This window comes from Shewanella sp. Isolate13, from assembly GCF_022398325.1.
Taxonomy (GTDB): domain Bacteria; phylum Pseudomonadota; class Gammaproteobacteria; order Enterobacterales; family Shewanellaceae; genus Shewanella.
Genome location: NZ_JAKEVD010000011.1, coordinates 57,672 through 115,342, shown reverse-complemented (window position 1 = coordinate 115,342; position 57,671 = coordinate 57,672). Strand labels below are relative to the sequence as shown.

Annotated in this window: 48 protein-coding genes (2 of these 48 cut by a window edge); 30 read left to right on the top strand and 18 right to left on the bottom strand. The window is 46.3% G+C overall.

The genetic code is table 11. From position 1 onward, the window contains the following. Together ahpF and L1D44_RS09780 are read left to right on the top strand one after the other, a co-directional pair. Positions 1–411 carry the 3' portion of an alkyl hydroperoxide reductase subunit F gene (ahpF, locus tag L1D44_RS09785; protein WP_239890214.1) on the top strand. Its footprint begins 1,164 nt before the window's first position, so only the last 411 of its 1,575 coding nucleotides appear in the window; its start codon lies beyond the left edge, outside the window; its stop codon occupies positions 409–411. Between the two features lie 96 nt (positions 412–507). After that, complete coding sequence (locus L1D44_RS09780) at positions 508–1,662, top strand: membrane-associated sensor domain-containing protein (RefSeq protein WP_239890212.1); 1,155 nt, start codon at positions 508–510, stop codon at positions 1,660–1,662. Here the strand turns inward: L1D44_RS09780 and L1D44_RS09775 are convergent. The 3 genes from L1D44_RS09775 to L1D44_RS09765 all read right to left on the bottom strand — a co-directional run bounded on the left by L1D44_RS09775 (position 1,659) and on the right by L1D44_RS09765 (position 4,500). Continuing rightward, the gene (locus L1D44_RS09775; RefSeq protein ID WP_239890210.1) at positions 1,659–1,856 is read right to left on the bottom strand and encodes a cytoplasmic protein; all 198 of its coding nucleotides are present in this window, start codon (positions 1,854–1,856) and stop codon (positions 1,659–1,661) included. The two genes, L1D44_RS09780 and L1D44_RS09775, sit on opposite strands and share 4 nt — an antisense overlap. A 473-nt stretch (positions 1,857–2,329) precedes the next feature. Continuing rightward, entirely contained in the window at positions 2,330–3,754 is a 1,425-nt protein-coding gene (locus L1D44_RS09770; RefSeq protein WP_239890229.1) for a thioredoxin family protein, read from the bottom strand. Positions 3,755–4,086: 332 nt separating this feature from the next. Further along, positions 4,087–4,500: a hypothetical protein gene (locus tag L1D44_RS09765; protein ID WP_239890208.1), complete on the bottom strand. Its 414-nt coding sequence runs from the start codon at positions 4,498–4,500 to the stop codon at positions 4,087–4,089. A gap of 227 nt (positions 4,501–4,727) precedes the next feature. Between L1D44_RS09765 and L1D44_RS09760 the strand changes: the two genes are divergently transcribed. Together L1D44_RS09760 and chrA are read left to right on the top strand one after the other, a co-directional pair. Continuing rightward, on the top strand, positions 4,728–5,903 hold the full coding sequence (locus tag L1D44_RS09760; protein WP_239890206.1) for an FAD-dependent oxidoreductase: 1,176 nt from the start codon (positions 4,728–4,730) through the stop codon (positions 5,901–5,903). Between the two features lie 160 nt (positions 5,904–6,063). After that, positions 6,064–7,242: a chromate efflux transporter gene (gene chrA / locus L1D44_RS09755; protein WP_239890205.1), complete on the top strand. Its 1,179-nt coding sequence runs from the start codon at positions 6,064–6,066 to the stop codon at positions 7,240–7,242. A 99-nt stretch (positions 7,243–7,341) separates the two neighbouring features. Here the strand turns inward: chrA and fdhF are convergent, their stop codons facing one another. Together fdhF and L1D44_RS09745 are read right to left on the bottom strand one after the other, a co-directional pair. Then, positions 7,342–11,616, bottom strand: a complete 4,275-nt coding sequence (gene fdhF, locus L1D44_RS09750) for a formate dehydrogenase subunit alpha (RefSeq protein ID WP_239890203.1) — start codon at positions 11,614–11,616, stop codon at positions 7,342–7,344. 297 nt (positions 11,617–11,913) lie between these two features. Beyond that, a complete protein-coding gene (locus tag L1D44_RS09745; protein WP_239890227.1) occupies positions 11,914–12,906 on the bottom strand; it encodes an ion channel in 993 nt (330 codons plus the stop codon). Positions 12,907–13,233: 327 nt separating this feature from the next. Between L1D44_RS09745 and prfB the strand changes: the two genes are divergently transcribed. The 3 genes from prfB to L1D44_RS09730 all read left to right on the top strand — a co-directional run bounded on the left by prfB (position 13,234) and on the right by L1D44_RS09730 (position 19,018). Then, a protein-coding gene (gene prfB / locus L1D44_RS09740; protein ID WP_220770397.1) for a peptide chain release factor 2 occupies positions 13,234–14,332 on the top strand; the annotation gives its coding sequence in 2 pieces (ribosomal slippage) (positions 13,234–13,308 and positions 13,310–14,332; 1,098 coding nt in all). Positions 14,333–14,344: 12 nt separating this feature from the next. Continuing rightward, a complete protein-coding gene (gene lysS, locus L1D44_RS09735; protein WP_220770396.1) occupies positions 14,345–15,850 on the top strand; it encodes a lysine--tRNA ligase in 1,506 nt (501 codons plus the stop codon). Between the two features lie 651 nt (positions 15,851–16,501). After that, positions 16,502–19,018 carry a GGDEF domain-containing phosphodiesterase gene (locus L1D44_RS09730; protein ID WP_239890201.1) on the top strand — a complete coding sequence of 839 codons (2,517 nt, stop codon included), beginning with the start codon at positions 16,502–16,504 and terminating at the stop codon, positions 19,016–19,018. A gap of 32 nt (positions 19,019–19,050) precedes the next feature. On the opposite strand, the gene L1D44_RS09725 is transcribed toward L1D44_RS09730, so the two are convergent. Next, positions 19,051–19,647 carry a pseudouridine synthase gene (locus tag L1D44_RS09725; RefSeq protein WP_239890199.1) on the bottom strand — a complete coding sequence of 199 codons (597 nt, stop codon included), beginning with the start codon at positions 19,645–19,647 and terminating at the stop codon, positions 19,051–19,053. Positions 19,648–19,822: 175 nt separating this feature from the next. On the opposite strand from L1D44_RS09725, the gene nagB reads away from it, so the two are divergent. The 6 genes from nagB to L1D44_RS09695 all read left to right on the top strand — a co-directional run bounded on the left by nagB (position 19,823) and on the right by L1D44_RS09695 (position 25,082). Then, positions 19,823–20,614, top strand: a complete 792-nt coding sequence (gene nagB, locus L1D44_RS09720) for a glucosamine-6-phosphate deaminase (RefSeq protein ID WP_239890197.1) — start codon at positions 19,823–19,825, stop codon at positions 20,612–20,614. Between the two features lie 244 nt (positions 20,615–20,858). After that, entirely contained in the window at positions 20,859–21,398 is a 540-nt protein-coding gene (locus L1D44_RS09715) for an SRPBCC family protein (RefSeq protein WP_345773632.1), read from the top strand. Positions 21,399–21,496: 98 nt separating this feature from the next. Then, on the top strand, positions 21,497–22,168 hold the full coding sequence (locus L1D44_RS09710) for a nitroreductase family protein (protein WP_239890193.1): 672 nt from the start codon (positions 21,497–21,499) through the stop codon (positions 22,166–22,168). A gap of 71 nt (positions 22,169–22,239) precedes the next feature. Further along, a complete protein-coding gene (locus L1D44_RS09705) occupies positions 22,240–22,557 on the top strand; it encodes a cupin domain-containing protein (RefSeq protein WP_239890191.1) in 318 nt (105 codons plus the stop codon). Between the two features lie 140 nt (positions 22,558–22,697). After that, a complete protein-coding gene (locus L1D44_RS09700) occupies positions 22,698–24,647 on the top strand; it encodes a U32 family peptidase (RefSeq protein WP_239890190.1) in 1,950 nt (649 codons plus the stop codon). 60 nt (positions 24,648–24,707) lie between these two features. Next, positions 24,708–25,082 carry a PH domain-containing protein gene (locus L1D44_RS09695; RefSeq protein WP_239890189.1) on the top strand — a complete coding sequence of 125 codons (375 nt, stop codon included), beginning with the start codon at positions 24,708–24,710 and terminating at the stop codon, positions 25,080–25,082. A gap of 196 nt (positions 25,083–25,278) precedes the next feature. Here the strand turns inward: L1D44_RS09695 and L1D44_RS09690 are convergent, their stop codons facing one another. Next, positions 25,279–26,475, bottom strand: coding sequence for a membrane dipeptidase (locus L1D44_RS09690; RefSeq protein ID WP_239890188.1), 1,197 nt, complete (start codon positions 26,473–26,475; stop codon positions 25,279–25,281). Positions 26,476–26,595: 120 nt separating this feature from the next. Here L1D44_RS09690 and L1D44_RS09685 point away from each other — a divergent pair, with 120 nt between their 5' ends. Next, entirely contained in the window at positions 26,596–27,018 is a 423-nt protein-coding gene (locus tag L1D44_RS09685; RefSeq protein WP_239890186.1) for an HNH endonuclease signature motif containing protein, read from the top strand. A 61-nt stretch (positions 27,019–27,079) separates the two neighbouring features. On the opposite strand, the gene L1D44_RS09680 is transcribed toward L1D44_RS09685, so the two are convergent. The 5 genes from L1D44_RS09680 to yjjX form a co-directional block, all read right to left on the bottom strand. Beyond that, complete coding sequence (locus tag L1D44_RS09680; RefSeq protein WP_239890184.1) at positions 27,080–27,526, bottom strand: SufE family protein; 447 nt, start codon at positions 27,524–27,526, stop codon at positions 27,080–27,082. Between the two features lie 241 nt (positions 27,527–27,767). Next, complete coding sequence (locus L1D44_RS09675) at positions 27,768–28,979, bottom strand: cysteine desulfurase (protein ID WP_239890182.1); 1,212 nt, start codon at positions 28,977–28,979, stop codon at positions 27,768–27,770. A 106-nt stretch (positions 28,980–29,085) separates the two neighbouring features. Continuing rightward, positions 29,086–30,129 (bottom strand): NADP(H)-dependent aldo-keto reductase, encoded by a 1,044-nt coding sequence (locus L1D44_RS09670; protein ID WP_239890180.1) that lies wholly within the window; start codon positions 30,127–30,129, stop codon positions 29,086–29,088. A gap of 100 nt (positions 30,130–30,229) precedes the next feature. Then, the gene (locus tag L1D44_RS09665) at positions 30,230–31,171 is read right to left on the bottom strand and encodes a bifunctional helix-turn-helix transcriptional regulator/GNAT family N-acetyltransferase (protein ID WP_239890178.1); all 942 of its coding nucleotides are present in this window, start codon (positions 31,169–31,171) and stop codon (positions 30,230–30,232) included. A gap of 92 nt (positions 31,172–31,263) precedes the next feature. Then, positions 31,264–31,803 carry an inosine/xanthosine triphosphatase gene (gene yjjX, locus L1D44_RS09660; protein WP_239890176.1) on the bottom strand — a complete coding sequence of 180 codons (540 nt, stop codon included), beginning with the start codon at positions 31,801–31,803 and terminating at the stop codon, positions 31,264–31,266. A gap of 553 nt (positions 31,804–32,356) precedes the next feature. Between yjjX and L1D44_RS09655 the strand changes: the two genes are divergently transcribed. After that, the gene (locus tag L1D44_RS09655) at positions 32,357–33,724 is read left to right on the top strand and encodes an aromatic amino acid transport family protein (protein ID WP_239890174.1); all 1,368 of its coding nucleotides are present in this window, start codon (positions 32,357–32,359) and stop codon (positions 33,722–33,724) included. 127 nt (positions 33,725–33,851) lie between these two features. Beyond that, on the top strand, positions 33,852–35,219 hold the full coding sequence (locus tag L1D44_RS09650) for an L-serine ammonia-lyase (RefSeq protein WP_239890172.1): 1,368 nt from the start codon (positions 33,852–33,854) through the stop codon (positions 35,217–35,219). A gap of 98 nt (positions 35,220–35,317) precedes the next feature. On the opposite strand, the gene L1D44_RS09645 is transcribed toward L1D44_RS09650, so the two are convergent. After that, positions 35,318–35,761: a GNAT family N-acetyltransferase gene (locus L1D44_RS09645; protein WP_239890170.1), complete on the bottom strand. Its 444-nt coding sequence runs from the start codon at positions 35,759–35,761 to the stop codon at positions 35,318–35,320. 131 nt (positions 35,762–35,892) lie between these two features. Between L1D44_RS09645 and L1D44_RS09640 the strand changes: the two genes are divergently transcribed. Further along, complete coding sequence (locus L1D44_RS09640; RefSeq protein WP_239890168.1) at positions 35,893–36,213, top strand: hypothetical protein; 321 nt, start codon at positions 35,893–35,895, stop codon at positions 36,211–36,213. 169 nt (positions 36,214–36,382) lie between these two features. Further along, a complete protein-coding gene (locus tag L1D44_RS09635) occupies positions 36,383–37,681 on the top strand; it encodes a dicarboxylate/amino acid:cation symporter (RefSeq protein ID WP_239890167.1) in 1,299 nt (432 codons plus the stop codon). Positions 37,682–37,888: 207 nt separating this feature from the next. On the opposite strand, the gene L1D44_RS09630 is transcribed toward L1D44_RS09635, so the two are convergent. Then, complete coding sequence (locus L1D44_RS09630) at positions 37,889–38,302, bottom strand: META domain-containing protein (protein WP_239890165.1); 414 nt, start codon at positions 38,300–38,302, stop codon at positions 37,889–37,891. A gap of 78 nt (positions 38,303–38,380) precedes the next feature. Here L1D44_RS09630 and L1D44_RS09625 point away from each other — a divergent pair, with 78 nt between their 5' ends. Continuing rightward, positions 38,381–38,596 carry a hypothetical protein gene (locus L1D44_RS09625; protein WP_239890163.1) on the top strand — a complete coding sequence of 72 codons (216 nt, stop codon included), beginning with the start codon at positions 38,381–38,383 and terminating at the stop codon, positions 38,594–38,596. A 260-nt stretch (positions 38,597–38,856) separates the two neighbouring features. Here L1D44_RS09625 and L1D44_RS09620 read toward each other — a convergent pair whose 3' ends face one another. Then, positions 38,857–39,777 carry a GGDEF domain-containing protein gene (locus tag L1D44_RS09620; protein WP_239890161.1) on the bottom strand — a complete coding sequence of 307 codons (921 nt, stop codon included), beginning with the start codon at positions 39,775–39,777 and terminating at the stop codon, positions 38,857–38,859. Positions 39,778–40,086: 309 nt separating this feature from the next. Here L1D44_RS09620 and L1D44_RS09615 point away from each other — a divergent pair, with 309 nt between their 5' ends. Both L1D44_RS09615 and L1D44_RS09610 read left to right on the top strand, forming a co-directional pair. Then, the gene (locus L1D44_RS09615) at positions 40,087–40,644 is read left to right on the top strand and encodes a GNAT family N-acetyltransferase (protein WP_239890159.1); all 558 of its coding nucleotides are present in this window, start codon (positions 40,087–40,089) and stop codon (positions 40,642–40,644) included. Positions 40,645–40,652: 8 nt separating this feature from the next. After that, positions 40,653–41,003, top strand: a complete 351-nt coding sequence (locus L1D44_RS09610) for a hypothetical protein (RefSeq protein WP_239890157.1) — start codon at positions 40,653–40,655, stop codon at positions 41,001–41,003. A gap of 300 nt (positions 41,004–41,303) precedes the next feature. On the opposite strand, the gene L1D44_RS09605 is transcribed toward L1D44_RS09610, so the two are convergent. Further along, on the bottom strand, positions 41,304–41,840 hold the full coding sequence (locus L1D44_RS09605) for a DUF3016 domain-containing protein (protein WP_239890155.1): 537 nt from the start codon (positions 41,838–41,840) through the stop codon (positions 41,304–41,306). A gap of 677 nt (positions 41,841–42,517) precedes the next feature. On the opposite strand from L1D44_RS09605, the gene L1D44_RS09600 reads away from it, so the two are divergent. The 4 genes from L1D44_RS09600 to L1D44_RS09585 all read left to right on the top strand — a co-directional run bounded on the left by L1D44_RS09600 (position 42,518) and on the right by L1D44_RS09585 (position 48,812). Beyond that, on the top strand, positions 42,518–44,848 hold the full coding sequence (locus L1D44_RS09600) for a hypothetical protein (protein ID WP_239890153.1): 2,331 nt from the start codon (positions 42,518–42,520) through the stop codon (positions 44,846–44,848). Positions 44,849–45,035: 187 nt separating this feature from the next. Next, the gene (locus L1D44_RS09595; protein ID WP_239890151.1) at positions 45,036–46,394 is read left to right on the top strand and encodes a winged helix-turn-helix domain-containing protein; all 1,359 of its coding nucleotides are present in this window, start codon (positions 45,036–45,038) and stop codon (positions 46,392–46,394) included. 516 nt (positions 46,395–46,910) lie between these two features. Beyond that, complete coding sequence (locus L1D44_RS09590) at positions 46,911–47,609, top strand: VC0807 family protein (protein WP_239890149.1); 699 nt, start codon at positions 46,911–46,913, stop codon at positions 47,607–47,609. Positions 47,610–47,984: 375 nt separating this feature from the next. Beyond that, on the top strand, positions 47,985–48,812 hold the full coding sequence (locus L1D44_RS09585) for a hypothetical protein (RefSeq protein ID WP_239890147.1): 828 nt from the start codon (positions 47,985–47,987) through the stop codon (positions 48,810–48,812). 126 nt (positions 48,813–48,938) lie between these two features. Here L1D44_RS09585 and L1D44_RS09580 read toward each other — a convergent pair whose 3' ends face one another. Together L1D44_RS09580 and metK are read right to left on the bottom strand one after the other, a co-directional pair. Then, positions 48,939–49,424: a GNAT family N-acetyltransferase gene (locus tag L1D44_RS09580; protein ID WP_239890145.1), complete on the bottom strand. Its 486-nt coding sequence runs from the start codon at positions 49,422–49,424 to the stop codon at positions 48,939–48,941. A 97-nt stretch (positions 49,425–49,521) separates the two neighbouring features. Further along, on the bottom strand, positions 49,522–50,676 hold the full coding sequence (gene metK / locus L1D44_RS09575; protein ID WP_220769498.1) for a methionine adenosyltransferase: 1,155 nt from the start codon (positions 50,674–50,676) through the stop codon (positions 49,522–49,524). A 505-nt stretch (positions 50,677–51,181) separates the two neighbouring features. On the opposite strand from metK, the gene tkt reads away from it, so the two are divergent. From tkt to L1D44_RS09550, 5 genes are all read left to right on the top strand, one after another. Next, positions 51,182–53,173, top strand: coding sequence for a transketolase (gene tkt, locus L1D44_RS09570; RefSeq protein ID WP_239890143.1), 1,992 nt, complete (start codon positions 51,182–51,184; stop codon positions 53,171–53,173). A 217-nt stretch (positions 53,174–53,390) separates the two neighbouring features. Then, positions 53,391–54,410 carry an erythrose-4-phosphate dehydrogenase gene (gene epd, locus L1D44_RS09565; RefSeq protein WP_239890141.1) on the top strand — a complete coding sequence of 340 codons (1,020 nt, stop codon included), beginning with the start codon at positions 53,391–53,393 and terminating at the stop codon, positions 54,408–54,410. A gap of 417 nt (positions 54,411–54,827) precedes the next feature. Then, the gene (locus L1D44_RS09560) at positions 54,828–56,003 is read left to right on the top strand and encodes a phosphoglycerate kinase (protein WP_239890140.1); all 1,176 of its coding nucleotides are present in this window, start codon (positions 54,828–54,830) and stop codon (positions 56,001–56,003) included. A gap of 315 nt (positions 56,004–56,318) precedes the next feature. Next, positions 56,319–57,383, top strand: coding sequence for a class II fructose-bisphosphate aldolase (gene fba / locus L1D44_RS09555; protein WP_028765784.1), 1,065 nt, complete (start codon positions 56,319–56,321; stop codon positions 57,381–57,383). 192 nt (positions 57,384–57,575) lie between these two features. Next, positions 57,576–57,671 carry the 5' end (the start) of a DUF481 domain-containing protein gene (locus tag L1D44_RS09550; RefSeq protein ID WP_239890138.1) on the top strand. The gene runs 645 nt beyond the window's last position, so 96 of the gene's 741 nt are visible here — the first part of the coding sequence; the start codon lies at positions 57,576–57,578; the stop codon falls past the right edge of the window.

The window sequence follows — 57,671 nt, the reverse complement described above, 5'->3', positions numbered from 1 at the left end:
GTACTGCAGCGTAAAGCTAAGTCTATGGGCAATATCGACATCATTACCGAGGCGCTGACAACCGAGGTGACAGGTGATGGTAAGCGCGTTAACGGCCTTAACTACACAGATAGAGCCACAGGTGAAAGCCACCATGTTGAGCTTGCGGGAATATTTGTGCAGATTGGTCTAGTACCGAACTCAGAGTGGCTAAAAGATACTATTGATATGACGGCGCGCGGGGAGATCATTGTCGATGCGAAAGGCGAAACCTCATTAGCTGGCGTGTTTGCAGCAGGCGATGTGACTAACTCAGCTTATAAGCAGATTATTATTGCCATGGGCAGCGGTGCTACTGCCTCTTTAGGGGCATTTGATTACCTAATTCGCCACAATGTTGACGATGCAGGCAGCGAGAATCTTGCAGCATAAAGTGATTAGTCGTTAGTATAAAGCCAGCACATGCTGGCTTTTTTATTGGGTGGCGGTTTGTATAATCTGCTACAGTCAAGAGGCAGGGAGCGCGAATTGTTTAATGGAGAAAGACAACTGAACTCACATCGATATCAAGCGCAATTAAAGCGTGAAACTTTCACGATTTTAAAACGCGGCATTTTATGGGCGAGCTATGTTAGTCTAGCACTGCTACTTGTGGTGTTGGTGAATACTTACTATTTTGATGAGGAGTATTACGACGCGAGCCTCTTGATCGTAAAGTTTATACCGTTAACTATGGTTGTTGCCCTAGGCATATTTACCGCAAAAACCAAAGGCCTATTTAAAGTTACTGCGTATCACACCTATATCTATTTAGGCTTGCTGGTGAGTTCGTGGAGTTTAGTTCTGATTTCGCTGGCGTTATTGTCTGAGCAAAATATGCCGGGAGTCGAGTCGCTTGCCGATGTTCTAGTACTGGTGTTTGCCTTAGCACTGTTTCCTAATCGTAATATTATGATCTTGGTGATTTTGCCATTTCTTGCCTTTAGCGCTATGTATCATTCATTGCAGTTTTCCGAAGCGATAGTGTATCCGCTCACTAAGTTTTTGTGCTTCTTAGTGATCATTCTCTCTGGGCAAAAAATCATTTCAGGTTGGTTCTTTAAGGCGGTCACTCGTAACATTGAGAAAAAGAAACTATTACAGCAGTTTAAGCGTTTAGCGTTAATAGATGGCTTAACTAACATCAGTAACCGACGTCATTTTGATGATGTATTGCTACAAGAATGCAAAGCGGCTAACCGCAGCGAACAGCCTTTGAGTATTATCTTATTAGATATTGACTACTTTAAACCGCTAAATGATAGCTTAGGCCACCAGGTGGGCGATGAATATCTAGTCCGAGTCGCCGCCATATTAAATCAAGGCTTAGAGCGACCGCGAGATCTAGTCGCAAGGTACGGTGGCGAAGAGTTTGTCATGGTATTGCCCGATACAGATTTAGACGGTGCAAATTGCGTCGCGGCCAAAGTTAAGCAGTTGCTGAGCGAAGCTAAACTGAGCCACCCAAGTTCAACGCTTGGCAAGTATGTGACTGTTTCTCAAGGTGTGGCGCAGTGGCAGAATCAGGAGCAGGCTAGTGCTTTATTGGCACGAGCGGACGAGTTACTTTATCAAGCAAAAGCCAATGGTAGAGACGGCTATGTGTCACAAACACAGCCGCAGTCAGGTATGCAGGTGGTTTAAGCCGTGGTATTGATATTGTGACCCGTATTACCAACAGGTGCTGGAGCCGTTTCTGGCACCGCTGCATTAATTAATTGCAGCGCAATATCACCTTCAATTTTTTGCTGATCTTTTGCCAGTTGTGCCACTTTGACCCCAACCGCGCCATGGCTCATATTTGGCTGCAGGTTTGCACTAGAAATCGTTACTGCCATATTCAACTCTACTCATTCGAAATGTCATTTAGTTATCGGCGTGGCGCATCACTACTTGAGGATTGTCGTGTTACAGAGTGTATCGGCTTTAAAGCTAACACGGAAAAGCAGGGGCTAGGTTTGAGAAAAAGCAGGTTCTAGGAAGGGGCTGAGACGGAAAAGCAAAGACGATAAGATCCGGACGGTCTGCGGCCTAGGGAACGTGACTGCGTCACTTACGGAACGCTGCGCTTACGGAAAGGCAAAGAAGGTTCGAGGTTCGAGGAAGTGCAGGTTCTAGGAAAAGCAAAGGGCAAAGACGGTTCAAGCTAAGACGATAAGAGCCGGACGGCCTGCGGCCTAGGGAACGTGACTGCGTAACTTACGGAAAGGCAAAGAAGGTTCGAGGAAGTGCAGGTCCTAGGATCTAGGTCCTTATTATAGAAAACTAAGGCCTTAGCTTATGATTAAGCTAAGGCCTTTATTAATTATGGCTATGACTTTGCTGTCTGCGCTTTCTCAATGCTCTTACGGATAAGCGTGATAATCACAGTCAGTACGATAGAGCTTAAGATGAGGCCGATCGCTAAGGCCACATTTTGTAGCGCTGTTGGGTCAACAGCCAACATACCACCGAGTCCCATCATCATAATCCCTGACATCAGCTTAAGGGTCTGCCCCTCTTTCTCGGTCAGTTTACGCTTACCAAGTGACACACTGAAGGCGATAACGATCGCCGCGAGCGGGATGACATAAACCACGTTGTACATCACTAGATACATGTAGCGTTCGAAGGTCTCTAAGTCATGCATAGACAGTACGCTGGTGTAGATCATCGGGAAACCTGCGGTACATAAAAGCTCATAGGCGTTGGCTAAGATAGATAACACCACAGTACCGGCAATCATGGCGGTCATGCTGCTGGCGCTGGTTAGCTTACCCATGCGCTTTATCAAGCCCGTGCGGTTTTCGGCCGACATCGACAGGGTGACTTCCCCCTTGGTAAAGAAGTAATCTTTGATGTTGATTGCTCCAGCAATGAGCGCCAACATACCCGCTCCGAGAATAATCCAACCACCATCGCTACCTGCGCCTAGAAGCTGGAAGATATTGAGCCATGCACTCATAAAGATGAAGTAGATAAAGCCGGAGAAGAAGACGAAGATCCCGCCCACAATTAGCATGCGAGTGCGGCTCTTAGCGTTAACCATGATAGAGAGTAGGAATAGCAATACAAAAAATGCACAAGGGTTGAAGGCATCGACACCTGCAAGCACGACAGTCAGTAGTGGCAGTGACATCTGTTCAGGGTGAACTACACCCACAAGCGGGATCTCGACGGGTTGTACATCTGAACTCGCAAGCTCGCTGCTAGCATCTAATCCTAGGCCACAGGTACCCTCGGCATCGCTTTCGCTGCCACTCTCGCTACAGGTTTGAAACAGCCCGCCAGCCATTGGGGCAGTACTGTAATCGCCTTCAACCTCAGGGGCCAATTTGCCACCGAGTGAAACATAGTATGATTTTAAGCGCTGCACTAAAAACTCACCGGACACCGCCTGACTGGTATAACCGACAACGGCTTTTTCACCGCTGGCGAAGTAGGGCACCGAGCGGGCTTCGGTTCCGGTTTGTTTAGCGACTTCTTGCCATACCGCCATGGTGTCTGGCGCGGTGATCATATGATCTTCAACCTCTATCCAAGGGTAGCGCTCGGGTAGGCTGTCGATAAAGGGATGGGCCTCGGCGCAGTGAGGACAGGTCTTAGACCAGAAGAAATACAGTTTAACCTTAAGCTCTCCCTGAGCATTGGTGTAATGCCATAGACTGTTCGTCGCTGGGGTTTCTGCAGCGGCAAAATTAGGGAGAGAGAGGCTCGATAATAAAAGGGCGATAAAGAGAATAATAGACTTAGGCATGCGAACTCCGGCAGACGTATTAGCCATAAATTAAACCTGTTTGTTACTAATACTCTACTTTAATACTTAGCAATAGCTAAATTAATGTTTTGTTTTTGCAGATGAAATCTCGAATAATTTACTTTTGGGAACTACGACCAACTTTTAACAATAAAGTTAAACTTTTGCTGATAGTTATAACTGAGTAGTTTAGATAAGGTTAAATTAATCTCATCTATTGATAGCTGTGGGTTGTACGCATAGTTGAAGTCAGGTTAAGGAGGCGATTAGCGAGAGGCGATGATAGCCTCTGCTTCAATCATAACTAGGGTGAGAACTAGAATAATAGACGCCTATTCACTCTTACTGGCTATTCTTACCTCTTGCTCGCTTTCATCGGGGCACCAGAGCACCGATACGCTGCGATTTTCCTCGGTACTCGCCGTCAACAGGCGAGTGATAACTGGAGCAGGATAGGCTGCGTCGTTAAGGTAGGTTTTCACTCTGTCGATGCGTCGTTGTGCAAGCCACTTATTGTATTCACGAGCTTCTTTGGTCGACTGAGCCTGATTGACCTTAAATTCGAGCAGTAAATAACCAGAGCCCTGCTGAGTATTTTTTGTCAACTGCTTCAGCTTTGAGCTGTACTGTGAACTGAAGTAGGAGCTATTTTTGGGGTAAACAATATCCAGAATGTGAGTGTTGTTATCACATTGAGCTAGAGCGTTTGTGGTAACGAGTAAACCAATTGCGGCTATCCATTTCATAATCGTACTTCCTTGCGAACCTTAAAATCATCCTTAAGAGCAGTTAGGGGCTACTCCATTGTGCGAAAATTTATGCTATTACTAGAGGAAATACAATCATCTTTAGAATAAATGTTCTAATGATGAACAGTGCTCTTCGCTGCTGTAGAAGATATTTGTGGCGTCGTTTGCTCTGTTAATCACGGGCTATACAGGTAAAGAGTGAGCAGTCCACTCAAGGAGCAAAAATGGAGACGGTCGATCTTCTCGTCATTGGTGGTGGGATCAATGGGGCGGGTATCGCTCAGTGTGCAGCTGCCGCTGGCTACAGCGTCATGCTGTTAGAGAAGGAGACCATTGCAGCACAGACGTCCGCTAATTCCAGTAAACTCATTCATGGGGGGCTGCGCTACCTCGAATCTGGTCAATTGCCCTTGGTCAGAAAATCTCTGGCTGACAGAAAAGCGCTGCTTAAGCTCGCTCCCTCGTTAGTTTACCCAATCCCATTTTACATTCCTGTCTATGACAATAGCCGCCGCAGTCCATGGGCAATTAGGGCCGGGCTGAGTCTGTATGCCATGTTGAGTGATTTTGATAAGCTGGGGCAGTTCAAATCGGTTCCCGCTGTGCATTGGTCAAAAATTAAAGGGCTAAAACTCAGTGGTTTGAAGGCCGTATATCAATACTGGGATGCGCAAACCGACGATAAGTTACTGACTCAAGCCGTGATTAGGAATGCCCGAACCTTAGGGGCCGACGTACTAGAGCACGCTCACTGTACTCATATCGAGCACAAGCAGAGCCATTGTGTTGTGCGTTACCAATACGCAGGCACAGAGCAAGTGATTGAGGCGCAGGCTGTGGTCAATGCCGCCGGGCCTTGGGTTAACCAAGTGCTGGAGAGCGTGTTTCCGCCAGTCACTTCGTTACCTATTGAGTGGGTACAGGGGAGCCATCTGCTGCTCGATATCCCAGCCAATGACGGCATTATCTACCTAGAGTCATGCTTCGATAAACGGGTTATTTTTGTGATGCCTTGGAAGGGGCGCACGCTTATTGGTACCACAGAAACGACTTTGTCGTCGCTGTCGGGAAAGCCGCTCGTAACTGCAGAAGAGATTGAATATTTATTGGGGATCTATAGTCATTACTTTACCTGCTTTGGCGATCTAGCGTCTCTTAAAGAACGGGTGGTCGATAGTTATTGCGGGGTGAGGGTTTTACCTAAGTTAACAGGAAGCGCCTTTGACCGCCCAAGAGACACGGTACAGCAAAACCAGCCGAGTCATCCGAATCTATTGAGCCTTTATGGCGGCAAGTTGACAACCTATCGAACCACAGCCAGTGAAGTGTGTGAATGGCTTGAAGGGACTATCGGCAAGCGTCAGAGCCTAGCAGACTTCGAGCAACTGTTTTTAGATTAACTTCGCTTTCGGTGTCGAACTTTCATTAATCTGTAACCTAAATGTCATACTATTGCTCGTATCAGTTTTAGGGCTGCTTAGCTTTTAATATATTCGTTTTAGTGCTTAGTTTTAGTGCTTAGTTTTAGCGCTTAGTTTTAGTTTTTATTTGTGGATGATTATGTTTCAAATTTTTCTACGTTTCTTCTCCCTCGGTCTTGTCTCATTTGGAGGACCGGCGGCGCATATCGGTTACTTTAGACAGACCTTCGTGCAGGAACTCAAGTGGCTCGATGATAAACACTACGGCAGTTTAGTGGCGCTGAGCCAATTTATGCCAGGGCCGGGCTCTAGTCAGGTTGGCTTTGCGATTGGTTATCATCGCGGTGGCCTGCTTGGCGGTATTGCTGCGTTTTTAGGTTTTACCCTACCTTCATTCATCTTATTGTTTTTATTGGCCGTAACCAGTAGTCAGTGGCTAGATTACTCATTTACTCAGGGGATTATTCACGGCCTGAAATTATTGGCCGTGGTGGTGGTAGCCGATGCGATTTGGATTATGTTTAAGCAGTTTTGTCAGCGAAAACAGGCCAAGCTATTAATGATGTTTAGCTGTGTCATCATTTTGCTGCAACCATCTATGTTGATGCAGTTTGGCTTGCTGATAGCTGCGGCTTTGGTTGGTCGCCACTATTTGTCTGGTGAGCGAGGCGATGCGGCAGACGTTGCGACACAAAGCGTTAAGCTCAATTTCTTCTACTTAAGCCTGTTTGTGGGATTGCTGCTAGCGTCGTTGGTGATGATTGCGCTGTCGACGCAGACTGGCATTACAAGTTTGACCGAGTTATTTAGCCAGTTCTACCAAGTGGGCAGTATGGTATTTGGTGGTGGTCATGTGGTGTTGCCTCTACTGCAGCAGAGTGTGGGGGAGGCGATCAGTAATGATCAGTTCTTAACGGGCTACGCCTTAGCCCAAGCGGTACCTGGACCTATGTTTGCCTTAGCGGCGTTCTTGGGGGCCGAAATATGGATTCAGCAACCACTTGTTGGTGCCTTAGTGGCAACCCTTGCTATCTTTTTGCCGGGCTTTCTACTCATGCTGGTGGCGCTTAAAAGTTGGCATGTCATCAGCGCCAAACCGCAGATCACGGGCGCTGTTGCCGGGGTGAATGCTGCCGTGGTGGGCTTCTTATTAGCGGCGCTGTATAACCCTATCTTTACCAGTGCGGTATTGTCGCCACTGGATATGGCGTTAGTGGTGTTAGGTTTTGGCCTGTTTAAGACCGTTAAGCCAAACATCTTTATCTTGGTCGCTGGTTTTGGCGTCACTGGCGCACTAATCGGGGCGTTCGCGGGCTAAGCGTTTTGAGTCGCATTGTAGGATAATAAAAAGGCCGTAAGCGTTATTGCTTATGGCCTTGTTGTTCTAGCTTCTTACAGCAGGAGTCTGCCGATGATTTTAGGCTAATACCGCCGCAGCGACCTTTTCTGCTTTAACTGCACACACCTTGAACTCTGGGATTTTCGCCACAGGGTCGAGCGCGTTGTTGGTGAGCTTGTTGGCCGCCGACTCCGCAAAGTGGAACGGCAGGAACAGAACCCCAGCTTGTGCACGCTTGGTGACAAAGGCTTGGATCTCAATCTCGCCGCGGCGGGTGCTGAGCTTTAACATGTCGCCGTTATTCACCCCAAGCTTCTCGGCATCGAAGACCGAGATCATCACCTTGGCGCTACCAAGCTGGTTAAGGCCTTCGGTTTTACGGGTCATGGTGCCGGTATGGAACTGCTCTAATAAGCGCCCAGTCGATAAGATCAGCGGATATTCTTCACATGGCATCTCTGCTGGTAGACGGTAGTGCACCGCACGCATCTTACCTTTACCGTGAGTAAACTGAGATGTGTGCAGAATTGGCGTACCTGGATGGCCTTCAGCAGGGCATGGCCATTGTAGGCCTAGGCGACCATTCTCGGTTAGGCTATCGATCACCTGCCAAGTAATACCACGATACTGTGGTGTGACTTGGGTGATCTCATGCCAGATCTGTTTCTCGCTCTGATAATTCCAATTTTCACCCATTTCACTAGCGATAAGCTGGGTGATCTCCCAATCATTCTTAGCCAGACCTGGCGGTGTCACCGCTGGCAATAACTGCTGTACGCGGCGCTCTGTATTGGTGAAGTGACCTAACTTCTCGGCAAAGGCTGCGGCAGGCAGGACTACATCGGCAAGCTCGGCAGTTTCGGTTAAGAAGATATCCTGCACCACCACAAACTCTGCGGCAGCTAAGCCTTGTAGCACATGCTTCTGATCGGGATCGCTCAGCACTGGGTTTTCACCCATGACATACAAGCCTTTCAGTTCGCCATGGCTCAAGGCGTGCATCATCTCGGTGGCCGATAGACCGATATCGGCACAAAGATCATCCTTACCCCAGGCTTCACGGAAGCGCATCTGTACTAAGGGGTCGCTCAACTTCTGGTAGCCACTGAAGTAGTTCGGTAGTGCGCCCATATCACAAGCGCCCTGTACGTTACTCTGGCCACGCAGTGGGTTAATCCCCGCGCCTTTAACACCGATATTGCCACACAGTAACTGCAGGTTGGATATTGCGGTAACGTTATCATGCCCTGAAGTATGCTGAGTCACACCCATGGCGTAGTAGATGGCGGTTTTCTCTGCGGTGCCGATAAGGCGCGCCATCTCGATAATATCGTTAGCACTCACGCCAGTGATTAGCGCGGCATTTTCAGGGCTGTAATCGCTGCTCATCACCTCATCATAGAGTTGACTGAAGCCTTCGACTCTAGACTGAATGTAATCTAGGTCATGCCAATCATTGATGATGATCTGCTGCATAATCGCGTTAAGTAGCATGACATCGGAGCCGGGTCTGTGCGCCACATAAAGCTGAGCCTTGTCGGCAATGGAGACACGCTTAGGATCGGCAACAATCAAGCGTGCGCCATGCTCTTTCACCGCTTGTTTGATCTTAGAAGCGATAATTGGATGGGCACTTTCAGTGTCAGAGCCAAGAATAAAGATAAGGTCACTATCTTTGATACTCGGAATATCGTTAGTCATCGCGCCGCTGCCTAAGCTTTCGCGAAGCGCAGTTACGGTCGATGCGTGACAAAGACGGGCACAGTGGTCGATGTTGTTATTACCCAGTACGCTGCGGAAGAACTTTTGGAAAACGTAGTTATCTTCGTTAGTGGCTTTTGCCGAAGAGAGACCGGCAATCGCCTTATTGCCATGGCTCTGCTTGATCTGGGCAAAACGCTTAGCCACCACAGAGATAGCTTCATCCCAACTGGCAGGGACGAGCTCACCATTTTTACGGATAAGTGGCGTAGTGAGGCGCTTATCGCTGCCAACAAAGTCGAAGCCAAAACGGCCTTTAACACATAACATGCCTTCGTTAACCGGTGATGAGTTGTCACCACTGATGTGCAATATCTGGTTTTTTTGCTCATCGACATGCATATTGACGCGGCAACCGATACCGCAATAAGTACAGATGGTCGACACGGTTTTAAGCGGTGCCTTCTGTGCGGCCGTTAAGCCTTGAGTCTTATCACGAGCGTCAACCAGTGCACCTGTTGGGCAGACCTGTACGCAGTTACCACATTGCACACAGTCACTGTCATTCATGTTGGCGCTAAAGCCGACTCGTGGTGCGTTACGTTTATCGTTTGCACATACATCGGGAATGGCTTGGTAGTGATCTTTAGCAAAAGAGATAGCGTTATGGCCGCTGGCGCCGTTACAGATCTCTACACAGGCACCGCAGCTAATGCAGCGGTTAGCATCGAAGGTAATAAACGGAGCACTGTTATCGACGCTAAAGTGCTGCGCTTGACTGATATCGAGCTCACTGGCCTTAACCTTATATTCGGTCGCATAGTCACGTAGCTTACAATCTGTATTGGCCTGACAGGCACACTCGAGGCAGCGCGCCGCTTCCTTCATCGCTTCATCGGCGGCAAAGCCTAGCTCGACTTCGCTAAAATTTAATGCCCGCTGTAGCTCATTTAGCTCAGGCATTTTACTGCGAGCCTGCACGGTTGTTGCAGGGTATAGCACATCGGCTTTAAATGACTTCAGGCTGCTAGTTTTAGTGGCCTTGGTCGAGTTAAATGGCTGTTTGACTAGCTCACAGGTGAGACCTTGAGACAATAGCTTCTCGATGGCATCGGCAGCCTTACGGCCATCGGCCACGGCGGCGACCGCGGTGGCAGGGCCTGTACGTGAGTCACCGATAACAAATAGCTTATCGAGTCCCGCCGATTGACCCGCCGACATGGTGTGTTCACAACCTTCAAAGGTATTCCAGCGAGTAAGGGCTACTTCACCTGTGGCAAGCTGGCTCTGTGGGTGGTCTAGAAACTCCATATCAGGGGTTTGTGATACGGCAGGAATAACGGTATCGAACGCTTCAACAAAGGTTTCACCAGTCGGTGTTGGGCTACGGCGCCCTGAGCTGTCCGGCTCACCAAGCGCCATGACTTCAAAAGTGACACTGGCAACGCGGCCATTTTCATCGCTATGGTTTTCAATGGGGTTGGTGAGGAAGTGGAACTTAATGCCCTCCTGCTCGGCCTCATGAATCTCATAGTCTTCGGCTGGCATCTCATCGCGAGTACGACGGTAGACTAATGTTACATCGGCGCCTTCACGCTTTGCGGTGCGAGCACAGTCGATAGCGGTGTTGCCGCCACCGATTACCGCCACTTTCTTACCGGTCACGTATTGCTTATCTGTGCAGTAATCTTTTAGGTAGTCGACGCCTAGGTAGCAGCCATCAAGCTCGATGCCTGGGTAGTTCATCGGTACCGCTTTTTGGGCGCCAATGGCTAAACAGACCGCATCAAAATCTTGGATCAAGCCATTGAGGTGAATATCGCGGCCAAGACGAGTGTCGGTCTCAATGTTGAGACCGTTTTTGCACAGAAGTTCGATCTCTTTGTCGAGAATCGCCTTAGGTAAACGATACTCGGGAATACCGTATCTTAACCAGCCGCCAGCCTTAGGCATAGATTCGAAAATGGTGACATCATGGCCGTTGTTCGACAGATAGTAACCCGCCGAAATACCCGCAGGACCACTGCCGATGATAGCAACCTTCTTGTTAGTTGCTGGCGCCTTTGGTGGTACATAAGGGTTAGCATCATCGAGATCTAAGTCGGCTGCGTGGCGCTTTAGCTGGCGAATGGCCACAGGCTCATCGACTAGGCCACGTCGGCATTCAGATTCACAGAAAGCGGGACAGACACGGCCAATAGACAGTGGCAAGGGTAAGGTCTGCTTGATGACTTTAACCGCTTCGCTGTGGTCGCCTTGGGCGATATGGTAAAGGTATGATTGCACATCGACACCGGCTGGGCAGGCGGTTTGACATGGGGCTTCACAGTCGGCGAAATGATCGGACAAAATGACTTGTAGCGCCGCTTTACGCTGTTTGCTAAGGGCGGCCGACTGGGTGATGACTTGAATATTCTGTTCAGTAATGTCGGCAACTCGCGTCTCACAGGCGCGTACATTGGTGATGCTGTTATCGCTGGCAACAAGCTCTACATGGCAAAGATTACAGTGCTGTTTGCTGTCATGAACTAAAGAGCTGGCTTTGCTCTTACATAGATTAGGAATAGCAATGTCGGCATGAAGCGCAACGTCTAGTAGGGTGTCTTGCTGATTGGCGATTAATGACTTGCCATCAATTATTATTTGTTTCATCGCATGGGCCTTTATTTATAGGGTCGCTGCTGGCGCTTGGCGTTGGGGTCGATGACCTTGACGCATGAGCCGCACTCACGGAGACAGACTGGGCGAAATCTTATTTATCTGAGTATACCTGCGGCCTTTTTTTACGCTGATAATGCAGCTTAAGTTTTAACTGAAATTGCAGGTGCGCTCACATGTGATACCGGAAGTGTGCGCGATAATTGTTGTGGCTGGTCTAATCTGTGATCCAGGTCCTTGTGTGGGCGCTCTGAGCTGCTAGGAGTGTATTTTAAATTGATTATCAGAGGCTTAGCGAGTCATCTTCTTGACAAATACCACCACGAATAGCGCGATAGTAAAGCTGCCAGTAAAGGCCTCGAAAGCGGCGATGGCTCGTGAGAAACCGACCGGTGTGAAGTCGCCATAACCTAGGGTGGTAAAGGTGACGACCGAGTAATAAATACAGTTAAGAAACAACATGATATTAGTGGCGAAATCTTGGCTTAGACTAAACCCCTGTAACTGGCCGCCATACTGTAGTCCGGCAAAGAAGTAGAGCACGGCGCAGACGAGGATCAGGATCAGTGAAAAGCCAACCACTCTTAGTGGCGCCTCACCATAGCCACAAAAGAGATCGATGGCTTTAGAAATGATGCGTTTAAGGCAGTATCTTGGCATCTGATAACGGCGCATGGTGAGCTCTTTACGAATATATTGGCCAGACATGGCAAACAGGCCTTCTCTATCGGCTGCCTTACGCAGATCGCGGTAGATCTCTTCGGCCTGCTCTAGGTAGTCCATGGCTCTGTCGTTATCGCCAATTTTACGCGCCTCGTAAGCTAAGCGTTCCTGACACAGGGTGTTGCCAACATGCATGTTTTCAATTTTGGCGCCGAGCCATTTAACACCAAGCAGGTTGCAGCCCTGAAGGTTGCCACAGTGTACGGTGGCATCCCGTAGATCGGCTTTCATTAAGCTGGCATTCTCGAGTTTGATATTAAATAGGTGTGCACCACTTAAATCGGCACGGTAGAGTTCGGCGTTGCTCATGTCAAAGCCTGCCTTTTGCTGGTGGCGAACCAGGTCGATATTGGCGAGTTTTGCATGGTTGAGGCTAATGCCCCTGAGTTGACCGCCCTTGCGAGCAAAGGCTTCCAGATTCTGTATATCTTCGGGGTTGTTTTTTATGATCTTTGGGTCATGCCAGTAACATAGGCCTGAGTCTCCGGCGGGTTCGCGGCAGGTATATTGATTATTTTCATGGTAACGACAGAGGTTAGTCGTTTGGCTATCTGTTGGCATAAATAGCGTCAACCATCGACAGTGGTTGGATAATATTGAGTCTGGGTAATATTGAGTATAGACAGTCGTCATTAAAGCTGCCGATTTCGCATGGTGTGCACTCGCTCCTGCTCATACATTTGCTCGTCGTGACAGGCTTAGCCTATGAGGTAAGTTTTAGTTTTTAGGCTTTGAGCAGGCTTTGATGAATAAAATTGCTATTTTGTACGCTTTTGCCGCTAGGTTTCAAACAAAGCATGGGTTAAAATAGCGGGTTTTCCATCAGTAGTAACCTAGTCGTTAACGCTTTTGGCCGTTAATGCTTAGCAATTAGAAGTTGATTAAATCATGTTTGAAGTAAATCCAGTTAAATTCAAAATCAAGGAGCTCGCCGACCGTACCGAACTTCTTCGGGGGTATCTTTGACTACGATGCCAAGAGTGAGCGTCTAGAAGAAGTCAGCCGAGAGCTTGAAAGCTCTGAAATTTGGAACGATCCAGAAAACGCCCAAGCCTTAGGCAAGGAGCGTGCAGCACTTGAAGCGGTAGTGAAAACTATCGACGATATGGACAGTGGCCTAGAAGATATCGAAGGATTACTAGAGCTAGCCGTTGAAGAGGACGATGAAGAGACCTTTAACGACGCCACTGAGGAATTACAGGGCTTAGAGAAGCGCCTTGAGGAACTCGAGTTCCGTCGTATGTTCTCTAAACCACATGATGCTTCAGATTGTTATTTAGATATTCAGTCGGGCTCTGGTGGAACAGAAGCGCAAGATTGGGCCAATATGGTTTTGCGTATGTTCTTACGTTGGGGCGAAGCCCACGACTATAAGCCTGAGCTGATTGAAGTCACTGCTGGTGATGTTGCGGGTATTAAAGGCGCAACAGTGAAATTTACCGGTGAATATGCCTTTGGTTCACTGCGTACTGAAACTGGTGTACACCGTTTAGTGCGTAAGTCACCATTCGATTCATCGGGCAAGCGACATACCTCTTTCTGTTCGGTATTCGTTTACCCAGAAATTGATGATTCGATTGAGATTGATATCAATCCAGCGGATCTAAGAATTGACACCTACCGCGCATCGGGTGCGGGTGGTCAGCACGTTAACAAAACCGAGTCGGCAATTCGTATTACGCATTTACCGACCAACACTGTCGTGCAATGTCAGAATGACCGTTCACAGCATAAAAACCGTGACTCGGCCATGAAACAGTTAAAAGCAAAGCTGTATGAGCTAGAAATGCTTAAGCAGAATGCCGACAAGCAAGCCGCGGAAGATGCTAAGTCAGATATTGGCTGGGGCAGTCAGATCCGTTCATACGTGCTCGATGATGCGCGTATTAAAGATCTACGTACCGGCGTTGAAAACCGAAATACCCAGAGCGTTTTAGATGGCGATCTGGACAAGTTTATTGAAGCTAGCCTGAAATCTGGCCTTTAACGAGAGAAGAAGATGACTGAACAAACACTAGACGAGAACAAGTTAATTGCAGAGCGTCGTGCTAAATTAGAGCACATCCGTACGAACTGCCCAGCAAACGGTCACCCGAACAACTTCGATCGAAAACATAAAGCGGCAGATATCCAAGCTGAATTTGGTCAATACACCAAAGAAGATCTTGAAGGCATGGGCATTCAGCGCTCAATCGCTGGTCGTGTAATGGCTAAGCGTGGTCCATTCTTGGTGATCCAAGATGTGAGCGGTCGTATCCAAGCATATGCGGGTAAAGACGTTCAAAAAGATCTTAAAGAGAAGTTCCAGGGTCTAGATATCGGTGACATCATAGGTGTGACCGGTCAGCTACACCTTTCTGGTAAAGGCGACCTATACGTGAACATGGAAGAGTACCAGTTGCTAACTAAGGCGCTGCGTCCACTTCCTGAGAAGTTCCACGGTCTAACTGACCAAGAGACTCGCTACCGTCAACGTTATGTTGACTTAATCGTTAACGAAGAGTCACGTGCTGCATTCGTTATGCGCTCTAAAGTGGTTACCGCTATCCGTAACTTCATGGTGAAGAAAGAGTTCATGGAAGTTGAAACGCCAATGATGCACAGCATCCCTGGCGGTGCGTCAGCGCGTCCATTTATCACTCACCACAATGCACTAGATATCGAAATGTATCTGCGTATTGCTCCTGAGCTTTACCTTAAGCGTCTAGTGGTTGGTGGTTTTGAGCGTGTATTCGAAATCAACCGTAACTTCCGTAACGAAGGTCTATCACCACGTCATAACCCAGAATTCACTATGATGGAATTCTATATGGCGTATGCAGATTATGAAGATCTGATGGATCTGACTGAAGAGATGCTAAGCTCTATCGCTACTGAGCTTTGTGGCTCTCCACTGCTTCCATACGGTGAGCATACTGTAGACTTTGGTGGCCCATATGCACGTCTAAGCATGTTGGATGCGATCAAGAAGTACAACCCAGACAACGCAACAATCCAGTCTATGACTTATGAAGAAGTTAAAGACGTTGAGTTTATGCGTGACTTGGCTAAGAGCCTAGGCATGACTATCGAGAAGTTCTGGACTTGTGGTCAGCTACTTGAAGAGATCTTCGGTGAGACTGCAGAGCCTAAGCTAATGCAACCGACTTTCATTACTGGCTACCCAGCGGATATCTCTCCACTAGCACGCCGTAATGATGAAAATCATTTCATCACCGACCGTTTCGAGTTCTTCATCGGCGGCCGCGAAGTGGCTAACGGTTTCTCTGAGCTGAACGATGCTGAAGATCAAGATAGCCGTTTCAAGGCTCAGGTTGATGCAAAAGATGCTGGTGATGACGAAGCGATGTTCTACGACGCAGACTACATTACTGCACTAGAGCACGGCTTACCGCCAACAGCGGGTCAAGGTATCGGTATCGACCGTCTAGTGATGCTATTCACTAACACGCACACCATTCGTGACGTGATCCTATTCCCAGCGATGCGCCCACAGGCGAACTAATCTTGGGAAAATAGGTGTATACCTGTAAGACTTAAAAAACCAGCCATTAGGCTGGTTTTTTTATGCCAAAAATTCGAATTATGCATTTCTGTGATGGAGATGCATTTATTCAAATATTAGAACGATTAATCTCACGACTTAATTGATATTTATCAAACAAATATAATGAGATTCCCTGTATTTTGTCGGGCTGCAAAATGTCTAAACAGAGCTTACGTTAGATATTGTTAACTTTGGGGCCACAAGCCTGATCGTGGCTTAATGTAGATTTAGCCCCAGAGCGAGACAGCACGTTTTAATATACAGGTTAACGCTAACGCATACCTCTAATACTAAGAGTGTTCAGCCCTTAATCGAATGAGATAGCTGAGCGCTAATGTCTATGATTTCGTTAGTGTAAGTGTTAAGTTAGCCGCTAATAACGCATCTGGTAAAGCAACTCTTTAGCGTGATTATTGCTATTTTTCGTGTCAATTTCCTGCGATTTTATCTAGGGCTAATCTTTATCTTTTCGGTCTTAAATACTAAGGTTAAGCCTGTTTTTGATACTTATATTTGCAAAGTGTTTTTTTAATACTCTATTGTATTAGACACTTGGATAATTGACAGAGTACTTTTGAACCATCGTGGAAAGATTAATAGGACATAGAGTTGATTAATATCACAATAACGCAAGCGCAACGGGATGAATGGCAGCAATCTATCGATATGCTGGCACGAATAGCCCAGTGCGGGGCCGCGTTATTACAGGTAGATCAAACCGATAAGTTTATTCCTATCGGCTATGCCAATATTAGTCTGGAGAGCCTGGATAGGCTGCAACTGACCCGAGAGCAGGTCTATCGCTATTTGCCTAGACAGCAGCCTGATGAAGGCGAAACGCTAGTTGAACACGATACCAGTATTCAATGTTTACTCCCCATCAACTGGCCAGCAGGCGCTCTGTTTGGCTATATCTGTATCTGTCCTGCAACAGATATTCCTACTCCTACTGTACGCGCTCAACAAGCTGAAACCCGACGGTTATTGAAAGTTTGCGCCGATAGCATAGAACTGGATTTAGTTCAGATATATCGCCAATTTAAGCGCGAGCAAAACAGTATGCGTGATGTGAGTCATCAGGCTAGCCAGATAAGTTTGCAGGCCTTTATCGACTGCATGAAAGAGCATGTCTGGATTAAAGATGAATCAGGCCGCTACATGATGGTAAACCACAGCGTAGAGCTTGCTTGGAACCGTCCACGAGAGCTGATTCTCAACCTCACCGATGATGAGCTATTTGAGCCACGCTTGGCTAAGCACTTTATTGCTAGCGACATCGAGTCTATTCGTCAGGGAGTACAAGTCAGTGCCGGCGAATGTGAAGGCCTAGATATTGGTGATGTAGACTCTTGGTTGGAGACCACTAAGGTGCCAGCCATCAATGATGATGGGGAGCTCACTGGTGTGATTGGGATCTCGCGTAATATCTCATCACATAAGGCGGCGAAAGATCAGCTCGAACTGGCATCGAGAGTCTTCGAAAATTCGGTAGAGGGAGTGATCATTACCGATGTCGATGGAACGATTGTCGATGCTCATGGTGCCTTTAGCAAGATTACGGGTTACACGAAAGAGGAACTGTTAGGGAAAAACCCGCGAGTCCTTAACTCTGGACGTCATGAGAAAGCCTTTTTTACCAAGATGTGGGGTGACCTGCTCAGCAAAGGTAAGTGGCACGGTGAGATCTGGAATCGCCGTAAGAGTGGCGCTATCTTTCCACAGCTGCTTAATATCAGTGCCGTCTATGATGATGAGCATCTGATCCAATATTTTGTCGCAGTATTTAACGATATCTCGGCGCAAAAGCAGAGTGAAGCTGAACTCGCTAAGGTCGCATTTCACGACCCGCTGACTAAGCTGCCTAATCGTATGGCGCTCAATACTGGCTTAGAGCAAGAGTTAAAGCAGGCAAGTCACTGCAATACCCGTCTGGGCTTGGTCTATATCGATGTCGATCTCTTTAAGCATATAAATGAAAGCTATGGTCACCCAGTTGGTGATGAGGTTCTACTTGAGCTGAGTCGCCGTTTTGATTTGATTTTAGATGACTTAGTTACCGTCGCTCGATTAGGCAGTGATGAGTTCGCTGTGCTCCTACCCAATATTGACAGTAACGATAGCTTACTGCTGCAGATTAATAACTTACGTAAGGTGTTTGATCAGCCTTTTATCTTAGGTGAGCATGGTCAGGCACGCCTAACTTCAAGCATGGGGGTTGCGATTTACCCCGATGATGCTGAGGACTCAAGCGGATTACTGGTTAATGCCGAAATCGCGATGCATAGAGCTAAGCAAGATGGCCGCAATAACTGCGCCTTCTATACCGAGTCCCTTAATCAAGAGTCAGTTGCTAAGCTCAAATTACAGAGTGCCCTTCATGACGCCATAGAGCTTAATGCGTTGCATTTAGTGTATCAGCCAAAGCTCTGTTTTAGCACCGGAGAAGTTGTGGGGTTTGAGGCCTTGCTACGTTGGGAGGATCCCGTATTTGGCAGTGTTTCTCCAGCTATTTTCATTCCGTTGGCTGAAAAGATAGGGCTAATTCAAGATATTGGTCGCTGGGTGTTAAAGCGGGCCTGTGAGCAGGGACAGCGTTGGCGCGAGCTAGATATTAGCTTTGGCCGTATCGCGGTGAATGTTGCTGGGCAACAGATCCAGCGTAGCAGTTTTGTCGATGAGGTTTCAGAGATCCTTAAACAAACAGGCTTGCCAGCGAGCAGCTTAGAGCTTGAGGTGACAGAAAGCTGCATGATGTCAGATCCTGAGCTTGTTAGTCGAGACTTAGCCAAGCTTGGCCTGATGGGGGTGGAGTTATCTATCGATGACTTTGGCACTGGCTACTCGTCATTGAGCTATCTTAAAAAGCTGCCAATCCATAAGCTTAAAATCGATCAATCCTTCATTGCAGGCTTACCTTTCGATACTCACAATACCGCCATCGCTAAGGCGATTATTGCTATGGGTCATGCCTTGAACCTAAAAGTGGTTGCTGAAGGGGTGGAAACCCAAGAGCAAGTCGACTTCCTAAAACAGAACCAGTGTGATCATGTTCAGGGCTATTTCTACAGTAAGCCGAAACGAGTTGAAGAGCTGTCAGATTTTTTGCATAGCTCGCAGGGCGGTTAATTGATGGCTGCGAGCGACTTACCGCTTCTAGTCTAAATAGCCAAGCTAGTCACGGGGATAACCTCACCGGGTTGCATCTGTTTAAGGTGAATGGCACCAATTCTGACTCGCACTAATCTTAAGGTCGGTAAGCCAACCGCTGCAGTCATCTTTCTTACTTGGCGGTTTTTACCCTCAGTGATGGTGATGGAAAGCCAGCTGGTTGGGCCGTGACGAGCATCGCGCACCTTTTTCCCGCGCTCCGGAAGCTTAGGTTCAGCCACTAATCGCTTCACCTCGCAGGGTAGGGTCTGGTATTTACCGCCACTAATGCCGATTTCGACCCCTTGTTGTAACTGCTGCACTTGCTCGGCACTCGCTTCACCATCTACTTGAACATAGTATTCCTTTTCCACCGACTTGCTGCGGATAAGGTGGCTCTGCATGCCGTCGGTTGTCAGTAGTAACAGGCCTTCAGAGTCATGGTCGAGTCGACCTATAGCCATGGTGTTATCTGGGAAGTTGAACAGCTCACCCAGCAGCGGTTTGCGCTTACGGCTTTCTGGTACAAACTGACTTAAATATCGAAAGGGCTTATAAATCACATAGTGGAAATGTGTTTGCTCTGTCGGTAAAGCCGCTTCAGACATGGTCGCGCTCCTCAAATAATGGAGCGCAATTATAGCGTGAATCGGCGGCATTTGAGCCAGAGTTGCTCTCTGTCACTAAATATTTGTCTAAATAATAGCTAATGACAGCGTTGTCATTAGAGGTTATAGTTATGTTACATGGTTAACTGCCGCTAACTCATATTGGATCAAGTTTATGCAAATCGTAATATTAAAAGACAGTGCCTCGGTAGCTGAATACGGCGCCAACATTTTTATTAAACAGCTGCAGAAAAAAGCCGATTCGGTATTGGGGCTAGCGACTGGATCAACTCCTGTGTCACTTTATCAGGGGCTAATCGCGGCGAATAAAGCTAAGCAGATCTCTTTTGCCGGGGTTAAGACCTTTAATCTAGATGAATATTTAGGGCTAGAAGGTAGCCACCCGCAAAGCTACCGCTACTTTATGAATGAGCAGTTGTTTGATCATATTGATATCGATAAATCGAAAACTTTTGTGCCACCAGGGGATGCCGTTAACCCCATTGAAGCTTGTCATGGTTATGAGGCGCAGATCACCGCTGCCGGCGGAATTGATATTCAACTGTTAGGCATTGGTCGTAACGGTCATATCGGCTTTAACGAGCCATCATCTGGGCTGATGTCGCGCACAAGAGTCAAGACCTTAACCAAGGCGACTATCGACGATAATGCTCGCTTCTTTAAGGACGGCGAATACCAGCCACATCTTTCAATCACCATGGGCATAGGTACCATCTTAGATGCTAAAAAAGTGGTATTGCTGGCAACCGGCGAGAACAAGGCCGATGCCATTAAAGCAACCGTTGAAGGAGCGCTTACTGCCGCTTGTCCCGCATCGGCACTGCAATTGCACCAAGATGCAGTATTAGTGATCGACGAAGCTGCTGCGTCTAAGCTATCGGATCGAGATTTTTATAAGCATATCGAAGCCGAGAACCAAAAGCTGATGGCGAGATTAGGGCTTTAACTTATTTTGTTAACTTAGAGTGCGGCCGATATCACTAAACGATTAGGGATGAGCATAGCTTGTCCCTTTTTTGTTGCTACGATTTACTCGAGTTCTGCCATGGCATTTGACAAGGGAATGCATGCTGGAGCTTCGTTACTGCACTCGATTTGTCATTATCTTGATATTACGTTTATTCTTAATTTACCTTGCTGGCCACAGTCGTATTTGGGTCTAGTTCATCGACTAATAAGAGTAAATGACTATGTTTAAAAAATTCCTGCTGTTGATCCTAGTGATCATTGCACTGCCTTTTATCGTGGCTTTGTTTGTTGATAAGAGTTATTCGGTTACTACTGAAGTCATCATAGATAAGCCCGTTGCCGAGGTATTCGATTACGTGAGATACCTAAAGAATCAAGATAACTATAGTGTGTGGGCGCAGATGGATCCGGATATGCAAAAAAGCTACCGCGGTATCGATGGCATGACTGGGTTTACTGCAAGCTGGTCGAGTGGCAAAGAAGAGGTGGGAGTGGGCGAGCAAGAGATTGTACGCATCGATGAGGGGAAACGTATCGATTATGAGCTGAGATTTTATAAGCCCTTTGAGTCCACCGATTTTGCCTATATTGAAACAGAAGCTATTTCAGCCAGACAGACGCGAGTGACTTGGGGTTTTGGTGGCCACTTAGATTACCCAATGAACCTGATGATCCTGTTTATCGATTTTGAAGGCATGATAGCTAAGGATTTAAATCAAGGATTAGTTCAACTAAAGGCTGTTGTTGAGGCGCAAAAATAGGCTTTCTGTCGCGAGAAAGGCGCCGTTACTGAGTAGCATTTGTGCGAAAGAGTGATAAGTTAATCAACAATAATGACAATAAAAGGCAAAGGCTTAGCATGACTGAGATACATCATCCACTAAATGACTTTATTGAATACCCACAAGCTGAGATGCTCGAGCGCGCCAACGCTAACTATAAGCAGGTACAGCGCCGTCACTCTATTCGCAAGTTTTCAGATAGAGCCGTCCCTAAAGAGATCATCGAGAAATGTATTCTTGCGGCGGGTACAGCTCCTAACGGTGCCAACCATCAGCCTTGGCACTTTGTTGCCATTAACAACCCTGAGATTAAGGCGCAAATTCGTCATGAGGCCGAAGCACTAGAGCGAGCCTTTTATGCAGGTCGTGCCGGTGAGGAGTGGCTTGATGCCCTTAAACCCTTAGGAACCAACGCCGATAAACCTTACCTCGAACATGCGCCTTGGCTGATAGCGATTTTTAGTCAAAAGCGTAGTGAAGAAGAGGGGGAGCAAAAGACGAATTACTATGTGCACGAGTCGGTAGGCATAGCTACCGGATTTTTAATTCAAGCGCTACATAATGCAGGGCTGGGCACCTTGACTCACACCCCTAATCCTATGTCATTTCTAAGTAAGGTCTGCGGTCGTGACAACAGTAATGAGCGCCCCTATATGTTAATTATTGCGGGTTATCCGAGTGAGGATGCGACGGTGCCCGAGCATGCATTACAGAAGAAGCCGTTAGAAGAGATCTGCACATTTTTATAACTACCCAAACGAATCAATAGCGGAATCGATGCTAAACACAGATAAATAAGCACAGCTAACCGAGTACAGCGATGGAAAAGCACAATATCTTTGAGGCACTGCCACAAGACTTAACTCAGGAAGTGTTTGAGCCCCTAGTGACGGGCTCAAATTTGTTGATAGAGCGAATTATCTCTAAAGCCCATGTGACGCCAGCAGGGCAGTGGTATAACCAACAACGCAGTGAGTGGGTGATGCTCTTACAGGGCGCGGCCAAACTAGAGTTTGAAGATGGTAAGGAGGTTGATCTTAAGTTGGGCGATCACCTGAATATTCCCGCCCATGTTAGACATAGAGTCGCGTGGACCAGTGAAGAGGAAGAAACCATCTGGCTGGCGGTGCACTATTGATTACGCTTGTCTAATCGCTTCTGTCATCTAAATAGCGCTAGCTGAAAATTGATTTTATATTAGCTAACGCCAAAGCTTGTCCATTTTGCTATAATCTTCGCCCAAAATATTTGTGTTAACCCTTTTTGAGTGATTTTTTTATGAGCAATGTTGGCATCTATACTCCTAGCGATAAGCTCGACGAGACGCCTAAAGACGAGTCGCATTCTCCTGTGGAGATACAAAATAACCGTTTAGAGCTACTGGCTCCGGCAAAGAATGCCGACTTCGGTATTGAAGCGATCCGCCATGGTGCCGATGCCGTCTATATCGGTGGTCCCGCCTTCGGTGCGCGCGCCACTGCTGGTAATAGCGTCGAAGATATCGCACGCTTATGTACCTTTGCTCATCAATATCACGCCCAAGTGTTTGTCGCCATCAATACCATCTTGATGGACGATGAGCTAGAAGCGGCGCAAAAACTCATCTGGGAGGTGTATGAGGCAGGCGCCGATGCGCTTATCGTGCAAGACATGGGTATTTTACAACTTGATTTACCGCCGATAGCCTTGCACGCCAGTACGCAGATGGATAATCGTAGCCCAGAGAAAGTCGCCTTCTTAGAGCAGGTAGGGTTCTCGCAGGTGGTATTGGCCCGTGAACTGGGTCTAAGCCAAATTCGTGAGGTGGCGGCTAACACCAATATGCAGATTGAGTTCTTTATTCATGGCGCATTGTGTGTGGCATTTAGCGGTCTGTGTAACTTGAGTCACTCATTCAGCAACCGTAGTGCTAACCGTGGTGAATGCTCGCAGATGTGCCGCTTACCGGCAGACTTAAAGACTCGCCAAGGTGACGTGCTGGCGCAAAACGAACATCTACTATCCCTTAAAGATAATAATCAAACCGACAACTTAGAAGCCTTGATCGACGCGGGGGTGCGCTCGTTTAAGATTGAGGGACGTCTCAAAGATTTAAGCTATGTTAAAAACGTCACCGCCCATTACCGTCAAGAGCTAGACAAGATCATCGCGCGTCGCAGTGAATTTGTCGCTTCATCCCATGGTCGCTGTGAGCACACCTTTACCCCCGATCCAGAAAAGACCTTTAACCGAGGCAAGACAGATTACTTCGTCCATGAACGTAGCCAGGGCATGAATGATTTCCGCTCACCGAAATATATCGGTGAAGAGGTGGCTAAGGTGAAGCGCATCGGCAGTGACTTTATCGAAGTCGAATCTGAGCATGGCTTTAACAATGGCGATGGACTGTGTTTCTTCCCAAGCGATTATGCCGAGGCCAAACAGTCAGACGACAAGCTAAAGGGTCTGCGGGTTAACCGCGCCGAGGGGCTGAAGCTATTTGTGATGCGTATGCCAAAAGAGCTTAAAGTGGGTATGACCATTTACCGTAACCACAACCAAGCTTTTGAAGCTGTGCTAGCCAAAGAGTCGGCTAAGCGCATTATCGGCGTTGACTTAGTATTAGCCGATACTGAGGACGGCGTGTCGCTTACTATGACAGATGTTTATGGTCACAGCGCAACTCAGACCTTGGTGGTTGAAAAAACCGCCGCTACCGATATTGAAAAAACTCAGCAAGGGCTACGTAAGCAGCTTGCCAAACTCGGAAGTACCGACTTTAAGGCTCACAATATCAGCATTGAAACCGCTCAGACTTGGTTTATTCCAACCTCTTTGCTAAACGGTCTTCGCCGTGACACTGTGGCGGCATTAGAGCTAGCCAGAGTCAACGATTATCAGCGCCCTAAGGCCTGGAAATATAACCAAGATGCCGTCTATCCGGTTAAGCACTTGAGCTACCTTGGTAACGTGGCCAACGAGCAGGCTAAAGCCTTTTATCAGCGTCATGGCGTGATTGAAATCCAAGATACCTACGAGAAGAACGGCATCAGTGAAGATGTGCCATTAATGGTCACTAAGCACTGTTTGCGCTTTAACTTTAATCTTTGTCCAAAAGAGGTACCGGGCATTAAAGCCGAACCTATGGTGCTGGAAATAGGTAAAGATGTGCTTAAGCTAGTATTTGACTGCCCGAAATGTGAAATGATGGTGGTCGGTGAAAACAGGCAGGTTCGCTCTACGGACTAAACCGCTGAGCGCTCACTAACTTAAGCTCACCTGCTTAACAACTATTAAGGAGAATAGACGATGGGACTATTAGATTCGCTGATGGGCAACGCATCTGAGGTTAATCTTGACGAGTTAACCCAAGAGTTGAGCCCAATTATGGCCGACGATGAGAGGTTAACCTTAGCCTATAAGGTGATCCGCGATATGTTCGTGTTTACCAACAAGCGTCTTATCCTGATTGATAAGCAGGGCGTGACGGGTAAGAAGGTGAGTTATCACTCGGTGCCGTATAAGTCTATTACCCACTTTGAAGTGGAAACCGCAGGTACTTTCGATATGGATTCTGAGCTTAAAATTTGGATCTCAGGCCAGAAAGATCCGTTGGTAAAAGAGCTTAAACGCGGCACCGATGTTGTCGGGATCCAAAAGACCATCGCGAATCTTTCTTTATAGCTTTTTCTTTATAAGCTATATCGCTGCAATTGGCGCAATCAGTAATGGTTGCGCCTTTTTGTTATGTGGGATTATGACAGATCGCTGAAGGCTCTTTATATCAAGACTTCGTTGAGGACTCTATATTAAAAACCTCGCTGAAGGCTCTTTATATAAACACCGCTGAGGGCTCTTTATATAAACACCGCTGAATGCTCTATATTAAAACTTGGTTGAGGACTCGATCCCAGTTTTTGCCCATGATCTTGTCGCGATCTAAGCTGGTAAAGCCGGCTTTACCCAACGCCATGTCGATACGATTCATGCGTTCGATATGGTTAAGCTCGGGGATCACGGCGTGCTGGGGCTCGATGTCGTAACCTAGCACCTTCTTTGCTCGTAGGCTGTACCACCAATCTAAATACTGCTTCACGCCTTCGGCATTATTATTGTTGAGTTCGAGTAGCGTTTTTTGCCCGCGTAGTGGGTAGTCGTTGGCGATAGCAACGGCATCGATACCACCGACATTGGCGACGTGTTTAAGCTGAGCAATATAGTGTTCAATGGTGGGAACCTTTTCGTTGGTTAACCAAAAACTCATCATAAATACCCCAAATAAGCCACCAGTATCGGCAATGGCCTTAATGACGGTATCGGGAGAGCAGCGAGCATGATTTACGATAGCACGGGCTGCGCCATGACTCTGCACGATAGGCGACTTGCTCACGCGTGCGGTATCTAATGCGCTTTGGGCGCTGGAGTGGCTAACATCGACTAGAATATTTTTGTGGTTGAGCTTGTCGATAAGTGCAGTGCCCGCAGGTGTTAAGGGCAGATTGAGGCCCCCTTGAGCATCGTTATCTAATGCGCCACCGCTAAACGGGTTGCCATAGTGGTGGGTCAACTGCAACACGCGTAAGCCTTTATCGTAAAACTCATCAACGTGGCTTAAGTCGGTGTCGATGCTCTGTTCTACACAATCGGCGCCCTGTATTTGAAAGAAGACGGCAGTGCGCTCTGTGTGCTTGGCTAGGTTAACATCTTTGCCAGTTAAGCCGAGAAGCAACTTGTCCGGGTTCGCTTCCACTCGCTGCTTAGCCTCGGTAATGCTCTCGATACAGGCCTTATAGCTACGCTTATAGTTGATGGTTCCATCGGCTTGTTTGATCGCTTCGATATCGGAGATATCGCAAATATAGGCATCGATATTAGATGCTGTGGCATCGTTGAGATCATCAGGAAGGAAACATAGGCCATCGACATAGAGGCGCTGCTTAGAAGCCCAGGCTGCAGAGGGATTAGTGGCAAATGTCGAATGAGTAGTGGCAAACGCGGGTAAAGCGCCTAACTGGCTCAGAACTCCTGCGGCACCTATGCCTTTCAGCAGTTGGCGGCGGTTAGCACTATAGTGCATGCTGCTTCCTTGTATTGATTATTATTTTTTCACAATGTTACCTTAGTCGTTATGGGTTTTCGAATATTGCTGATATTGGCGTTCGAACAAACTCAATAGACGGGACAAAAGGAGTTGTTTATGTGGTCGGTGACTTTTAAAAATGACAGAAGACGTACTGCATCTTATAAAACTGAAAGAGGTGCGTTAAAAGCGATATGGAAATGGCTAAAGGTGAATGAGGGTCATGCTGTTTTTCTCGCTCCCGAAGCTGAGCCCAAGGTTTTTACTGATTGTGAGGAATTACCTTTTAGTGAACCTATTGAACAGGACTTTTACAGTTCTGGAAAGTGGCTTAACCTACGCCATCAAGCACTAGTTAAGTATGGCAGTCGCTGTGCATGTTGTGGTATCACGCCAACTCAGGGCGCAATCATGCACGTAGATCACATTAAACCGCGTTCACTGTATCCTGAAATCGCCTTAGACATTGAGAACCTGCAAATCCTTTGCGAAGCATGCAATAAAGGGAAGTCGAACTTTTCTGAAAAAAAGTGGCGTTAAATTCCCTTTATATTTTGAGCTAAGCCAGAGCTCTAAGCCAGATCATTTAGAAGGTGGATTGTTATTCGGCGGCGAGCTTTATGGCTTTAGCCAGTGCTAGCAAGCCATTGGTGCGAGAAGGACTGAGCTGGCCCTGCAGCCCGAGCTGAGTGAAATAGCTGTCAGGGCTAAATGCGCGGATTTCCTTGCTGGTTTTACCGTTACAGGCGATCAATAGCAGGGCGATTAAACCTTTTACGATGCGGGCATCGCTGTCGGCAAGAAAGTAGTGTTTACCGTCAATTTCACTGTGGTATAGCCAAGCATTGCTTTCACAGCCGCGAACTTGGGCGCTTTCAACCCGCAGATTGTCCTCGAGTTTAGCGAGGCTTTTACCCAACAACATGATCTGACGATAGCGCTCCTGCCAGTTACCCGCTTGCTCAAACAGTGCCACTGTTGTTGCTGTGTCATTGTCGAGGGCTAATGCTAAAAACTGCTCTGCAGAGGGTTGAACTGACTGACTCATACGTGACCTAAATGTGAATTGAATAATAATTAAATAAAAACAGGCTTGGCTTTTATAGGACCTAGGATCTAGAACGCTTCGCTGCGAGGACGCCCTACGCCCTACTAGGAACAACAAAAGCCGCAAGCACCATCTTTACTGTTTGTTAGCTTTTGCTTTTCCGGCTTTTCCGTCTTAGCCTTTCCTAGAACCTAGAACCTAGAACCTAGAACCTGCTTTTCCTAGGACCTAGTCCCTTCTTTTACAGCAACAACTCTTTCACCGACGCCATCGCTGCAATAAAGCGATCGATATCGGCCTTACTAGTATAAACCCCAATCGAGGCACGGCAGCAGCCTTTTAAACTAAGGCTTTGCATCAAGGGCATAGCGCAGTGGTGGCCGCAGCGTACGGCAATGCCTTGCTGGTCGAGTAAAATGCCCACATCTTGATGATGTTCATCGGCCAAGTTAAAGGCGACCGCGCCGACATTATCCTTATGAGCGCCATAGAGTACTACATCGCCTAGGTTCTCTAGTGCATCTTGCAAGTAATTGAGTAGCTCTCGCTCTTTTGCATGGATCTGAGCAGTGGGTAAAGCTTGAATAAAGTCGATAGCGGCGCCTAAGCCGATAACCTCGGCAATTGGCGGCGTTCCTGCCTCGAGTCTGTTGGGAAGTTGATTAAACTCGGTCGACTCAAAGCTGACGGTTTTAATCATCTCACCGCCGGTCATCAGCGGGCTTAAGCTGTCTAACAAATCGAAGCGGCCATATAACACGCCAACCCCCGTCGGCCCATACATCTTGTGACCCGAGAAGACATAGAAGTCACAATCGATACTCTGTACATCGACGCTCATATGGGCAATGGCCTGAGCACCGTCCACTAAGGTAATGGCGCCAGCCTGTTTGGCTTTGCTAACGAGCTCCTTAACCGGGTTCAGCGTACCTAAGGCGTTCGATACATGACACAGGGCAACGATGGCTGGCTTTTGCTGCAGCAGCGCCTCAAATGCGTCAATATCTAAGCGGCAATCTTGAGTCAGTGGAATAGGTTTGATGATAGCCCCTGTGCGCTTGGCGAGTTCCTGCCAAGGCACAATATTCGCGTGGTGGGCGGCGCTGTCGATTAAAATAAGGCTACCTTGCTTTATTTGTGCCGTTAAGCCGTTGGCGACGGTATTTATCGACTCAGTGGTGCCATGGGTGAAGATGATCTCTTCGCGCTGGCTGGCATTAATGAACTGACGCAGCTTGTCTCGCACCGCTTCGTACTGGCTGGTGGCGCGTGCCGATAGCTGGTGAGCTGCACGATGCACATTGGCATTATCATGGTGATAATAGTGATTCATGGCGTCGATCACTTGCTGGGGCTTCTGACTCGTTGCCGCCGTGTCTAGATAACACAGTGGATAACCATCGTTAGATTGAGCAAGGGTAGGGAATTGTGACCGCAGCGTTGAGAGATCCATTAATTGATCCAAGGTTATCGATAAAAATAAAAGGCGCTCAGATCTTCTAAGATCTGAGCGCCTAAAGCAAGTTAGACGATTAGAAATATCGCTTTAAGGGCTGCTTTTAAGGGCAAGGGAAGCGATATAACAGAGCTAATTCATCTAAGCGTAGTTGCAACTCGGGAGAAATGGCGCAGTGAATGCTGTCTATATTCTCTTTAAGCTGCTCAAGATTGGTGGCACCTATGATGTTTGATGCGACAAACTTCCTTGAGTTTACAAAGGCTAAGGCCATCTGCGCCGGGCTCATATTGAATTCGCGCGCCAGCTCTACATAGGCACTGGTCGCTTCGAGTGCCATCCGAGTGCCTGTATAGCGTGCGAAGCGCTTAAACAGGGTCATTCTCGCGCCTTCAGGCCATTGGTCATTGAGGTATTTCCCAGACAGGGCGCCAAAGGCCAGTGGAGAGTATGCTAATAGCGGCACCTCTTCGCGATGACTGATCTCAGCCATCCCCACTTCATAGCTGCGATTGAGCAGATTATAGGGGTTCTGCACCGAGACGATTTTAGGTAAATCATGTTTCTCGGCTAAGCGTAGATACTCCATAAAGCCCCAAGGCGTTTCGTTAGATATGCCGATATAGCGGATTTTCCCCGCTTTGACGAGATCGGCTAGCGCCTCTAGGGTGTCGATGATTGGGGTGAGCTTTTCATGTTCATCTTGCTGATTGTAGCTTAGCTCACCAAAGAAGTTAGTGTGTCTATCGGGCCAGTGAACCTGATACAGATCGATAGTCTCTAGCTGTAGACGCTCGAGGGAGGCATCGACCGCGGCGTGGATATTACGCCAATCTAAAGCCATGTTAGGGCGAATATAGTCGCTCTTACCGCCGGGGGCGGCGACTTTAGAGGCAATAATTAGATTGTCGCGATTACCTCTTTGCTTGAGATAGTTGCCAAGAATGCGTTCAGTTTCGCCTTGAGTCTCTGCTTCTGGAGGAACGGGGTACATCTCGGCGGTATCGATGAAGTTAATTCCTGCAGCAATCGCATAATCGAGCTGCTCGAAGGCTTGCGCTTGTGTGTTTTGTGCGCCCCAGGTCATTGTGCCTAAACAGATTTGGCTAACATTTAAACTCGAATGTGAAAGACGTCTATATTCCATAAAAACTCACTTAATACCTGAATTAATTTGAGGCTAGCAAGCTTTCGCTATAAAAACCATCAGCTTATCATTGGTTTGATGCTTGCCTCATGTAAATAGATTAGTCGTTAGATAGCGGCCGTAACATGGCAATCTCGCAAGCATCGTGACCGGTATTGCCCAGCGGACTATCGAGATGTGTAAACCCTAAAGATTCATAGAGTTTGATGGCTTCGACTAGGTTGGCGGTGGTTTCCAAATAGCAGGAGTTAAAGCCCTGTTCGGCCGCAAAACGAAGGCCTTGCAAGGCTAAACGCTTAGCAAAGCCTTTGCCGCGCACTTCGGGGAGGAAATACATCTTCTGTAATTCGCAGACTCCTTTCTCACCAGCAAGGGGCGCGATGCCAGCACCGCCTAAGATCTTATTATCCAATTCGATTACCCAATACCTGGCATTATCTGCCTGATACGCTTCATTGAGGCTGTCGAGACTCTTATCAGCCACACCGTAGCCTTTATCTGCGGTGAGGCCATATTCATCTGATACCTGACGGATCACTTGGGCGATTTGAAGATTATCTTTCGCCTCAATCTCTCTAACTTTGTAGTCTTGCTGAGATTTAGACTGCTTGAGCGCCTTGTTGTAGTGGCCTAAAGCGATTTCGAGTGACAGGATCTGCTCTTGAGTGAGTTGCGCCATAATCTCGGTGAAGAGTTGGTTTTGCTGCTCATCCAGTTTATTCAGTAGCTTTTTCCCCTTAGGTGAAAGCTGTACGACTAAGCTGCGGTTGTCTCTTGGATTAGATTGAGATGTCGCAAAGCCCTTATCTACTAACTGGCTCACGGCGCGGCTGGCATTGGATTTATCGATATTAAGAGTATCGGCCAACTGTTTGATGGAGTGTTGGCTTTCGCCGAGTTCGATCAGACTATGGGCCTGAATTGGCGATAACGGCAGGTTGCCGCAGGCGGCATCTAATAATCCCAGTTGGCGGATTAGCTGCCTAGAGAGGCGACGTAACTGTGAAGAGACACCAGAACTGTTGGGCAGAGCTTGATTCATCGAATAGTGTTTGTCAGTTGCGATTAACAACTAACTTACGAGGGCTAATTATCAAAATCAAGCGTCTTAAGTGAAAAATAATAAAGTGCATGCTAATTAATATACAGCTCTGGGTGTAGAATAGGCGCCATTGCCAGGATGATAGCTTGAGTGTAGACGCTTTGACGGCTGGCATGGCCGTTGGTTAGTAGCGCGATAGCGCCGCCTTTCTGTTTAATATTGACCGTATTGAACATCTTGTCCATCACAGAACCAAGTTCCTCTCCCTGAGTTAGCGCTTGGTAGACAGGTATCGGTAGCGGTAATAAGGCACTGCGCCCAATGCTGAGTTGCTCCTTATGGGCAATCGCAATATAGGCAAAGGTCGCTGGTCCATGTTCAAACTTATCAACTCCTCCCTCCATCGCTAAATAAAAGTCTGCCTGATGGTGAGCTTGGCAGTGTTTGACGCGATTGATCGCCCCTAAGCGGGTTTCGGCTTCAGTCATAGGTTGATCGCTTACTAATGAAGCAGCGCTTACTCCTTGGCATTCGATATCGCTATCGGGAAAAAGAGTCGTTAAGGCTGCTTGTGCTGCACCGACTTTAACTGGGTTTGTTGAGCCGACAATAACAGTCATTGTTTTTTTCATTGGGTATTTCTTCAATTTTGTAGGGAAATGATCTTGCTGAGTTTATTGTTTTTTTTACTTGGTTTCACCTTGAAAAATGTTCGCAAACGTTACTTGTTTAGCAGTTGAATAACCCAGGTTAACTTATACGCGATAAAAATTTACAAAATTTAGCATTAGATTAGCTAATGACAGAGGGAATTTCGTCTTGAAAAACCGTGATCGGCTTCAAGAACTACTGACCGATTGTCAGGTGGTGTCGTATAAATGGTTTTTTTGTGACTTATGTCCGTCAGCGTATTTTCCGAATTCGACCGCGTACATGAGTAATTCATGATTTACGTAACGCTTATGTTAATGCTCGGTTCGATTGGGTTGCGATAGTGAATACAAAATGAAAACTTATTACATGATTTAGGAGATCTAGCTCTCAATTTGATTAGGATTTGAAAATCAATTACAGAATGTGAACTCAGATCAATATTTGGGCCATGCATTAGGATATTCTTAACCGCGAAATTACTCCTGAGATCAAAATTTACTGGTGTTTCTCAGCACCTTCAAGGTAACAAGAATGCAAAAAGACGCGATCTGTACACAAGAATTGGTACAAAATGATACGGCAACGACTAAGTCATTGCCTTGGACACGTCAAGATACGACTTGGATGTTGAGTTTGTTTGGTACAGCGGTTGGTGCCGGAATTCTATTCCTACCAATTAACGCTGGTATGGGTGGTTTTTGGCCACTAATGGTGATGGTTGCTATCATCGGCCCAATGACTTATCTAGCCCACCGTGGATTATCACGTTTTGTTTGTTCATCAAGCAAGCCTGGTAGCGATATTACACACGTTGTTGAAGAGCACTTTGGTGTTGGCGCGGGTAAGGCAATTACTCTGCTTTATTTCTTTGCTATCTACCCAATCGTTTTGATTTACGGTGTAGGTATTACTAACACAGTTGAAAGCTTTATCGTTAACCAGCTAAACATTTTTGTGGAAGTTCCACGTTTAGCGGCTGATGGTGCACCTATGCTAACTGAAGCTGGCGTGCAGATCATGGATAAAGTGTCCGGTGTGCCACGTTGGTTGCTATCTGGTGGCCTTATCATCGCTATGATGTCTGTAATGGTTGCGGGCGAGAAAATGATGCTTAAAGTGACTCAACTATTGGTATACCCATTAGTTGCTATCTTAGCATTCATGTCTTTCTACTTGATCCCTGACTGGAAGATGGACGCGCTACAAGTTGTACCACAAGCAGGTGAGTTCCTAGGTACCGTTTGGTTGACTATTCCAGTATTGATTTTTGCATTCAACCACTCGCCAGCGATCTCCCAGTTCTCTGTATCGCTAAAGCGTGAGCACGGTGTTAATGCGGCACGTAAAGCTGACGTTATCTTACGTAACACCACATTGATGTTGGTTGGTTTCGTAATGCTATTCGTAGTTTCATGTGTATTATCGCTATCACCTGCACAGCTTGCAGAAGCTAAAGCGATGAACTTGCCAATTCTTTCTTACTTGGCAAACGTGCATGAAAGTGGATTTGTAAGCTACTTCGGTCCATTCATTGCTTTCGTTGCGATTATCTCTTCTTTCTTCGGCCACTACATGGGTGCGACTGAAGGTATGAAAGGCCTAATCACTAAGCAATTACGCTCAAGTGGCAAAGAAGTTTCTGATGCTAAGTTAAACAAATTTATCTTAGGTTTCATGTTCCTAACTATCTGGGGCGTGGCAGTTATCAACCCAAGCATTTTGGGTATGATTGAAGCGCTAGGTGGCCCAATTATCGCGGCTATCCTTTACCTAATGCCAATGTACGCGATTCACAAAGTGCCAGCTTTGGCTCCATACCGTGGTCGTTTCAGCAACATCTTCGTTGTGGTTGCAGGTCTACTTGCAATGACTGCGATTCTATTTGGATTAGTGTCTTAAATAGATAGCAGCTGGACGCCTAAAGATTGCATGCGAGCATCTTAAAGCGTCCAGCTTTTTTAGTTCCATTTGTTTGTCGAAGCCAGGAGTTATCCCGGCTTTTCCTCTTTTTTTCGAGGTGATTTTTATGTTTAGCGCATTTGATATTTTTAAGATAGGTGTGGGTCCATCGAGCTCTCATACTGTCGGGCCGATGAAGGCCGCTAAAGAGTTTGTCGATGATGTACGTCAATCGGGTCAGCTAGAGCAAGTGACTCGCTTAGGTGTCGAAATTTTTGGTTCTTTATCTTTAACGGGTAAAGGCCACCATACCGATATCGCTATCATCGTAGGTCTAGGTGGAAACTCACCTGAGAGCGTTGATATTGATGCGATCCCAGGCTTTATCGCTCAGGTTGAGCAGACGCAAAAGCTACCTATGGGCCAGGAAAAGCACCTTGTGGACTTCGGTCTAGATGCTGTTCTATTCCATGACTATGCCTTGCCACTACACGAAAATGGCATGAAGCTGCACGCTTACAAGGGCGATGAGCTAGTGATGAGTAAGACCTATTACTCGACAGGCGGTGGTTTCATCGTTGAAGAATCTAAGTTCGGTAAAGACGTTGAAAACCCGGTCGAAGTACCTTACCCGTTCAACTTTGCAGATGAGCTATTAGCAACATGCCAAGAGACTGGCATGAGCATCAGCAGCATCATGTTCAAGAACGAATTGGCCTTCAACAGCGAACAAGCGATTTACGATGGTTTTGGCGCAGTATGGGACACCATGCGTCAAGCGATCGAAAAAGGCTGCCAGACTGAAGGCGTTCTTGCAGGTCCGCTAAAAGTGGCTCGTCGTGCGCCTGCACTATACCGCCAGCTATTAACCGGTGAGCGTCTATCTAGCGACCCAATGGAGATCGTTGACTGGATCAACGTATTCGCTATGGCGGTGAGTGAAGAGAACGCAGCCGGTGGTCGTGTGGTGACTTCACCAACTAACGGTGCGGCGGGTATTATCCCTGCGGTATTGGCTTACTACGATAAGTTCATCAAGCCAGTCGGTAAGCAAGAGTACACGCGTTTCTTCCTAGCGGCGGCAGCGATTGGCTCACTATATAAGCGTAACGCTTCTATCTCTGGTGCGGAAGTAGGTTGTCAGGGTGAAGTTGGCGTAGCTTGTTCAATGGCGGCTGCGGGCCTTGCTGAGATCATGGGCGGTAATGCGGCGCAAGTATGTATGGCTGCTGAGATCGGCATGGAGCACAACCTAGGTTTGACCTGTGATCCAGTAGCGGGTCAGGTTCAAGTACCATGTATCGAGCGTAATGCGATTGCTGCTGTTAAGGCGATCAACTCATCACGTATGGCGATGCGTCGTAACTGCGCACCAAAAGTGAGCTTAGACAAAGTGATCGCCACCATGCTTGAGACGGGCAAAGATATGCACGTTAAGTACCGTGAAACTAGCCAAGGTGGTTTGGCTATCAAGGTCACTAGCATTTGCGGTTAACTTTTGTTGCTTGACTCCGTCAGCAATCAAATAGCAAAAAGGCCATCAAAACGATGGCCTTTTTAATGTCTTAAATTTGTTGGCACTGGTTATTAAGATTACTTCTGTTCGTACATCAAGTAGTAGCTTTGCTCCATGCCTAGGGCGCTGTAGGTACGTTGGGCATTGGTGTTATCTTGCTCGACATAGAGTCTAAAGCTAGCGGCGCCGCCATTTTCTGCGGCAATATCTTTAACGGCTTGATAGAGCTTGCCATAGATCCCTTGGCGGCGATTCTCTGGGCGGATATAGACACTTTGGATCCAGTAGTAGTCTTTAGCGCGCCAGTCACTCCACTCGAAGGTCACCATCAATGAGCCAACAATCTCACTATCGACCTCTGCAACGAGGTAGAAGCCTTTCTCTGGTGAGGTCAGTAAGGTATTAACGCCTTTTTCTAGCGCTTGTCCATCTAAGCTTAAGCCTTCAGTTTCCTCTGCCATCGCTTGGTTAAAGTTAATTAGGGCTTGAAGATCGGCAGCTTGGCCTTTACGAATAATCATTTTTAGGGATCCTTTTTTTGCGGCTACTTTAGCATGAAGTGGCAACTGCTCGATATTTTTTGCAATTATTATTCGACTAAAGTCGAACTCTGCTAGACTTTTTCTATGGCCTTCATAGTATTGGAGTGGTGATGAAAAAGGTGAAATCGACAGCTTCAAGCTCTATAAATTCCACAGAATCAACAGCTTCACCAGAGTCGACTGCTCAGTCTCAGCCTGTTGTTCAGTCTGAGCAAGTTAGGCATGCATGGCACTTTGCTCTAACACTACTCACATTCGGTGTCTGGGGGCTCGTCTGGTGGTGGCTTATCTTACGTGCCGAGAAAAAGCAGATCTTCTCTGGCTTCGATGATGCATATTGGAGCTATCTTATTGAGCGCGATCAGCCGCCAGCTGCACTTCATCGAATGCATTTCTCTAAAAATGAGAAAAACTCAAAATTTGAGGCCTAAAATTACGATTTTCTCAATGAGCTAGTAGTTATTGTTGTGACTAATCCATGGAATGTATCAGCGTGATACAGATCATCTCTCGCTTCTAAAGCTTATGCTAAACTGCCGCGTTATTTTTGAGCTAGTAATTTGCTGGTAGTCCTTCCTTCAATCGTTTCAAGGTTTAAATATGTCAAGTCAACAACCTTCGCTGGTGAAAAAAGTGTGGTCGAGCTGGATGTCTGTGCCTCTGTGGTTACAGATCATGATTGGTATGCTGTTAGGTATTTTAACTGGGGTTAGCTTGGGTGAACAGGCGACCTACTTGAAACCAATTGGAACGCTATTTGTTAATACTATCAAGATGTTGATTGTACCTTTGGTCTTCTGCTCTTTGATTGTAGGCGTGACCTCAATGCAAGATACGGCCAAGATGGGCCGCATTGGTTTCAAGTCGTTCGCTTTCTACTTAGGCACCACTTCTATCGCGATCACCTTAGGTCTAGCTGTTGGCCACTTTATGCAGCCGGGTACAGGCCTAGATATGGTGCCTCATGAGACCGCTGCCGTTATCAAAGAAGCGCCATCGGTGATGCAAACTCTGATCGATATCGTGCCAACTAACCCGATTGCTGCACTAGCCAGTGGGCAGATCCTGCAGGTGATCGTATTCGCCGTAGCACTCGGTATCGCCCTAGTACTGATTGGTGAGCACGGTAAGCCTGCGATCAAGGTGTTCGAAAGCCTTGCAGAAGCTATGTACAAGCTAACCGATTTGGTGATGAAGCTTGCACCATACGGTGTGTTTGGTCTGATGGCATGGGTGGCAGGTGAGTATGGTGTCGATATGCTGATGCCACTGATCAAGGTGATTATTGCGGTTTACATCGGCTGTTTCCTACATGTTGTCGGTTTCTACAGCTTTGTTTTAGTCGTGTTTGCCAAGTTAAATCCAATGCAGTTCTTTAAAGGGATCAGCAACGCGATTGCCGTGGCTTATACCACATCTAGCTCTGCAGGCACGCTGCCAGCGAGTATGAAGTGTGCCAGCGAATACTTAGGCGTGAACAAGAAGATCTCAAGTTTCGTACTGCCTTTAGGTACCACGATCAACATGGACGGTACTGCGCTTTATCAAGGTGTGACTGCGCTGTTTGTTGCTCAAGCATTTGGTATCGATCTGACTTGGGTCGACTATATCACCATCATTCTAACGGCAACACTTGCCTCAATTGGTACTGCGGGCGTACCTGGTGCGGGACTAGTTATGTTGACCTTAGTACTCACTACAGTGGGTCTGCCACTTGAAGGTGTTGCGTTAATTGCTGGTATCGACCGTATCTTGGATATGGCACGTACCGTAGTGAACGTTTCTGGCGACCTAGTGGCAACAACCGTGATTGCGAAATCAGAAGGTGAGATCGATGTTGAGCACTATAATGCTAACGCCGAAGAGAGTGCAGAGATGGCTGAGAAGCTAAGCTCTTAATCCTAGCGAGCAAAACTCAGGCTCATCTCTAATGGTGAGCCAATAAAAAAACCGCCTTAATGGCGGTTTTTTTATGTCTGGAACATTTATGGCGATTTGCCAAGGATGGCAAAAAATCGTCGTTATGTCTGGAACATTTATGGCGATTTGCCAAGGACGACTTTCTCAAAATAAAAAATCGTCGTTATGTCTTATCTAGCTTAGTAATTACATCTTGCTCAGTATTAAGATCGTCTTGTTATCGGCGTCTTTTAGCAGGAGTTTACCGTTAGCCATCTGGGCTTGGGTGACGGCTGGTATCACTTGCATCACGCGCTGCTCTTGTGCCATTAGCGCATCAACACAGGCCTTCATTGTGCTACCAGCAGGCTGTAGTTGTAGCGATTGCCCGGCTAGTACATAGTTACCAAAAAAGTTATTACAGCTGTTGTTGCCAGTGAGTTTACCTTCGGCTTCAAACGTCAGTTGGGCTGGGCTGTAATCGATGACAGGTTGGCCATTTGCAGACTCGATATGCCATGTGCCCTCGATAGCTAAATCCTCTATTTGAGTTGGAGAAGTCGACTGGCAAGCAGTTAAACCCAATAGCAAACTTGCTACGATTAAGGATTGTTTTATCATGTTCGGGATCCAAGGTGATTAATATCAATATATTGTGAGTATTTTAGTACAAAATCAACAGAGAAAAGGCGACTTATAGTGGAAAAAAGTGTAATAAAACCGCTAAAAATATTGCATTGGTTAGGCTTAAGTATGTTGCTATGTGCAGTGGGCATCTATTTTCTATCCGAAATGTCACAGCAAGTTGAAGGTATGGTTATGATTGCTAGTTTAGCTGGCCTCGGCATGGTGATGATGTCACCTTTCCCAATCGCGCTGTTTTTAGAGTGGGCGCGCAAGCAAAGTCCAGATTAACAGCCTATTCTAGAAGCTAGAACACTCGTAAACTCGTTGCGAGGACGCTTCGCGGCTAGAGCGGACTTCGTCCTGCTATACAGTCAAAAGATAGCATTGCGTTTTTAATGTAGGTTGGGCTTTAGCCCATCAGCCTTACGGTTTAATGTGCCAGTGTTGACGGCATAAATGCCGACCTACAATTGTGCCTTCGATGGTAGCGCTTTTCCGTCTTGGCTTTTATCGGCAATTCCGGCTGTTTCGTGTTTGCTTGTTCGGTTTTATTTTCGATTCTTCTCTAAATCTGCGATAGCTTCTTGCTGCATTGGGAGCAACGATAGCTGGGTATCTGGCGTAAAAAAGCTCTTACCGACAACGAGGTTTATCTCTGGTGCCTCTTTGTGTACTTGTTTACGCAGGCGTGCAATCAAGCTATCGAGATTAGACTCGTTATCGACGAAGGCGAGAATAATAAATTGATCGTTCTGAATTCTGGCAGAGATATCGGCCTCGCGCATGCTATCGGAGATGATCCGAGCAATAATACGAGTGCGTTGAGACTCGGTGTATTTTTGATGACGTTGCGGCGAGGACTGTTCTTCTAAGACGATCAGTCCGGCGTGAGAACCGAAGCGGCGACTTAAGCTGAGTTGTCTTGGCGCCATCAGGTTGAATCCGTAGGGGTTGAGCATACAGGTAAACTCATCTTGCACCGACAGCCTCTGCAGCTGCCCCATCAGGTACATCTGCTTTAGTTCACCTTGGAGCAGTGCCTTAATGGAATCACAGACCGCTGCGGAAGTGGCTGTTATGCAGTCGCGGGCTGGATCACAAATGACTAGGCAGCCAAAAAGTCGTCCATCTGGCCAATTGAGTTTGAGCGCTAACAGTTTACCGAAGTCAGTAAAACTGCCACCGATTGTTACAGTGTCTAATGGGGTTAATCCATAGCAGGCACTTTCGCAGATGGCATCGATAAGCCCCTCTCTTTGAAGCATGGCGCCCGTGGTTAAGCTGCTATTGGGGAGCTTTTGGCTACAAATGATCTGCGCATCTTTGCCATTAGATTGGATAATGAGGGTGTTTTTAGATTGATAAAGGTCGCTAATTAAATCGACTTGCTGCTGCCATCGAGGCAGGTTAATGGCGGGATGATCCATTTCCCGTAGCCAACTATTATGATTGATTTTTGGGGCTAACATGGTTGGGCTCACTTATTTTTATTGGGGCCGTGTTCTGGCTTTATTACGCGAGAATCATCGAATAACTATACTGGCTTTTACTGGTTGGATAAATGTTAAAAGTGTGAAATCTTGATCTGTGATTGTCTAAGTTATGCTCATCGGATCTCTTGGTTAGCAGTTTATAAATGGCAGATAACATGACTGGTGAAAATCGATAGTTTGAAGCCTAACGACAGCCACCTTAATTCAGCTATAATCGGCGATAAATAAGTGTTTTTACTGCACAGTATGTAGAGTGAGCCTAGATAAAACAGATGAATAAAACAGATGAAGATTAGACGAGCTAAGGCCGCGGACATTACCGCTCTGGCCGCTCTGGAGCAGAAGCATTTACTGGATGAGTTAGCGGCCGATAAGCGTGATAATTCGTTACAAGGGCAGTCTTTCACTCAGGCAGACTTAACCACATTGGTTAACCAGCATTGGGTCGTAGTGGCTGAGGTTGAAGGGGAGATTATCGGTTATGTGATTGCTGGTCGTTGGTCCTTCTTCAAACAGTGGCCTATCTACCGAAATCTGCTTAATCGTTTGCCTCGTCTCGATTATGAGCGTGCCAAGTTGACAGAGAAAAACTGTTGTCAGTATGGCCCAATATGGATAAATAGTAGTCATCGTGGCCAAGGCATTTTTGAAGCGTTAGTGGCTTTGCTTAAAAAGTTAGTCGCCAACGAGTTGTCTTATATGCTGACCTTTATCGCTGAAGACAATGGGGGCTCTTTCGCTGCTCATACTCGCAAAGGCGGTATGCAAGTTATCGATTACATCAGCTTCGATGGTCGTGATTATTACCTATTAGTGTTACCCACTAGCGAAAGCTATTTCTAAGGATCTTTATGTTGTCTGAATCAGTCGCCTCAATTTTTACACCATACCTAACATTAAACTTGTCGGCTTTTGATAATTTGAAGTTGGTTGTGGCAGTGTTAACCGATAAGGGCGAAGAGTGTCACGCTCTTGAGGCTGAGGTTCTCTTTGATGGTAAGCAGCAAAGTGCTTATCTGGTGCGCTGGAACAAGTACTTTATTTATTGTGGTCGCACTAACTCATACGGTAATCAAATTGATGAGGTTGTCGATTTAGATGCGATTATAGCCGAGTCGATTCAGGTGCTGCAGCCACCAGTACTTTCTATGCAACAGGTGGAGTTTATGTGCATGGAGAATGCACACTTTGACCATTGTTAATGGTGTTTGATAGTAGTTAGTTGTTGCAAACGATTGAGCTTCTGACGTTAGCAAGCTGCGCTTGATAAAGACCATGTGCTTTCAGCTCACACTTGGTTGAGCAGGGGGAGTTAGTCAACTACCCCCTTAGCGAACTCTTTCAAAAGGCTGTTAGTGTCAAAAGACTCTCTGTCTCAAAAGACTTCTAGTTTCAAAGGCTTCCTACTTCAAAAGAGTCTGCTTTAAAAGAATCACTTTTTCGAAAGAGTTTAGGCCGCCGCGATACAAGTTGCTGAGCGACCTTGGCCGGGATCGACAGGATTATAATACAGGTATTATTGTCTTTTTAAACCAATCGGTGAGCAAGTCACGTTCGTAAGGGAAAGGGTCGTTTCCTATGGGCTGGATATCCATTAGGAAGCCCATGTTATTAAGTTTTTCACTTCCTGATTTTATGACTTTTCCATTCTGAGTTAATGTGTAATCAAAATGAATTTTGGGCGGGTAGAGATCGGTAACTACGCGAATATCGTCAGTGGATGCACCAAAAGTCGGTTGCACATCTCCGGCTAAGTCTACGTTTGTCACGGTCAGGTCGAGCTGTTGGTCGTTAGCTAAGTGTTTATTCGCGAGTTTTCCAAGCTCTTTAGTCAGCTCGGCAAACAGGTATTGTTCAAACTTTGATTGTACTCCAACACTGGCTTCAATATCGCTGTAATCATTGGTGCTTTGCCAAAGGATATTTACATTACCATCATTGGTGAGAAAGTTTTGCGGCTCAGTGGGCTGCTGTTGTTGAGCACAACCGCTTATTGTTAATGTCGCGGCAACGATTACTGTCATTAGTAAGTGTTTCATAACGGCTCCGTTTTATTTCAGGTTTATCTATTTATAACTCAGATTTTTGATTTAGCGAATTTGAGCTTTAATAAGACTACGCCTAACAACTTAAGCAATCAAACCTCCTATGAACTTATAGTTAGACTGCTGCTAACAATTAACCTTGCGGCGCTTCGCCTGTACTTGCTAAAGAGTAGAGTCAAGGTGGAGAGCACTGTCCCGGCTTGTGATTTTCTCTTAGGCAAAAATACTGTTGCTAACGCATTTATTTATCCGTTTTAGCGGCCTTTGAATACTCGTTTAGTCTCTTTTGAATATAGGTTTCTGCAACTAAACAAAGCAGTGAATATTAAATTGAATCGTTATTGGGTTATTCAGCCTTAGTGCATCTCTGGCACTTTTAAGCTAAATCCTATCGATTGGGAACATTTCAGCGTTTTGTTAACGTTTGTTAGATGGTAACGTGCTAACAATCACACAAATAAAATTGAGTTTAACATTTTTGTATCAGATGGTTATCTTTTTGCGATCCGTTATGGAACTGGTTTTTAACTTGAGACGATTGTTCTGAGCTATGCCTCGCATTGAGTAACATTGCGAGGATTGCAACCGAGGTAGTCACACTTTATCTGTCGTCAGTTCGATAAATTTCACTTGCCCCGTTTAAGAGGGCTAAACATAAGTGAGTGGAATTGATGATGAAAATATTCGATATGAAAGTTGCAACATTAGCAACCCTCATCGGGTTATTGCTAAGTGGCTGTTCAGGCGATGATGGTGAGAATGGCAAAGATGGTGATCCTGGTATTCCAGGAAAGCCCGGGATCCCAGTAGCAACAGATGCGAAAGCATTAACCGTTGCAGTGGATACCATTTCTGTAGGCGCTCAGTCAGATATTACTTTTACAGTAACCAATGAAAAAGATTTACCCGTTGTCGGGTTACAGAATTTTGGTTTTATTCTATCGGGGCTAGAGCAAGGAGTTGAAGGGGACGCGAATCAATGGAAGCTGCTTAGCTCTGAGGCATGCCCTGCTAGTAAATATTCAAAATGTGGAGCACTGGTTGATAATCAAGATGGTAGCTATACCTATCGCTTTGAAAAGGACATTACATCCGAGTCCGCTTTTACAATTACTGATGACAAGACCCTGAGGTTAGTGCTCCGCACGGGTGGGGAAGCCGTTGGTGCAACGGAAGTTTCCTATGCAAACACACATGTTGATTTTAGTGGACAAGGTGAAGCTGCACATTACACCAAAAATGTTGTTAACAACCAAAACTGTAGCAGTTGCCATGATGACTTCGCAATTCATGGTGGAAAGTACACCGAAGTAGAAACGTGTGCAGCTTGTCATACGGATAACAAAGTAAGTGATATGAGCAAAGTATTCCCAATGCTGGCTCATGAAGCACATATTGGTGTGATTTCAGCACCTGTTGGAGGGTGTGACAATTGCCATTTTGAAAATGAACAGGCAACAGATTATGCAAACTGGAAAATGGTGCCAACTGCTGAGACTTGTGTAACGTGTCATAGTGATGTCGACTTTAAGGAAGGGGTAAATCATTGGCCTTATGCAGATAATAGCCAATGTGCGAGCTGTCATACTCCTGAGGTTATCGAGAAACTGCATTTAGCCACCTACCAAGGCCAAAATGAGCGTCGTGCAAACCTTCATTTAACTGTGACTGATGCAAAAATGGTTTCTGCACCGCAAGCGGATGAAAATAAAGGGACACCAGGTTCTTACGTGCAGCTGACTGTTGATATTTTAGATAAAGATGGTAACAGCCGTAATGAGCAGCTTGATAAAGTTAACTACCTATATTACGCAGAGTTTTATATAAACTGGGGCGGTCAAGATATGGGAATGGGACTCGGTGAAAATGTTGCCGCTGGTCGCGGTAAAATCTTACGAGTTCACACTAATAAGGGGCCTTATCCTGGTTATTCAGACAAGCCTATAGTGCTCAATTATGAGAATGGCAAGACGACCTATGAGATCGGGCCATTTGAAATGGAAGATGAGTTCGAAGGGGATATTAGTGATAACTACGGCATCGTGACCCCAAGGATCTGGTTCTGTATGGATGCCAGTGGTGAAAACATCATGGACTGTGATGGTCAGACCGACTGGAGCAATGGTGCAGCAGGATATAACTGGTTAGAGTTCTTCGATAACAAGGGCTTGCTCCCTGAGCGTCCACGTCGCGAAGTGGTGACCAACGAATTATGCGGCGACTGTCATGGTACAACGACCTCTGAAGATGGTTTTGTACAGATGACATTAAACTGTCGAAATTGCCATTCTAAAGCGGGTGATAGTGAGTTTCATGGAACCACTTGCGTATCAGGTAATGTCGACAGTGAAGAACAGATTTTGCTTAAGAACTTGATGCCTCGTGGTGAACGAGACTGGACGACAGCATCAAATGCGGCTGAAGAGTGTATGGCTTGCCATAATGCTAACGTGCCTCCAACTCAAGTGATCCGAGATGCCCATACCAAGCAAGGTGATAAAGATTACGTTGAACAACTTACAATGAGTCATCCTGATCAAAAAGTGTGGATCCACTCTATGCATGCTAACAATCGTGCTAATCAGGGCGGCGAAGGCTGGAGACGTAATGTCGAGTACTCAGCTGATCTGGCAAACTGTGCTAAGTGCCATAAGGGCGATAGTTACGATGCCAAGTATCTTGTCGGCCGTAAGCCATTGGCATTGGATCTTGATTACATGGACACATACACCGATCCCACTAACCCTATCAATGGTCGCTATGCGGTTGATGCAAAAGCTGATGCTTATGTCTCGCCTACTGCAGCAGTGTGCCTAAGCTGTCACGGTAAACGTGCCGCTGAAGCGGGAGAAGATCGTCGCCAAGTGCGTAATGAGGTGATTGCCCATATGAAGCAAAACGGTGCGCAGTTTGGTGTGCCACTCAATGAGTATAGCGGCGAAGAGTCGTGTGCTGTTTGTCATAATCTGAATAACCTGAAGGAATCTCATAACCTTAAATAGCGTTAGAACCCTGCAATTATTCGGCCCTAGCAATTTTGCTAGGGCCTTTTTTTAACAGGGTCACATTTATTAACAAAGTCTAAACTCTTTTTCTAAAACCTCAGTTCAAGTCAGGTTTAAATGAGTGATGAAGACATAGAATAACCGAAGGGAAACGCCAAGGATTGCAGGAGAAAGAGGTTAGCTTGTGAAAATAACAGAATTTTTAATTATAGATTTAGATGCAAGAGATTTAGTTGATCTGAAGACCTCGGAACGGCATGCTCTTTCTCTTGCTGAATTAGAAGTTTTAAAGTGCCTTGTCAATCACGTTGGTGAAGTCGTGAGTAAGGAGCAATTAAATATTGCTGGTTGGCCTGGACGTATTGTAGCCCCTTCTTCTCTAACTCAGTGTATGAGTAGTTTGAGAAAAAAATTAATATCGCAAACTGACATTGAGTTGAAGAATATTCCGCGCTATGGCTATAGCTTATGTATAGTCGATGAAAACAATGCAAACGCAGAAGATAAATCTGTAGAGCCTGCATCTGAAAAACAGCAGGCATACACGAACAATATTGATAATAAATTAACTGATAGACGAGCGACTGTTAATTACCGCAATCGTTTCACATGGGCTGCATCAGTCGTCATGATGGGACTTATTATTACGTTACATTTTACTGGTGGGCTCAAGAAGGCGGTGAACTACCTTTCACTCCTTACTGAACCACAAGTCGCTGCAATTACCACTCACAATCTTGAGTTTGCGCATACATCCTCTTTAGTCAATAAGGTCTTCTTAGATTCGCAGTTAAATGAAGCCTCTCAAAAGACCAATAGTTTAGATCAGCTGATTGCGAATTGGTTTAACTACGAAAGCGTCTTGCCAGCTTCAAGTGAGAAGCAGTTATTTACCTATGATAATGGTTATTACGAGTCAGTTGCTTTGTGTAATGACTTTGAAAGTACTTGTAGTGATAAGCAGCCACTTAACTTAGTAAGAACTGCAGATGCACCATTAGCTCCTCTTGATATTCAATGGCTGGCAGATACCAAATTGAGAATGGAGCAAGTTACATATAACAAGATTTTGCTCGATCAATTTGAATCAGACGATAAAGGAATCGTGGAAGACGTTTATCGGGCTGATGTTTATTATTACTCTGATACGAAAAATGTCGTCAGAGCTGATGTGAGATTGTCGATGATATTCGATGCGAATAATCGAGGTAAGCTGGTCGCCGCTGCTTGTATTACTGATGATATGCTCAGGGAGATCTCGATTAGGTATCAATTTAGTGGTGACTTTAAGCTGAACAAATCGGTTGTTGATGGCAAAGTGGTGAAAACCTTTTTAGTTGATGTGGATGAATACAGTTTTACTAGTCCACAGGAAGTTTCAAAAGAGTCCGCAACTATCTATCGAGAAATTCGCAAGAACGTTTTACAAAATGAGCAGATGGTTATTAGGCAAGTTTACCAAGATGAAGACAGCGGAGTATGGATGTTACCTTTATGGGGAGAAACCATGGTTTGGGCGCATAGAGAGCAAGTCTCCTTGTAGTGAATTGATTTTTAGCTGGTTCGTAATTGTTTTGGTGTAACTTGTTTGCTTTGTCATGCACAAATCTGGATTAGAGTGAGGTTTTACAGTGAGTAACTCAGACGCCAGATAATACTGCTTTTCTAACTTAGCCTAGATACGGCTGTGATTCTCCAAGCTTTGGTGAGAGATAAAAGAGTAATCCCTTAGCGTTCCAGACGCAGTTACAAATATTAGATAGAGGGCTTATGTTTATTCGAATTTGCCTAATACTGCTGATGGTGAGTTAGTGTTTTCTGTGGGTTTACGATTGGTTTGATTTCAATAAGCAATGACTATCCTGACTAGAAAGCTCTTTGCTCCCACTTATTGAAGAGTGACACGTGATGTAGAGCAAGGTATTTTTACGCCGCTATACGCTATTCAGTACTAAGCTGGCACCATAGAGGCAGTAGTTTGGTATCATAGAAGCAACAGCAGTGGTTTTTTATCTTTAAATTTTTTCGAAGCTTGCATGCTTCACCTGGAAAACAACACATGAGTAGTACATCGACACATAAACCTCGGCCTATGGTTGACCTGTTAGTGAGCATCGCCATACCCGCTTTTATCTTAATGAAGTTAAGTGGTGATGAGCAGCTAGGTGCGAGTGGTGGTTTAATGTTGGCGTTAAGCTTTCCATTAGGCTGGGGTATATTTGAGCTGATCAAATACAGAAAATTTAATTTTATCGCCTTGCTTGGCTTAGCCAATGTGCTGTTAACCGGTGGCATTGGTTTACTGGAGCTTGATCTTAAGTGGTTGGCAATCAAAGAGGCCGCGATTCCAGCGGTTATCGGCATTGCAGTGCTTATTTCGACCTTCACCTCTAAACCATTAATTAAAGCCCTTGTCTTTAATCCGGCGGTGATGGATGTTGATAAAATCAATGATAGGCTTAAACAGAACAATTGTGTGGCAGCATTTGAGCAGCGACTCATGACGGCCACCTATTTGGTTGCAGGCTCGTTTGCGTTCTCCGCCACCATGAATTACGTGCTGGCTAAATGGCTAGTCACTAGCCCAACCGGCACCCCAGAGTTTAATGAGCAGTTGGGGCAATTGAGCTTATACAGTTACCTGATGATCGCCTTGCCATCTATGGTGATGATGATGGGTATTTTTTACTATTTATGGCGCACTATTCATGATTTAACCGGGCTTAAACTGGAAGAGGTTTTAGCAAATCAGGGATAGTTGTTGTGAGAATGTTTCCCACACCCTAGGTGAACAATCAAACTTCGTTTGATAAAACTGATTCAGTTAGACTGCGTCTAACAACTAAAGTCGTGAGCTGGAAGCTCACGACCTTTATCAAGCGGAGCTTGATTGAGCTATTTTGTTAGACGAAGTCTAACTGTTAACCCTAGGCCGTAAGGCCATATCCCCACTAGACTGTGGGACTAAACCGCATTAATACTCATTCCTTATCAGAATTTTGATAGCTCAACAGCAATATAACTAAAAGTCCACGAAGAAGGTGTATCCGACTTGAAAATTATTCAGGTCAATTAAAAATATAGTGTGCTAGATTTAGTGAATGCTAATTTAATGTTAAGGATAAATGGAATTATGCTTAAACAAATATTTGCTGTTCTTTTGCTATTTGTTAGCAGCGGGGCGAATGCATACCCTCCCTGTTTTGATGAGCCTTGCATCAGCTATGACAAAGGAAGGGTTAGCTATCAAATTGACGATATGCTTACCGATGGCACAGCTGTAAAAATCTCGAGTGAAATCGAAGTGAGTTTTAAGGTGAGTCAGTATCGTGGAGAGATTGTCACTCAACCTACTTTAGCGAAGCCAATAGATACCACCATCACCATTGTCTGCGAAGATGATGTTGACTGCGACTCTATGGATGGTTTAAACCGCCATGCGGGTGAAAGGTTGATATTTTATAACGATTATCTAAGAGATAAGCCCTTCCTCGATTTAGTCGCAGCGAAACACTTTGTTTATCAAGCAGGGAAAACGGCGTTATTTACCACTAGCAATTCACTCAGCACAAGTCGAAGAGAGCTTTTGAGTACTCTGGCTAAAAATTTTGTGGATAATTTAATTTCCCAAGCGGGATCACCAATCGTTTACATCCAGTTGAAAGGTAAGAACGGATTACTACTACATCTAAAACTAGAGTTAAGTAATGATTACTGGAAAATAGTTGATACAGCTGAAGAGGGGCTGCGAGATGAGCGAAATCAACTTACCATTCATTTTAATCAGAGTGAGTATGAGGCATTTTCTAATAATCGTGCTTGGGGAGAGCATTTTCTATATGGAAGAATAAGAGTGAAAAGTTGCAGAGAAACAACAGTCACTTCAACCATAGTGAACCCTGACGGTAGCGTGTCTCAAGTGACGCGCACAGTGACGTCCTGTTGGTATGAGTACCAGTAACAGGTGCTCTAGCATTGCTCAATCATCCCCGTGAGCCGGGGGACATGGGGACATGGGGATGATTCGAAGTCGTTTATTCAACGGAGCTAGATAGGCTGCTGAAGACAGCAAAGAATAAAACGAAAGCTATCGTTGAATAGCACCAGCTAATCCCATTAACACCAACCTTTCACCATCCCCCTGATACTTGAGAAACAACTGCGCAATATCATTGGGCGCATCAGCAATGACACAAAACCCATGTTTCGCGTAAAACCCTTCTAAATGCGCCAAGGCAAAAATATACGTATTGCCCTCTGCAATGACAGACTGCAAGGCATCCATCAACTGATGCCCCACACCTTGGCCACGAAAATCTGGGTGAACCAACATGCCGGTTAAAATGGCAAATTGGCCAATAGGCCGAATGCGGGCGCTGGCTACTATTTTTGAGCAAGTGACTCCATAGGAAGTGATTTCAACGTCGTTAGCCGAAGTAGAATCAGCCTGGGTCAACACGCAGACGGACTCTTTCTGCAACAAGCGTGCATAAGGCATGTGTTGGCGGTAGAACTTCTTCACCTCGATACGCTCATCAGGCGCTAACCAAGTTAATTGCACTTTAATACTCACTATTGTTGCTGGAAGCCGAAATTATGACATTAAAAAACCGCCCTTAGGCGGTTTTTTATAGGCGTTGAATAAACAGCGCCGCACTAATCGATAACGATTAAAGACCTGCGTCAGCGCGTAGTGCTTCAGCTTTGTCAGTCGCTTCCCATGGGAACTCTTCACGACCGAAGTGACCGTATGCCGCAGTCGCTTGGTAGATTGGGCGAGCTAGGTTTAACATCTCTGTTAGACCGTATGGGCGTAGGTCGAAGTGACGACGAACTAGGTCGATCAATAGCTCTTCGCCCACTTTAGCTGTGCCAAATGTTTCGATGCTGATTGAAGTTGGCTCTGCAACACCAATCGCGTAAGAAACTTGGATCTCACAACGGTCAGCTAGACCTGCTGCAACGATGTTCTTAGCTACGTAACGTGCTGCGTATGCTGCACTACGGTCAACTTTTGATGGGTCTTTACCTGAGAAAGCACCACCACCGTGACGTGCCATACCGCCGTATGTGTCAACGATGATCTTACGACCCGTCAGACCACAGTCGCCTACTGGACCACCGATAACGAAACGGCCAGTTGGGTTGATGAAGTATTTAGTGTCTTTAGATAACCACTTAGCCGGTAGTACAGGCTTGATGATGGTTTCCATTACGCCTTCAATCAGATCAGACTGGCTTACGCTTTCACAATGCTGAGTTGAAAGTACAACCGCGTCGATACCGGCAATGCTGCCATCTGGGTTGTAAGCAAAAGTCACCTGACTCTTCGCATCTGGACGTAACCAAGGAAGTGTCTTGTCTTTACGCACTTCAGACTGACGCTTAACTAGCATGTGCGAGTAAGTGATTGGTGCAGGCATTAGCACGTCGGTTTCGTTGTTGGCATAACCAAACATTAGACCTTGGTCACCAGCACCTTGCTCTTTAGGGTCTGCACGGTCAACACCTTGGTTGATGTCTGGAGACTGCTTACCAATCACGTTTAGGATTGCGCAAGAGTCAGCATCAAAACCCATATCTGAGTGAGTGTAGCCGATGTCACGCACTGTCTTACGGGTGATCTCTTCGATATCAACCCAAGCAGAAGTGGTAACTTCGCCGCCAACCATAACCATGCCTGTTTTGACATAAGTTTCGCATGCTACACGAGCTTTTGGATCTTGCTCCAAAATTGCGTCTAGTACCGCATCAGAAATCTGATCGGCGATTTTATCTGGATGACCTTCTGAGACCGACTCAGAGGTGAACAAGTGCTTTGCCATGATGGAAAATCTCGTCTTTAAACAATTTGAATGTGTAGAAGTATCTACATCTAGACGGCTATTCTAGTGTAAATCCGAGTCGATGACACCCCTTTCACTAAATTTTGTGCAGTCACGCGCGCAATTTATTTAGTAGGCATATGACAAGTGCTTGTTATGGTTTAGATTAGCTGTTTGTAAACTAAGGGGATTTTAAGGTTTTTCTTAAGCTTGTTCTCACTATGAAATGATCTGAATTTACCCACTTAAGGATACGCAGGCGCTGAAAAAAGAGTCATTAGCCGATAAAGGCAGCCATTTGATGAGCTTAAGTTGCTTAACCTTTATTCAAGTACGCAAAATCAGCCAATATTTTTCATTCTGGGCGAATTAAATTTGCGTCCTACTGCCTAGTAGGCGAAAATATGGCTCCAAAATTTGCTGTAGGGAAGGGAAAAGCAAATACAAATTTGCGGCCCTTGTCTTTATCTAAGCCTCAATACCTCAAAACGAAGCAGGAGAGAGCATGTCATCTCGTAAAGAACTCGCAAACGCAATCCGCGCATTGACCATGGATGCTGTTCAAAAAGCCAATTCTGGTCACCCAGGTGCACCAATGGGGATGGCTGATATTGCTGAAGTGCTATGGAACGATTTCCTAAAGCACAACCCAAACAACCCTGAGTGGGTTGATCGTGACCGCTTTATCCTTTCTAACGGCCACGGCTCTATGCTTATCTACTCTTTGCTACACCTAACAGGTTACGCATTGCCAATGGAAGAGTTGAAAAACTTCCGCCAGCTTCACTCTAAAACGCCAGGTCACCCAGAATACGGTTACACACCAGGTGTTGAAACCACAACAGGTCCATTAGGCGCTGGTATCAGTAACGCCGTAGGTATGGCAATCGCAGAGAAGACATTGGCTGCACAGTTTAACCAGCCAGGTCATGACATCGTTGATCACTTCACATACTGCTTCCTAGGCGATGGCTGTTTGATGGAAGGTATCTCTCACGAAGCATGTTCTCTAGCGGGCACCCTAGGTCTTGGTAAGCTAATCGCATTCTGGGATGACAACGGTATCTCTATCGACGGTCACGTAGAAGGTTGGTTCACCGATGACACGCCTAAGCGTTTCGAGTCTTACGGCTGGCACGTGATTGCTAACGTAGACGGTCACGATAGCGACGCTATTCGCGCCGCAATCGAAGAAGCTAAGTCTGTTACTGACAAGCCAACGATGATCTGCTGCAAAACCACTATCGGTTTTGGTTCACCAAACAAGTCTGGCAGCCACGACTGTCACGGCGCCCCATTAGGTGATGAAGAGATCGCTGCTGCACGTGAATTCCTTGGTTGGAAGCACGGTGCATTCGAAATCCCAGAAAACGTTTACGCGGGTTGGGATGCTAAAGAAGTGGGTGCTGCGCGCGAAGCTAGCTGGAACGAAAAGTTCGCTGCTTATGAAGTTGCATTCCCAGAGTTAGCGGCAGAGTACAAGCGTCGTGTTATCACTGGCGAACTACCAGCCGATTTTGAAGAGAAGGCACAGGCTTTCATTCAAGAGTGTCAAGATAAAGCCGAAGGCATCGCTAGCCGTAAAGCATCACAAAATGCGATTGGTGCATTTGGTGCCATCCTACCTGAAATGCTAGGTGGCTCTGCTGACCTTGCAGGCTCTAACCTAACGCTTTGGTCTGGTTCTAAGGGTATTCAAGACGATCCAGCTGGTAACTACATCTTCTACGGTGTACGTGAATTCGGCATGAGCGGCATCATGAACGGTGCTTCACTACACGGTGGTTTCATCAACTACGGCGCAACTTTCATGATGTTTATGGAATATGCACGTAACGCAGTACGTATGTCTGCATTGATGGGCATCCAAAACATCTTCGTTTACACCCATGACTCTATCGGTCAAGGTGAAGATGGCCCAACTCACCAGCCAGTTGAGCAACTTGCTAACCTACGTATGACACCAAACATGAACGTATGGCGTCCATGTGATGCGGCTGAAACTGCCGTTTCTTGGAAGAATGCGATTGAGCGTCGTAATGCGCCAACTTCATTGGTATTCAGCCGTCAAAACCTACCAGCTCAGGCACGTAGTGCTGAGCAGCTAGCTAACGTGGCTAAAGGTGGTTACGTACTAAGTGATTGCGCTGGTACACCAGATCTGATCCTTATCGCGACGGGCTCTGAAGTACAACTTGCTCTAGATTCTGCTGCGGCATTGACTGAACAAGGTCAGAAGGTTCGCGTTGTATCTATGCCATCGACTAACGAGTTCGACAAGCAAGATGCCGCTTATAAAGAGTCTGTACTGCCAAGCTCTGTGACTAAGCGTGTGGCGATTGAAGCGGCTCACGTTGATTTCTGGCATAAGTATGTTGGTTTCGGCGGTGCTGTTGTGGGCATGACAACTTTCGGTGAGTCAGCTCCAGGTGGCGACTTGATGAAGTACTTCGGCTTTACTGTTGAAAACGTTGTAGCAACCGTTAACGGTCTATAACCAGCAGCTGTGTTAAGGCAAATGATGCAATACTCAGGCTTATGCCTCGCTCTAGCGCTAGGCTAGTTATGAGCATTGCATTGAAAAATTGCTCTAAGATACAGAATAACTGTTTAAGTATTTTTTACTTTAAGCATTTATGATACAACGGCTTACCTAACGAGGTAGGCCGTTGTCGTATCAATAAATGAGCTATTAAAGGGAATAGAAAGCTTACATGATCAGAGTCGCTATAAATGGCTACGGCCGTATTGGTCGTTCAATTCTTCGTGCACTGTATGAGTCTGCAAAACGCGACCGTATTCAGATTGTGGCGATTAACGAGTTGGCGAAACCAGAAGCGATGCTTCATTTGACTCAGTACGACACCACCCACGGTCGATTCCACACCCAAGTTAAGTTTGAAAAGCAACACATGGTTATTGGCGATGACGCCATCAAACTGCTACATGAGCCCAATCCAGAAAACCTGCCTTGGAAAGAGATGGATATCGATATCGTCTACGAGGCCACAGGGGTACTGCACGATAGAGCAGATTGTGAAGCGCATATCAAAGCGGGTGCCAAGCAGGTACTGATCAGCCATCCATCATCAAGTGATGTCGATGCCACCATAGTCTATGGTGTGAACCAAGATTTACTCAAAGCCGAACATACAGTTGTGTCTAACGCCTCCTGCACCACCAACTGTATCGTACCGGTGATTGATGTGCTCAATAAGCACTTCGAAGTTAAAAGTGGTGCCATCACCACGATCCATTCTGCGATGAACGATCAGCAGGTGATTGACGCCTATCATGATGACTTGCGCCGTACTCGCGCCGCAGGGCAGTCTATAATTCCTGTTGATACTAAGCTTGCCCGTGGTATTGAGCGCATTTTGCCGCAGATGAAAGATAAGTTTGAAGCGATCTCCGTGCGGGTGCCGACGATTAACGTTACCGCTATCGACCTTTCCGTTACGCTCAACAAGCGCGTCGATATTGCAGAGGTTAATCGAGTGCTCAAGCAAGCCAGTGAAGGCTCGTTCTCAGGCGTCGTCGGTTTTACCAATGAGCCATTGGTGTCCTGTGACTTTAACCACGACCCACGCTCTAGCATCGTCGATGGCACCCAGACTCGCGTTAGCGATGGCCACTTAGTTAAGCTACTGCTGTGGTGTGATAATGAGTGGGGCTTTGCGAACCGTATGCTCGATACCAGTTTAGAGATGATTAAGGCGAAAAGAAGGTCCTAGGTTGAAAAGAAGGTTCTAGGAAGAGCTGGTTCTAGGTTCTAGGAAGAGCTAAGACGATAAAAGCAGGTTAAAAGCCGAAGAAAGCTGAGACGGTACAAGCAAAGACGAATAAAGCCGGAAAAGCAAAAGCGAAACAGTATACCGGATTTTGACTGTATAGCAGGGCGAAGCCCGCTCTAGCCGTGAAGCGTCCTAGGGTCTAGGTCCTAGGCTCAAGGAAAGGCTAAGACGAAAAAAGCCGGTACAAGCTAAGACGATAAAGCCGGAAAACGAAAGAATATAAAAGTAGGTTTGCAGTGGCTTTGTTGTGCAGACCAGAGACTAAGCCTTGGGTGTTGTGTCCCCGAGGTTTAGTGACACAGTTTTATTTAACTTTAATTTTTTAACTTTTAACTTAAGCAATAAGGAAGCATTTAAATGGCGATTCTTAATATGAAAGATTTGGACCTTCAAGGTAAGCGCGTGCTTATTCGTGAAGATCTAAACGTACCTGTAAGCGATGGCGTAGTCACCAGTGATGCACGTCTGCGCGCCTCTCTACCGACTATCAAACTGGCCCTTGAGAAAGGTGCTGCGGTAATGGTGATGTCTCACCTAGGTCGTCCAACTGAAGGTGAGTTTAACGCTGAATTTTCTATGCAGCCTGTGGTTGATTACCTAACAAAAGCACTAGATTGTCCAGTACGCCTAGCAACAGACTACCTAGACGGTATCGAAGTCGCTGTGGGTGAAGTGGTTGTTTTCGAAAACGTTCGCTTTAACGTGGGTGAGAAGAAGAACGATGAAGCGCTATCTAAGAAGATGGCTGCACTTTGTGATGTCTATGTGATGGATGCATTTGGTACCGCTCACCGCGCCCAGGCATCGACTCACGGCGTTGGTCTTCACGCACCAATCGCGTGTGCAGGTCCATTGCTTGCCGGTGAGCTTGAGGCTTTAGGCAAGGCGCTTGATAACCCAGCGCGTCCAATGGTTGCTATTGTTGGTGGTTCAAAAGTTTCAACAAAACTGACTGTACTTGAAAGCCTTTCAACTAAAGTTGACCAACTTGTCGTTGGTGGCGGTATCGCCAACACTTTCGTTGCCGCTGCTGGCCACAAAGTGGGTAAGTCACTTTTTGAAGCGGATCTAATCGACGAAGCTAAGCGCCTTGTTGCTAATGCACAGAGCCGTGGCGGCGATATCCCTGTACCAACTGATGTGGTTGTTGCTGGTGAGTTTAGCCCAACAGCGGCTGCAACATTGAAAGATGTTAGCGACGTGTCTGACGACGATATGATTTTCGATATCGGTCCTGACAGCGCCGAAGCTCTTGCTGAGATCATCAAAAATGCTGGCACGGTTGTTTGGAACGGCCCGGTTGGCGTATTTGAGTTCGATCAGTTTGGTGAAGGTACTAAGCGTATTGCTCAAGCGATTGCCGAGTCAAATGCCTTCTCTATTGCGGGTGGTGGTGACACATTAGCGGCTGTCGATAAGTATGATATCGCCGATAAAGTGTCTTATATCTCTACAGGCGGCGGTGCTTTCCTCGAGTTTTTAGAGGGCAAAGAGCTTCCTGCTGTGGCAATGCTTGAGAGTCGCGGACAGTAATTGATGGGATCTGCTGTTAATTGATACTAATTGATGAGCAGTTACCAAATAATTACCAAACTGTATGTTGGCGGGCTTTAAATCGACATTTGTCGGGGTTACACTAGCCGCCAACAAAACAGTGCTGAAAATTGTGCATAACAGCGATAATAAAAGCGAATAAAAAGCTGTATATAACGACTGTAAATAACACTCAGAATTAAAAGTAACCGCTTTAGTGTTAGCCAGCATAGAACTGGAAACGTTAGAGCATAAAAATCCATCCAAACGATAGTGACCTTGGTGAGGCGACTCACCCTATTATTGGAGTAAAAAATGGCCTTAATTTCCCTACGTCAAATGTTAGATCACGCTGCAGAGCACGGATATGGTGTTCCTGCGTTTAACGTGAATAACCTAGAGCAGATGCGTGCAATTATGCAGGCAGCCGAAGCGACAGACAGCCCTGTCATCGTTCAGGCATCTGCTGGCGCACGTAAGTATGCCCGTCCACAGTTCCTTAAGTATCTAATGGCGGCTGCACTTGAGCAGTACCCAGATATCCCTGTTTGTATTCACCAAGACCACGGTACCGATCCTGATATCTGTCAGCGTTCTATCCAGTTAGGTATGTCATCAGTGATGATGGACGGCTCTTTGATGGCAGACGGCAAGACGCCTGCTTCATATGAGTACAACGTAGATGTGACTCGCCGTACAGTGGCTTTCGCTCACGCTTGTGGTGTTTCTGTTGAAGGTGAAATCGGTTGTCTTGGTAGCCTTGAAACCGGTATGGCGGGTGAAGAAGATGGTGTTGGCGCAGAAGGTGTTTTGAGCCACGATCAACTACTGACCACTCCTGAAGAAGCGGCTCGCTTCGTTGCCGATACGCATGTTGATGCGCTAGCAATTGCTATCGGTACTAGCCACGGCGCATATAAGTTTAGCCGTAAGCCTACTGGTGATGTATTACGTATCGATCGCATCAAAGAGATCCACGCGCGTATTCCTAACACTCACCTTGTAATGCACGGTTCATCTTCTGTACCGCAAGAGTGGCTAGAGATCATCAACCAATACGGTGGTGCTATCCCTGAAACTTATGGCGTGCCATTAGAAGAGATCGTTGAAGGTATTAAGCACGGTGTGCGTAAAGTGAACATCGATACTGACCTACGTCTAGCATCGACTGGCGCAGTACGTAAGTTCCTTGCTGAAAACCCAGCTGAGTTTGACCCGCGTAAATTCCTGAAGGCATCAATGGAAGCGATGGCAGATATCTGTACAACGCGTTACGAAGCCTTCGGCTGTGCGGGTATGGGCTCTAAGATCAAGCCTAAGTCACTACAAGCTATGTATAAAGCTTATCAGTCTGGTGAACTTGACCCACAAATCAAGTAACTTGAACCCCAAAACAGCTTAAAGCCTGTCTAGAAAATACCTGCCAACGTGCAGGTATTTTTTTGCCTGAAATCCTAGCGCATAAATATTGGAGATCCCTAAGTTATTTGTATCTGCCATTTTCAATTATTAGGACAAAATGTTAATATTGCGCCGATTTTTAGGGAATTGAGTGAATGGAGTACTAATAATATGAAAAAAACACTTACAGCTATGGCAGTGGTAATGGCTGCTCCTTTTGCTGCGCACGCCGGAGCTGATTTTGTTGAAGGCGATAAGACTTTCGCT

Excerpts from the sequence above, each read along its gene's own strand:
- L1D44_RS09775 (WP_239890210.1), bottom strand. The coding sequence starts at position 1,856 with ATGGCAGTAACGATTTCTAGTGCAAACCTGCAGCCAAATATGAGCCAT.
- L1D44_RS09770 (WP_239890229.1), bottom strand. The coding sequence starts at position 3,754 with ATGCCTAAGTCTATTATTCTCTTTATCGCCCTTTTATTATCGAGCCTC.
- L1D44_RS09765 (WP_239890208.1), bottom strand. The coding sequence starts at position 4,500 with ATGAAATGGATAGCCGCAATTGGTTTACTCGTTACCACAAACGCTCTA.
- L1D44_RS09760 (WP_239890206.1), top strand. The coding sequence starts at position 4,728 with ATGGAGACGGTCGATCTTCTCGTCATTGGTGGTGGGATCAATGGGGCG.
- chrA (WP_239890205.1), top strand. The coding sequence starts at position 6,064 with ATGTTTCAAATTTTTCTACGTTTCTTCTCCCTCGGTCTTGTCTCATTT.
- fdhF (WP_239890203.1), bottom strand. The coding sequence starts at position 11,616 with ATGAAACAAATAATAATTGATGGCAAGTCATTAATCGCCAATCAGCAA.
- L1D44_RS09745 (WP_239890227.1), bottom strand. The coding sequence starts at position 12,906 with ATGCCAACAGATAGCCAAACGACTAACCTCTGTCGTTACCATGAAAAT.
- lysS (WP_220770396.1), top strand. The coding sequence starts at position 14,345 with ATGACTGAACAAACACTAGACGAGAACAAGTTAATTGCAGAGCGTCGT.
- L1D44_RS09725 (WP_239890199.1), bottom strand. The coding sequence starts at position 19,647 with ATGTCTGAAGCGGCTTTACCGACAGAGCAAACACATTTCCACTATGTG.
- nagB (WP_239890197.1), top strand. The coding sequence starts at position 19,823 with ATGCAAATCGTAATATTAAAAGACAGTGCCTCGGTAGCTGAATACGGC.
- L1D44_RS09715 (WP_345773632.1), top strand. The coding sequence starts at position 20,859 with ATGTTTAAAAAATTCCTGCTGTTGATCCTAGTGATCATTGCACTGCCT.
- L1D44_RS09710 (WP_239890193.1), top strand. The coding sequence starts at position 21,497 with ATGACTGAGATACATCATCCACTAAATGACTTTATTGAATACCCACAA.
- L1D44_RS09705 (WP_239890191.1), top strand. The coding sequence starts at position 22,240 with ATGGAAAAGCACAATATCTTTGAGGCACTGCCACAAGACTTAACTCAG.
- L1D44_RS09700 (WP_239890190.1), top strand. The coding sequence starts at position 22,698 with ATGAGCAATGTTGGCATCTATACTCCTAGCGATAAGCTCGACGAGACG.
- L1D44_RS09695 (WP_239890189.1), top strand. The coding sequence starts at position 24,708 with ATGGGACTATTAGATTCGCTGATGGGCAACGCATCTGAGGTTAATCTT.
- L1D44_RS09690 (WP_239890188.1), bottom strand. The coding sequence starts at position 26,475 with ATGCACTATAGTGCTAACCGCCGCCAACTGCTGAAAGGCATAGGTGCC.
- L1D44_RS09685 (WP_239890186.1), top strand. The coding sequence starts at position 26,596 with ATGTGGTCGGTGACTTTTAAAAATGACAGAAGACGTACTGCATCTTAT.
- L1D44_RS09680 (WP_239890184.1), bottom strand. The coding sequence starts at position 27,526 with ATGAGTCAGTCAGTTCAACCCTCTGCAGAGCAGTTTTTAGCATTAGCC.
- L1D44_RS09675 (WP_239890182.1), bottom strand. The coding sequence starts at position 28,979 with ATGGATCTCTCAACGCTGCGGTCACAATTCCCTACCCTTGCTCAATCT.
- L1D44_RS09670 (WP_239890180.1), bottom strand. The coding sequence starts at position 30,129 with ATGGAATATAGACGTCTTTCACATTCGAGTTTAAATGTTAGCCAAATC.
- L1D44_RS09665 (WP_239890178.1), bottom strand. The coding sequence starts at position 31,171 with ATGAATCAAGCTCTGCCCAACAGTTCTGGTGTCTCTTCACAGTTACGT.
- yjjX (WP_239890176.1), bottom strand. The coding sequence starts at position 31,803 with ATGAAAAAAACAATGACTGTTATTGTCGGCTCAACAAACCCAGTTAAA.
- L1D44_RS09655 (WP_239890174.1), top strand. The coding sequence starts at position 32,357 with ATGCAAAAAGACGCGATCTGTACACAAGAATTGGTACAAAATGATACG.
- L1D44_RS09650 (WP_239890172.1), top strand. The coding sequence starts at position 33,852 with ATGTTTAGCGCATTTGATATTTTTAAGATAGGTGTGGGTCCATCGAGC.
- L1D44_RS09645 (WP_239890170.1), bottom strand. The coding sequence starts at position 35,761 with ATGATTATTCGTAAAGGCCAAGCTGCCGATCTTCAAGCCCTAATTAAC.
- L1D44_RS09640 (WP_239890168.1), top strand. The coding sequence starts at position 35,893 with ATGAAAAAGGTGAAATCGACAGCTTCAAGCTCTATAAATTCCACAGAA.
- L1D44_RS09635 (WP_239890167.1), top strand. The coding sequence starts at position 36,383 with ATGTCAAGTCAACAACCTTCGCTGGTGAAAAAAGTGTGGTCGAGCTGG.
- L1D44_RS09630 (WP_239890165.1), bottom strand. The coding sequence starts at position 38,302 with ATGATAAAACAATCCTTAATCGTAGCAAGTTTGCTATTGGGTTTAACT.
- L1D44_RS09620 (WP_239890161.1), bottom strand. The coding sequence starts at position 39,777 with ATGTTAGCCCCAAAAATCAATCATAATAGTTGGCTACGGGAAATGGAT.
- L1D44_RS09615 (WP_239890159.1), top strand. The coding sequence starts at position 40,087 with ATGAAGATTAGACGAGCTAAGGCCGCGGACATTACCGCTCTGGCCGCT.
- L1D44_RS09610 (WP_239890157.1), top strand. The coding sequence starts at position 40,653 with ATGTTGTCTGAATCAGTCGCCTCAATTTTTACACCATACCTAACATTA.
- L1D44_RS09605 (WP_239890155.1), bottom strand. The coding sequence starts at position 41,840 with ATGAAACACTTACTAATGACAGTAATCGTTGCCGCGACATTAACAATA.
- L1D44_RS09600 (WP_239890153.1), top strand. The coding sequence starts at position 42,518 with ATGATGAAAATATTCGATATGAAAGTTGCAACATTAGCAACCCTCATC.
- L1D44_RS09590 (WP_239890149.1), top strand. The coding sequence starts at position 46,911 with ATGAGTAGTACATCGACACATAAACCTCGGCCTATGGTTGACCTGTTA.
- L1D44_RS09585 (WP_239890147.1), top strand. The coding sequence starts at position 47,985 with ATGCTTAAACAAATATTTGCTGTTCTTTTGCTATTTGTTAGCAGCGGG.
- metK (WP_220769498.1), bottom strand. The coding sequence starts at position 50,676 with ATGGCAAAGCACTTGTTCACCTCTGAGTCGGTCTCAGAAGGTCATCCA.
- tkt (WP_239890143.1), top strand. The coding sequence starts at position 51,182 with ATGTCATCTCGTAAAGAACTCGCAAACGCAATCCGCGCATTGACCATG.
- epd (WP_239890141.1), top strand. The coding sequence starts at position 53,391 with ATGATCAGAGTCGCTATAAATGGCTACGGCCGTATTGGTCGTTCAATT.
- L1D44_RS09560 (WP_239890140.1), top strand. The coding sequence starts at position 54,828 with ATGGCGATTCTTAATATGAAAGATTTGGACCTTCAAGGTAAGCGCGTG.
- fba (WP_028765784.1), top strand. The coding sequence starts at position 56,319 with ATGGCCTTAATTTCCCTACGTCAAATGTTAGATCACGCTGCAGAGCAC.